Here is a 55943-nt window from a genome sequence, read left to right on the forward strand (position 1 = left end):
CAGCTCGCACGCGCCGGGCGTGCTCGCGCTCACGTCGGACGCGAACTCGGCAAGCGGCGTGGGCATCCAGCTACTGATGAACGGCACGCCGGTGAGCTTCAATACCGCGCTGAGCGCGGGTGTGGCGACGGCGAACACGACGCTCTCGATCCCGATGACGGCGCGCTACTACCAGACCGCGTCCGCCGTGAAGCCCGGCAAGGCCAACGGCATCGCGACCTTCGTGGTGTCGTACAAGTAACGGCGGCGCACGTTCGCGGCGAACGGGCGCCGCCGCGGCTCAGCGGAAAGCGGCGGGGCTAGACGCCCGCCATGCGCCCATCCGGCCCGTACACGGATGCCTTGTTGGCAGCCCCGCGCAGGATCGCGAGCGCACTCTGGTTGTAGTTCATCCGCACGCGGATCATCAGGCCGTTGTTGGTGTTGGCGCGGCGCGCGCGCTGCACGACGGCCTGCAGGAGCTTCCAGTGTCCGGCGAGCCGCTCGTCGTTGGCGGCGGCCAGCTCCATGCCTTTCCAGCCCGGCGGAAAGCCGAGCTCGCGCAACTGCGCGTCGCGCGCTTTTTCGAGCGACGCGAGCTGGCCGGTCAGCTCGTTCTTCTTTTCGATGATGGCAGGCAGCATCTCGAGCGGCGAAACGGCCGCGAGCGCCTTCTCTTCATACGCGAGCAGCGAGGCGAACGCCTCGACCGTCGCGTGTTCGTCGATCACAGTGGCAAGCAGGGCATCTCTCATGGCAACTCGCTTTGCGTCCTAGCTTCAGCTTTGCATGGGACCGAGTCAGTGCTGAAGCACTGACTCTGGTCGACAAAAACAAAAGGGGTTCGCGTGCTGCACGCGAACCCCGGCGCTGGCATGCCGCCCGACAGCTGCTGCGATCAGTGCATGGCTCAGCCGCCGGTCGACGGGTTCTTCTGCAACAAGCCGCGCGCCGTTTCCAGCACGCCGTCTGCAATCTTGCTCGTGTCGATCTTCAGCGTGCCGTCCTTGATGGCTTGCTTGATCGACTCGACTTGGGCCGTGTCGATATCGGCCGAGCCTGACGCGGCGAGGCTGCGCAGCGACGACGACAAACCCGACAAGTTCACGTTCGCATCGCCCGCGGCACCGCTCGCGCCTTGCGCCGGTGCTTTCGGCGCGCTCGATGCTGCAGCCGTGGCGCTGTCGCCCTGCTGCGTGCGCTGCGCACCGTCTTTCAACGCCGGCAGGCTCGAATTGGTGGTGGAATCGATTTTCACGATTGGCTTCCCGAATGATTTGAGTGTGATAACGGCACACCCGAATCAAACTTTAGCGCAATCGTCGATTCCCTTTTCCGCCGATCCGGCCCCGCCAAACCGCGGGATTCGGCCCTTTTCCTTCCACGTCAGAGCTGAATCTCGACCGTTCCTCCGTCCTTCACCACGCCCTGGATGATCTGGCCCGCCACGGTCTTCACGCGCACGGTCTGCCCGGGCGAGGCGTTGTTCATCGCGCTGCCTTCCGCCGAAATCGAGAACCCTTGCCCGACTGCGACGATCCGCACCGTCTGTCCGACCGTCACCGCTGACGCGCCCTTCAGGATGTCCTGACGCAGCGGCAGCCCTTCCGAGATGCGCACGAGCGCCGTCGCGCCCACGGCCTGCGACGGATCGGTGATGACGGCCTGCGGCAGCGCGGTCAGGTCGCCGTCGCGCACGACGAGGTCGGCGGCCGAGAGCACGTCGCCGGGCGAGAGCGGCCGGGCGGCGAGGTAGTAGGTGCCCTGCACCGCGACGCGCGCCTGCAGGTAGAGCGTCCACGGATGGTCGCCGACGCAGCGCACGCCGACCATCGTGCGGCCCCACATGCGCGAGCCCATCGGCATGAATGGTTCGAGCGAGGCGCAGGCGGCGAGGCCGCGCGGGAAGACCTGGTTGACCTGGATGGCGACGCGGCCGGGCAGGCCCTGCGCCTGCTGCTGCAGGAACGCGATGGCGGTCTGGCGGATCGATTCGCCGTCTTGCTGGCCGGCGGGGGCCGGGGCGGCGATCTGCTGCGCGGGGCGGGCAGGCTGCTGCGCCGCTGCGCGCGCGACGGCGGCAGGCGCCGCCGGTGAGGCGGGGGCCGCCGCCGCAGCCATCGTGGTTTGCGCAGGCGCAGCCGAGGCTGCATTGGCCGGGCGCGCGGTGCGCACAACATAGTGCGGGTTCGCGCCGGACGCGATCTCGGGCGGCTCGCCGCGTGCGGAAAGCGGATCGATCGACACTGCGTCGGCGGGCGCGCTCATCGCGACGGGCTGCGCCGCTTGCCGCGCGGCGTACGGCGCCGACGCCACGATTACCGGAATCATCTGGCGCGGGGTGACGGCGGCGCTCTCGCGCGGCATCGCGTTGTTGATGGCGGGCGTGCTTGCGGCCGGGCGTTCGACGGGAGCGGGAATCGTGACTGCCGGCACGTTGTTCGCGTAGCTGTTCGCAGCGGCGCCTTGCGCGCCGCGCTCGCCGGGGCCGGGAATGACGATCGCGCCGCTTGCGGCGGCGGCGTTCGCGAAATCGTCACCGCGCGAGGCGCTGCGTGTCACGGGCGTGACGGGCGGCGCTGGGGGCACGGGCGCCGGCGCCGAAGCCGTCATGCCGGCGCTCTGCGCCATCGCCTGCAAGGCGGCGGGGTTGGTCTCGCCGGGGCCGGGGATCACGATCGGTCCGCTGCCTGCCTGCGCCTCGGTCTGCGCGGCGGCAAGCGCGGGCAAGCCGCCGCATGCCGCGAGGCAGGCGCTCACGAGCGCCCAGCGCCGCAGGGTCCGCGCCGCGCCGGCCCGCGCACGGCGCGGGTCCGCACCTCGGGTGCGGTCACGGCGCGTGACGTCAGTTGCAGGCCAGAACATCGCGAATCTCCATCGGAATACATCGGTACGCCTCGCATTCTAGAGACCGGGCCTCACGCGCAAACGTTGAATAGAGGGGCGCTTCCCCGGTTATTCGTTCGATTGCCTCTTGCGCCGCGCTCCTAAGATGCAGTTCATGTCAAAAGGCCCTCTTGCCGGCGCATCCGGCCGGGCCCTACGAAACGCCTGCGAAACGCTTTCGACGGAGAAACGCCGATGCTGGACCAACTCGACAAGGAATTCGCCTTTGGCCGCCAGTCGCTCGACGTGCGCGCCTACCGGCAGGAGCTGCTGTCGTCGAACATCGCGAACGCCGATACGCCCGGCTACAAGGCGCGCGACGTCGATTTCTCCTCGGCGCTCTCGAGCGCGCTCAAGCAGAGCGGCGCTTCCGGCGCGACCGGCCAGGCAACCGGCAACGCCGCGCCGCTCGCGCTCGCGCAGCCCGCGGGCGTGACGAGCGGCATGTCGATGGCGACGACGCAAGCGGGCCATATGGCCGGCAACGCCAAGCTGATCCCGACGGGCGGCCCGTCGGACAACTACGGCCAGCTCGCCTATCGGATTCCGCAGCAGCCCGCGCTCGACGGCAACACGGTCGATCTCGACAGCGAGCGCGTCCAGTTCGCCGACAACTCGCTGCACTACGAATCGCAGATGACCGCGATAACGGGCGACATCAAGTCGATGCTCGCGGCGATCACGTCGGGCAGCTGAACGAGTCACCAAACGAACGCCATTCACCACCGCACGCAACGGGGACTAAAGAGAGGTCAACGAACGCCATGCCATCCTTGATGAACATTTTCGACGTTGCGGGCTCGGCGATGTCCGCGCAATCGCAGCGACTGAACGTCACCGCGTCGAATCTCGCCAACGCGGACAGCACGACAGGCCCCGACGGCCAGCCCTACAAGGCCAAGCAGGTCGTGTTCGCGGTCGATCCGCTCGGCGGCTCGCGCACGGCCTCCGGCCAGCAGGTGGGCGGCGTGCGGGTGACCGGCGTCGTCGACGACCCCACGCCGATGAAGACCACCTACGACCCGAGCAATCCGGCGGCGAATTCGGACGGCTACGTGACGATGCCGAACGTCGACCCGGTGCAGGAAATGGTGAACATGATCTCGGCGTCGCGCTCGTACCAGGCCAACGTCGAGACGCTGAACACCGCCAAGAACCTGATGCTGAAAACACTCACGATCGGTACCTGAGGAGAGAAGGCCCGTGACCACCAACACGTCTATCGGCAGCACCAGCGCCACCTTGCAGAACCTGATCAACACGGTGAACGGCACGTCGGACAGTTCCACGAGCTCGAGTTCGACCTCGAACTCGAGCTCCGCGTCGAGCCTGCAGAGCACCTTCCTGCAGCTGCTCATCACGCAGTTGAAGAATCAGGACCCGACCAACCCGACGGACAGCTCGCAGCTGACCTCCCAGCTCGCCCAGATCAACACGGTGTCGGGCATCAGCCAACTGAACTCGACGCTGACCTCGCTCGCCTCGCAGCTGACGGCGCAGCAGCAGACGCAGTCGGCCAACCTGATCGGCGCGACCGTGCTCACGCCGGGCACCTCGGTGTCGGTGTCGAGCGGCTCGATCACGCCGTTCGGCGTGACGCTCTCGGGCGCGGCGACCGATGTGAAGGTCACCGTCACGAACTCGGCGGGCCAGCTCGTCAACACGATCAATCTCGGCAAGGAATCGGCGGGCACGGTGCCTGTCACCTGGAAGCCGGTCGATGCGTCGGGCAACACGCTCGCCAACGGCACCTACACCATTTCCGCGACCGCCACGATCGCGGGCGCCCAGGCCACGCCGTCCACGGTCACGGGCTCGACGATCGAGGGCGTTCTGCCGCAGACGACCGGCACCCCGAACCTCGTGCTGTCGAACGGCAATACGGTCAACTTGTCCAGCGTCGCTGGGATTCTCTAATTCACCACGGATTTTTTAAGGGAAAACGGTCATGGGTTACAACACCGGATTGAGCGGTCTGGCCGCGGCGACGAACGATCTCGACGTGATCGGCAACAACATCTCGAACGCCAACACCGTCGGCTTCAAGCAGAGCGCGGCGCAATTCGCGGACGTCTACGCGAATTCGATCGCCACCTCAGTGAACAACCAGATCGGCATCGGCACGCAGCTCGCCGCCGTGCAGCAGGACTTCTCGCAAGGCACGATCACGACGACTGGTCAGGCGCTGAACGTGGCGATCAACGGCACCGGCTTCTTCCAGATGAACAACAACGGCACGCTGACGTACTCGCGCAACGGCGTGTTCCAGCTCGACAAGAACGGCAACATCACCAACGCCGAGGGCCTGAAGCTGATGGGCTACACGGCGAACTCGAGCGGCGTGATCAACACGGCCTCCACCGTGCCGCTGCAAGTGCCGACCACCAACGTCGCGCCGACCGCCACGAGCAACATCACCGCGCAGCTGAACCTCGACTCGCAGGACACGACGCCGACGGTCACACCGTTCTCGGCAACCAACTCGCAGACCTACAACTACTCGACCTCGATCCAGACCTACGACTCGCTCGGCGGCACGAACCAGGTCAACATGTATTTCGTCAACAACGGCGGCGGCACCTGGACTGTGTACGGCGGCAAGTCGAGCGGCACGATCAGTGCGCTCGGCACCATGACGTTCAACTCGTCGGGCACGCTGACCGGCACCACGGCGACGGGCGCCGGCGTGACGAGCCCGGCCACCGGCGAGTTCACCTTCACGATCCCGACGACCGACGGCAGCACCACGCCGCAGTCGCTCACGCTGAACCTCACGGGCACGACCATGTACGGCAGCGCCGACGGCGTGAACAACCTCGCGCAGGACGGCTTCGCGAGCGGCCAGCTGACGAACTTCTCGATCGGCTCGAACGGCACGTTGACCGGCAACTATTCGAACGGCCAGACCCAGGCGCTCGGCCAGATCGTGCTCGCCAACTTCAACAACCCGAACGGCCTGACGGATCTCGGCGGCAACGAGTTCGCCCAGACCACCGCGTCGGGCGTGCCGCAGATCTCCGCGCCGGGCAGCACGAACCACGGGACGCTGACGGGCGGCGCGATCGAAGCGTCGAACGTCGACCTGACCACGCAGCTCGTCGACCTGATCACCGCGCAGCGCAACTACCAGGCGAACGCGCAGACGATCAAGACGCAGCAGACCGTCGACCAGACGCTGATCAACCTGTAAGCGCGATCTAGCCGGCGAACCGATTCACCGAGAACCACGCACGAGAACGAGCGAGTCATGGATCGACTGATCTACACCGCAATGACGGGCGCGAGCCAGGCGCTTGCCCAGCAGGACGTCGTCGCCAACAACCTGGCGAACACGTCCACCACGGGCTTCAAGGCGCAGCTCGCGAATTTCCGTTCCGCGCCGATGTCGTTCGGCGACGGCACCACGGTCAACGACAGCACGACCCGCACGTTCGTGCTGTCCGCGACGCCGGGCGCCGACTACACGCCGGGCCCGATTTCGCAGACCGGCAACCCGCTCGACATCGCGGTGCAGGGCCAGGGCTGGATCGCCGTGCAGACGGCCGACGGCAACGAGGCCTACACGCGCGCCGGCAACCTGCACGTCGACCCGAGCGGCCAGCTGATGACGGCGACCAACCAGCCGGTGGTCGGCGGCGGCGGCCCGATCTCGGTGCCGCCGGGCTCGGACGTCACGATCGGCAAGGACGGCACGGTGTCGGCGCTGCTGGCGGGCAGTGCGCCGAACGCGATCGTGGTGGTCGACCAGATCAAGCTCGTCAATCCCGATCCGGCCACGCTCCAGCGCGGCAACGACGGCATGTTCCACACGGCGGACGGCAATCCCGCCGACGCGGACCAGACCGTCGCGCTCGCACCCAAGTCGCTCGAAGGCAGCAACGTGAATCCGGTCGCGGCGATGGTGTCGATGATCACCAACGCGCGGCAGTTCCAGATGCAAACCAAGATGCTGCAGAACGCCGACCAGAACGACCAGTCGGCGAACCAGCTGTTGAGCTTCACCTGATCGACACAGGAGAACAACCCAAATGAACCGTTCCCTCTACATCGCCGCCACCGGCATGAATGCGCAGCAGGCGCAGATGGACGTGATCTCGAACAACCTCGCCAACGTGAGCACGAACGGCTTCAAGGGCTCGCGCGCGGTGTTCGAGGACCTGATGTACCAGACGCTGCGCCAGCCGGGCGCGAACTCGACGCAGCAGACCGAGCTGCCCTCCGGCAGCCAGGTCGGCACCGGCGTGCAGCAGGTCGCGACCGAGCGTCTCCACACGCAGGGCAACCTGCAGCAGACCGGCAACTCGAAGGACGTCGCGATCAACGGCAACGGCTTCTTCCAGGTGCAGATGCCGGACGGCACGACCGCCTACACGCGCGACGGCTCGTTCCAGACCAACTCGCAGGGCCAGCTCGTGACCTCGAGCGGCTATCAGGTGATCCCGGCGATCACGATTCCCGCGAACGCGACCTCGCTCACGATCGCGAGCGACGGCGTCGTGACCGTGACGACGCCCGGCTCGAGCAACAACACGACGGTCGGCACGCTGCAGCTCGCCACCTTCATCAACCCGACCGGCCTGGAGTCGAAAGGCGAGAACCTGCTGTCGGAAACGGCTTCGTCGGGCGCGCCGACCGTCTCCGCGCCGGGCTCGAACGGCTCGGGCACGCTCAGCCAGGGTTACGTGGAAGCGTCGAACGTGAACGTCGTGCAGGAGCTCGTCAACATGATCCAGACGCAGCGCGCGTACGAGATCAACAGCAAGGCCGTCACGACGTCGGACCAGATGCTGCAGACCTTGAGCCAGATGCAGGTCTGACGCGGGTTTGACGGCGGGTTTCGCGATTTAGGCAATGAATAAGGCGGTGGTAATCAAGATGTCGCAGCTCTCTCGTATTCCGGTTCCCCTGCGCGCGTTGCGCGCAGCCTCGATGCTCGCGTTCGCCGGTGTAGTGGCGGCAGGCGTGCTCGGCGGCTGCGCGCAGCTCAAGAAGGAGCCGATCACGCAGCAGCCGATGACAGCCACCCCGCCGATGCCGCCGCAGATGAACCCGCCCGGCTCGATCTACAACCCGGGCTATGCCGGGCACCCGCTGTTCGAGGACCAGCGTCCGCGCAACGTCGGCGACATCCTGACCATCGTCATCGCGGAAAACATCAACGCGACCAAGTCGTCGGCCGCGCTCGCGGGGCGCAACGGCACGACCAACATCTCTGTGCCGACCGCCGGCTTCCTGAGCGGCCTCTTCAACCACGTGAACCTCAACGCGTCGGGGGCGAACACGTTCTCGGGCTCGGGCGGCGCGAACGCGTCGAACACGTTCAACGGCGTGATCACCGTCACCGTCACGAACGTGCTGCCCAACGGCAACCTCGTGGTGAGCGGCGAGAAGCAGATGCTCATCAACCAGGGCAACGAGTTCGTGCGCTTTTCCGGGGTCGTGAACCCGAACACGGTCGCGGGCGACAACAGCGTGTTCTCGAACCAGGTGGCCGACGCGAAGATCGAGTACTCCGCGAAGGGCTACATAGACGAAGCCGAGACCATGGGATGGCTGCAGCGCTTCTTCCTGAACATTGCGCCATGGTGACCGTGATGAGCTCGAATTCCATTTCTCGCGCGGCGCGGCGGATGCGCGCCTTCGGCGCAGCCTTCCTGATGTTCGTGCTGGGCTGCGCCGCGCTCTTCGGCGCCGCGTTCTTCGCTGCCGACGCGCATGCCGAGCGCCTGAAAGACCTCGCGCAGATCCAGGGCGTGCGCGACAACCCGCTGATCGGCTATGGCCTCGTCGTCGGCCTCGACGGCACGGGCGACCAGACCACGCAGACGCCGTTCACGACGCAGACGCTCGCGAACATGCTCGCGAACCTCGGCATCTCGATCAACAACCAGCAGATCGGCGGCACCAGCGGCAGCAGCTCGACGCTCAACAACATGCAGCTGAAGAACGTCGCCGCGGTGATGGTGACGGCCACGCTGCCGCCGTTCGCACGGCCGGGGCAGGCGATCGACGTGACCGTCTCGTCGCTCGGCAACGCCAAGAGCATCCGCGGCGGCACGCTGCTGCTGACGCCCATGAAGGGCGCGGACGGCCAGGTCTACGCGCTCGCGCAGGGCAACGTCGCGGTGGGCGGCGCGGGCGCGAGCGCGAACGGCAGCAGGGTCCAGGTCAATCAATTGGCTGCGGGCCGCATCACCGACGGCGCAATCGTCGAGCGCGCCGTGCAGACGCGCGTGATGGACGCCGGCGGCATGATGCAGATGGAGCTCAACGACACCGACTACGACACCGCGCAGCGCGTCGTGGCCGCGGTCAACAACGCGTTCGGCCAGGGCACGGCGACGCCGCTCGACGGCCGCACGATCCAGCTGCGCGCGCCGGCCGATCCGGCGCAGCAGGTCGCGTTCATGGCGCAGCTCGAGAACCTCGATGTGAAGCCGGCGCTCGCGGCCGCGAAGGTGATCCTGAACGCGCGCACGGGCTCGATCGTGATGAACCAGATGGTGACGCTGCAAAGCTGCGCGGTCGCGCACGGCAACCTGTCGGTGGTCGTGAACACGCAGACCGTGGTGAGCCAGCCCGGCGCGTTCTCGAACGGCACGACGGTGTCCGCGAAGCAATCGCAGATCCAACTAAAGCAGGACAACGGCGCGCTCAAGCTCCTGACCGCCGGCGCGAATCTCGCCGAAGTGGTGAAGGCGCTCAACGCGCTCGGCGCGACGCCGGCCGACCTGATGTCGATCCTGCAGGCGATGAAGGCCGCCGGCGCATTACAGGCTGACCTCGAGATCATCTAAGCAGCTGTAAGCAGCAAAGAACCAAGAAGGACGGATGATGGATAACTCGAACGCAAACAATGCCGCACTCGACCTGTCGCAGCGCTTCGCGCTCGACACGCAAGGCTTCGACGCATTGCGCGCGCAGGCCAACGCGTCGCCCCAGGCCGGCCTGAAGATGGCTGCCCAGCAGTTCGACGCCGTGTTCACGCAGATGATGCTGAAGAGCATGCGCGATGCGACGCCGCAGGACAGCCCGCTCGATTCGAACGACACCGCGCAGTTCACGTCGATGATGGACCAGCAGCTCTCGCAGCAGATGTCGTCGAAGGGCATCGGCGTGGCCGACATGATGCTCAAGCAATTGATGCGCAACTCGGGCATGCAGGCCGGCGCGGGCAACGAAGGGAGCAACACCGCCTTGAACGCGCTCTCGAAGGCGTTTGCGAATGCGCAGGCGAACGGCTCGCTCGCGTCCGGCAAGGGCTACTCGGCCAACAGCGCGCTGACGCCGCCGCTGCGCGGCAACGGCGCTTCGCCGAAGGTGGATTCGTTCGTCGACAAGCTGGCCGAGCCCGCGCAGGCGGCGAGCGCGGCGACCGGCATTCCGGCGCGCTTCATCATCGGCCAGGCGGCGCTCGAATCTGGCTGGGGCAAGAGCGAGATCAAGAAGGCCGACGGCACGACGAGCCACAACATCTTCGGCATCAAGGCGACCAAGGACTGGACCGGCAAGACGGTGTCGACGCTGACGACCGAGTACGTGAACGGCAAGCCGCATCGCGTGATCGAGAAGTTCCGCGCCTACGACTCGTACCAGGACGCGATGACGGACTACGCGAAGGTGCTGAAGAACAACCCGCGCTATGCGTCGGTGATGAATTCGTCGCACGACGCGGAGAGCTTCGCGCACGGAATGCAGCGCGCGGGCTATGCGACCGATCCGCACTACGCGAAGAAGCTTATTTCGATCATGCAGCAGATGGTTTGAGGGTTTGTCATACGGCGGTTGGTTTCTTTCGCCTGTTTTTTCGCGAAAACTTTGAATTCGCGGCGGTGCGTATAGTCCGTCCCTCCCCGGGACCGGGGTCACTTTTGTCCTTGCCAAAAGTAACCAAAAGCGCGTCCTGGGCGGACGGCCTGTCTCGGAGGCACGCAGTGCTGTTGGCGGTAGCGTTCTGGGGGCTACCGTTACCGCCCGCCGTACGTCCCGTTAGCACGCGGCACTGAAGTGCGCAGAGTCGAATCAAACCAATACTGATGGTCAGGCAAGGTCCGAAGGCGCTTGTCTTGCGATGCATGCTTCATGCGCTCCTGCTGACTTTCAATCGTGGGTGACATAGGGCGCGGCCAAACCGATGCCTTCCATCTGCTTCGTCGCGGGGCCGTTCCGTGCCGCGTGCTAACGGGACGTACGGCGAGCGATAGCGGTAGCCCATTGACCGCTACCGCTGACAGGACTGAGTGCTAACGGGCCAAGGCCGTCCGCCGAGGACGCGCTTTTGGTTACTTTTGGCAAGGACAAAAGTGACCCCGGTCCCGGGGAGGGACGGACTATACGCACCGGCGCGAAATCAAAGTTTTCGCGAAAACCTTAGCAAAAGAAACCAAGAGCCGCAGGCAAAATCGCCCAGCGATGAAAGGTTATAGTCAGGATCTAAGCGCGATTTGGCGCCGCGAGCGATCCAAATATGTCTCGGGCCGCCGCGCCCATTTGCTGAAGCCCAGCCAGCCGGACCGTTCCCGGCACCCGCATCAGCCAAAAATTTTCAATATTTGCTATAAACTTCGCCGGTTAGCTGCCGCTAATCAGAGAGACCAAGTGTCGGATTCCGCACGAGTCCGGCCTATATGCGCGCCACCAAGCCCCACGGCGTGCCCGCGAGAGAACGGAATACCGGCAAGCCCATGGAAATCAATCAGTCGCAACAGACGCCGGAGGAATCCGCGGATTCCGGTCCGGATTTCGGCCGTCGCAATCCGCTGGAAATCGGCGTGCAGTTGCGCAACCTCCTCAACCGCGGCGATTTCCTGACCGTCCAGTACAACGGCGGGCAGCTCGTCACGCGCATTCTCGACGTCGACGCGCGCGAGCGCGTGTTCGTGTTCGACTGGGGCGCGCTCGCGGAGCAGAACAAAGGGATGCTGGCCGCGCAGCGCTGCATGTTCCATGCATCGCCCGAAGGCGTGCGCGTCGAGTTCACCACCGGCACGCCGCGCGAGACCCGTTTCGAAGGCCTGCCTGCGTTCGAGGCGTCGTTTCCCGAAGTGCTCTATTACGTGCAGCGGCGCGAGTATTTCCGCGTCGATGCGCCGATCCTGGACCCGTACGTCTGCAAAGGCCGCCTGCCCGACGGCGACACCTTCCGCTTCGAAGTCCATGACCTGTCGCTCGGCGGCATCGGAGTGCGCACCACCGACGAGCGCGTCGCCGAGATGCCGATGGGCACGCTGATCGAGGGCGTCGAGGTGCTGTTGAACACGCACGGCACGCTCTCGCTCGACCTGCAGCTCGTCTCGCATCGCTCGTCGGACATGCCCAACGGCATGCGCCGCTACCAGCTCGGCTTCCGCTTCATGTCGCTGCCGGGCAGCGCCGAGAACACGCTGCAGCGCCTCATCACCCAGCTCGAAATGAAGCGCCGCTCGCTCGTGCGCGCCTGACGTCCTCCCGATCCGCCACGCCTTCTCCGCCTGCTCGCTCGAGCGGGTGGAGAATTGGCGATCGATTCACACGCTTATCCGCGCTTTGCCCGCGCTTCGCGCTGCCGATAATGCAGTGTGGAGCCGCGCCGCCTTACCGTTTCTCCCTCAATTTTTTCCGCCCGGCGCCGTTATACAGCCTGTTCACGCAACGCGGCGGACGGATGCTATGCCCGCCCATTTAGGATGACGCATGTCCAACAATATCTTCAGCATTGGTCTTAGCGGACTTCAGGCCGCCCAGTGGGGCATGACGACGACGAGCCAGAACATCAGCAATGCGTCGACGCCCGGCTATGACGTCGAGAGCCCCGTTCTTGCGGAAGCGAACGGGCAGTACACGGGCTCGGGCTACATGGGCGGCGGCGTGAGCACCGCGACCACCCAGCGCGCGTATAGCCAGTACCTCACGACGCAGCTGAACAACGCACAGGCGACCAACAGCTCGCTGACGGCCAACAACACGATGGCCTCGCAATTGAACAACCTGGTGGGCAGCCCGACGGGCGGTATCTCGGCGGCAATCACCACCTATTTCACGGGACTGCAGAGCGTCTCGAACAATCCGAGCAGCCTTGCTACGCGGCAGACCGCGATCAGCGACGCGCAATCGCTCGCCGACCAGATCAACACGGCCGGCCAGCAATACGACTCGCTGCGCCAGAGCGTGAATCAACAGCTCTCCACGACCGTCACCCAGATCAACACCTACTCGACGCAGATCGCGCAGCTGAACAGCCAGATCCAGGCTGCGAGCGCGCAAGGCCAGCCGCCGAATCAGCTGATGGACCAGCGCGACCAGGTGGTGTCGAACCTGTCGCAGCTGGTGGGTGTCTCGGTCGTGCAGAACAGCAGTGGCTATAGCCTGTTCCTCGGCGATGGCCAACCGCTCGTGGTCGCCAACCAGAGCTTCCAGCTCGCGGCCGTCACCTCGCCGAGCAACCCGAGCGAGACGGCGATCGCGTACAACGGCATCGCGGGCTCGAGCTCATCGACCGACTATCTGCCGAGCACCGCGCTGACGGGCGGCACGCTGGGCGGCCTGACGTCGTTCGTGAGCCAGACGCTCGACCCGGCCGAAGCGCAGCTCGGCGCGATCGCGACGAGCTTCGCCTCGCAGGTGAACGCGCAGAACTCGCTGGGCCTGACGCTGTCGGGCACGACCGGCGGCAACCTGTTCACGGTGGCAGGGCCGACCGTCTACGCGAACAAGAACAACACGGGCACGGAAACGTTGTCGGTGACGCTGACGAACCCGTCCGCTCCGCCGACCGACAACTACTCGCTCGCGTTCAACGGCACCAACTACACGGTGACAGACACGTCGACGAACACCGTGGTCAGCTCGACGACCACCGCTCCGACCACCGTCGCGGGCATGACGCTCACGTTGTCGGGCGCGATGACGGCCGGCGATTCGTTCACGATCCAGCCGACCTCGGGCGCCTTGAACAGCTTCGCGCTCGCGACGACGAGCGCCTCCGCGATCGCGGCGGCGTCGCCGGCGCTGGCGTCGGCGACGACCTCGAACACGGGCACGGGGAAGATCACGGCGGCCACGGTGTCGTCCGGCTATTCGCTCGCGAGCACGATCACGCTGACCTACAACTCGGCGACCGGCACGCTGAGCGGCGTTCCGGTCGGCTCGTCCGTGTCGCTCAATGGGGGGGCGGCGACGACGAACACCACGGGTTCGGTGGCCTACACGTCGGGCAACTCGATCTCGATCAATGGCGTGTCCTTCACGATCAGCGGCACGCCGGCCAACGGCGACACCTTCACGATCGCCCCGAACACGGGCGGCACGAGCGACGGCAGCAACGCGCTCGCGATCTCGAACCTCGTGTCGAACTCGGTGCTGTCGAACGGCACGGCCACGCTAACGGGCGCGTACGCGAACTACGTGGACAACATCGGCAACGCGGCGAGCACGCTGCAGTCGGCGAGCAAGACGCAGACCGCGCTCGTCACCCAGATCACGTCCGCGCAGCAATCGGTTTCCGGCGTGAACCTCGACGAAGAGGCGTCCCATTTGCTGCAGTACCAGCAGCTCTATCAGGCGAACAGCAAGGTGATCCAGACGGCGAATTCGCTGTTCCAGACCCTGCTCGGCATCTTCAATTGAGGCGGTAAGCGATGCGTATCTCGACTTCGCAGTACTACAGCTCGAACGTCCAGACGATGGACAACCAGCAGGCTCAGCTCAGTCAACTGCAACAGGAGCTGTCGAGCGGCAACGCGCTGTCCACGCCGGCCGACAATCCGCTCGGCGCGGCGCAGGCCGTCACGCTGACGATGCAGACCTCGACGCTCGCGCAGTACACGACGAACCAGAACTCGGCGCTTTCGTCGCTGCAGCTCGAGTCCACGACGCTCTCGAGCGTGACGAACGTGATGCAGAGCATCACTTCGCTGATGGTGCAGGCGAACGACCACTCGCTTTCCGACAGCAACCGCAGCTCGATCGCCACCGAGCTGCAGGGCGACCGCAACCAGCTCCTGACGCTCGCGAACACGACCGATGGGACGGGCAACTACATCTTCTCGGGATTCCAATCGGCGACTCAGCCGTTCACGAGCAACGCGGGCGGCGGCGTCACGTACCACGGGGACACCGGCGAGCGCCTGGTGCAGGTGTCGGGCACGCGGCAGATCGTCACGAACGACAACGGTGCGAGCGTGTTCATGAGCGTGGCGGCGATCGGTTCGTCACCGGTGCTGGCGGGTTCGTCGTCGAACACCGGCACGGGCAGGAGCGGCGCGGTGACGATCACCAACCCGGCGGTGACGACGAACACCGACAGCTACTCGATCACGTTCGGCGGCACGGCGGCTGCGCCGACCTACACGGTGACGGACAACACGATCGGCGCGTCCAGCGCCACGACGACGTCCTACACGGCGGGCACGACGCCGCTGACGATCGGCCTCGGCACCGGCATGACGGCGTCGATTTCGGGGACGCCGGCGGTTGGCGATTCGTTCTCGGTGACGCCGGGCACGGCGACGTCGAACAGCAACTTGTTCACGACACTCGACTCGATCATTGCCGCGCTGCAGGTGCCGGTGAGCAGCAACCCGACGGCCTACGCGACGCAGCAGAATGCACTCACTGCAGGCACGACGGCGTTTCAGAATTCGCTGACGAACATCTCGATGGTGCAGGCTTCGGTCGGGGGGCGCTCGCAGGAGTTGACTGCACTGCAGACGTCGACTACGAATGAGTCGACGCAGATGCAGAGTAATCTGGCTGATATCACTAGCGCGAATATGGTGTCCACCATCAGCCAGTATGAAGAGGTGCAGAACGCGCTTTCGGCTGCGCAGAAGAGCTTTGTGCAGATTCAGGGGATGTCGTTGTTTCAGTACATCACCAACTGAGGCTGGCTTTGGGCGCCAGCGGTTTTGGTTTTTGCTGCTGGCGGTTGTTGTTTTTGCCTTTCGGCGCTTGGTTTCTTTCGCCAAGGTTTTCTTTTAAAAGTTCATATCGCGACGGTGAGCACGCTTTGCCCCTCCCCGGGGCGGGGGTCACTTTGGTCTTGCCCAAAGTAACCAAAGGCGTGTCCTGGGCGGACGGCCTTGGCCCGTTAGCACTCAGTCCTGTCAGCGGTAGCGGTCAATGGGCTACCGCTATCGCCCGCCGTACGGCCCGTTAGCACGCGGCACGGAATTGCGCAAAGTCGAATCAAATCAATACTGATGGTCAGGCCAGGCCAGAAGACCCTTGTCTTGCGATGCTGCTTCATGCGCTCCTGCTGACTTTCAATCATGGGTGACACAGGGCGCGGCCAAACCGATGTCTTCCATTTGTTTCGTCGCGGGGCCGTTCCGTGCCGCGTGCGAACGGGACGTTCGGCGGGCGATAGCAGTAGCCCCCAGAACGCTATCGCCAACAGCACTGCGTGCCTCCGGGACAGGCCGTCCGCCCAGGACGCGCTTTTGGTTACTTTTGGCAAGGACAAAAGTGACCCCGGTCCCGGGGAGGGACGGACTATACGGAGCGGCGCGAAATCAAAGTTTTTACGAAAGCCTTAGCAAAGTTTTTACGAAAGCCTTAGCAAAATTCTTACGAAAGCCTTAGCAAAAGAACCGCCGAAAGGCAAAAGCAACTACTTAAGCCCAGCAGCCACGCGCCCAATCGCATCAACACCGAGATCGAACATCCGCGAGAAAAACGGAATCATATTCGGCAACATCAACTGCACGAGCAGCAAGCCGACGAGCATCGTCACAGGAAATCCGATCTGAAAGATACCGATCTGCGGCGCCGCGCGATTCAAAACCCCCAGCGCCAGGTTGGCGATCACAAGCGCCGCCACCACCGGCAACGACAACAACAACCCCGCCGAAAACAACGTCCCACCCCACTCGACAAGCGTGCGCCAGCCAGGCGCATTGAGCAGATTCGCCGAGATCGGCACAGTCTGAAACGTCGCGACGAGCGCCCCAATCACCTGCAAGTGTCCGTCGAACGCCAGGAAAGCCAGCATCGCAATCGTGTTCAGATAGCGCGAAAGCACATCGCTGGAATTGCTCGAGCCCGGTTCGAAAAAGGTCGCAAACCCAAGCCCCATCTGCATCCCGATGATCCCGCCGGTCGTCTCGACGGCGCCGAACACGATCTGCATCGTGAGCCCGAGCGCCGCGCCGATCAGGAACTGGTTCACGATGATCCAGATGCCCGCCGCCGAAAACACTGTAGGCGGCGGCAGCGGCCCGAGCGTCGGCGCGACGATGATCGCAATGAGAGCGGCCAGCCCGATCTTCACGCGCGCCGGCACCAACGAATGGCCAATCACCGGCGCCGTCGTCACTAGCGCAAGAATGCGCACGAACGGCCACAGGAACGCCGTGAGCCAGGTGTTCAGCTGCGCATAGGTGACGGAAAACATCGCGGGGAGAGAAGGAACGAAGCGGGCGCCGCCGCGTCAGCCAGCGACTTGCGGCGCGATCGTGAGCATGTGCCGAAGGTAGTCGAGCATCGTCGTCAGCATCCACGGCCCCGCGATCACGAGCGTCACCGCAACCGCGAGCAGCTTCGGAATGAAGGACAGCGTGGTCTCGTTGATCTGCGTGGCCGCCTGGAACAGGCTCACCACGAGGCCCACTACGAGCGCCACCAGCAAGAGCGGGGCGGCAAGCACAAGCGCAACGTACATCGCCTGGTGCGCAAGCGTCATTACGGATTCGGGCGTCATGTTCAAGTCTGCTTCAAAGTGGGATCACACGTAACGGAATCGGCGCCGGGCCGGCGCGCTACGTCAATCAAGTAAAGCTCTGCGCAAGCGAGCCGATCAAGAGCTGCCAGCCGTCGACCAGCACGAACAGCATCAGCTTGAACGGCAGCGAGAGCGTCGCGGGCGACACCATCATCATCCCCATCGACATCAGCACGCTCGCCACCACCATGTCGATGATCAGGAACGGAATGAAGATCGTGAAGCCGATCTGGAAGCCCGTCTTCAATTCGCTCGTCACGAACGACGGCACGAGCAGCGACAGCGGCACGTCTTCGGGTCCCTGCATTGCCCCGGCGTGCGAGATCTTCGCGAACAGCGCGAGATCGGATTCGCGCGTCTGGCGCAGCATGAAGGTCTTGAACGGCGCGAGACCGCGCGAGACCGCGGTATCCATCGGCATCGTGCCTTCGGAGAAGGGCTTGTAGCCGTCGTTGTACGCCTTGTCGAGCACGGGCGACATCACGAACAGCGTAAGGAACATCGCGATGCCGACCAGCACCTGGTTCGGCGGCGTCGTCGACAGCCCCATCGCCTGGCGCAGCAGCGACAGCACGATGATGATGCGCGTGAAGCTCGTCATCATCAGCACCATCGCCGGCAGGAACGACAGCATCGTGAGCAGCAGCATCGTCTGCACGCTCAGCGAGTAGGTCGTGCCGCCGTTCGGTCCGGGGCTCGTGTTGAAGGCGGGCAGGCCCGCGGCTTGCGCGAACGAGAGCGCCGGCAGCGCGCCGATCGCGAGCGGCAGCAGCCACGGCAGCGCGCGGCGCGCGGCCTTGATCAGCTGCCCGAAGCGTGGCGAAAGGGGATCGGTTCGCGAGGCGGCGTGCGCGTCGCGAGTGAGGGTGCGGCTTGACGGCATTTACTTGTCTCCGCTCTCGCGGCGCTGAAAACGTTTGCTCGCTTCGTCCTTCAAGGCGGTGCGAAAGCGTTGTCCGAAGCTGCCCGGCGGCGGCGCTTGCACGCCGTAGGCGGCAGAATCCGCGCCCGTGGCGCTTTCGACGCTAGCCGAGCCGGCCGGCATCGAATGCAGGAGCCGCACGTTGCCTGGCGAGGCGCCCAGCACGAGCCAGGTCTCGCCGATCTCGACGACGGCCACGCGCTCCTTGCCGCCGAGCGAGGCGCCCGCGACGACCTTGACTAGCCCCCCGCGGCTCGAAGGCTGCAAGCCGAAGCGGCGCGCGAGCCAGGCGCAGGCGAACACGAGGCCGATCACGACGATGAGGGCGACGATCGTCTGCAGCACCGCGCCGACACCGAGCGACGGCACGGCCGTGCCCGCGTTCACGCCGGAAGCGATTTGCGCGGCGTTATTGACGGCGTTCATGTCGGCGGCCAGCGCGAGGCGCGGCGCCGACGCAACCCACGCCGTCAAGGCCGCGATCGATGCCAGCGATCCGCCGGACGCGGCGCGGCGTTTCATCGATTGAGCTTCCGGATGCGCTCGGACGGCGTAATGATGTCGGTCAGGCGAATCCCGAACTTGTCGTTCACGACGACGACTTCGCCCTGCGCGATCAGGCAGCCGTTCACGAGCACGTCCATCGGTTCGCCGGCGAGGCCGTCGAGCTCGACGACCGAGCCTTGCGCGAGCTGCAGCAGGTTGCGGATCGCGATCTTGGTGCGCCCGAGCTCCACGGTCATCTGGACCGGGATGTCGAGAATCATGTCGATGTCGTTGCGCGTCGACGCGGACTCGACCTTCGACAGCGGCTGGAACACGCCGGCCGTGGCCGGGTTCACTTCGTTGTTGTTGTTCTGCTCGGCAAGCGCGCTCGCCCAGTCGTCCATGCCCGAATCCGCTTCGGCCGCGTCGGCTGCTTCGCCCATGGCGGCCACCATTTGCGCTTCGAGATCTGCCGTGCCGCTGGTTTCCGGCGTCGGGTTCAGCTCAGTCATATCCACCTTCCTTCATCGATTCTGCGGCGCTGATCATCTTCTGGACCCGCAGCGCGTATTGACCATTGAAAATGCCGTAGCCGCACTCCATCACCGGCACGCCGTCGACCTTCGCGGTGATGTGCTCGGGGATGTTGATCGGCAGCACGTCGTTGACCCGCATGTTGAGAATCTGCTCGAACGTGACGGGGATCTCGACGAGATTCGCCGTCAGCTCCACTTCCGCGGCCTGCACCTGCTGCGACAGCACGCGCACCCAGCGGCGATCCACTTCGAGCGCTTCGCCCTGGATCGGCGAGGACAGGATGTCGCGGATCGGCTCGATCATCGAGTACGGCATGCAGATGTGCAGCGTGCCGCCGGTCGGCCCGAACTCGATCGAGAACTGCGTGACGATCACGATTTCGTTGGGCGTCGCGACGTTGGCGAACTGCGTGTGCATCTCGGAGCGCACGAATTCGAACTGCAGCGGACGCACGCTCTTCCACGACGTCGTGTAGTGCTCGAACACGAGGTTGAGCAGCTTGCCGATGATGCGCTGCTCGGTCTGCGTGAAGTCGCGGCCCTCGACGCGCGTATGGAAGCGCCCGTCGCCGCCGAACAGGTTGTCGACGACGAAGAACACGAGATTCGGGTCGAACACGAAGAGCGACGTGCCGCGCAGCGGCTTCACGTGCACGAGGTTCAGGTTGGTCGGGATCGGCAGGTTGCGCGTGAACTCGCTGTACTTCTGGACCTTCACGGGGCCGACCGAGATTTCCGCGGTGCGCCTCATGAAGTTGAAGATGCCCACGCGCAACAGGCGCGCGAAGCGGTCGTTGATGATTTCGAGGCCGGGCATCCGGCCGCGCACGATCCGCTCTTGCGTGGCGATGTTGTACGGGCGCACGCCCGCGCGGCTGCTGTCGTCGGCAACCGAGTCGGTCTCGCCGGTTACGCCTTTCAGGAGGGCATCGACCTCCTCCTGGGACATGAACTCTTCGTGGCCCATTTCCTGGTTCTCGCTATCGGATAACGGTCATCGGCGCGGGTGGACTTGCCCGCGTCACTGGACTACGAATTCGGTGAACAGCACGTCCTGCACATGCGCAGGCGTGCCGCCGGCATCGGTCGGCTTCTCGACCAGCGCCTTCAGTTCGGCGGCGAGCGCGCGCTTGCCGTCGAGCGTCGCGAGGTCGTCCGGCTTCTTGTTCGACAGCGCGAGCAGGATGCGGCTGCGGATTTCCGGCATGTGCTGCGTGAGCTGCTCCTGGACCTTCGGGTCGATGAGCTTCAGCGACAGGCCGACTCGCAGATAGTGCATGTTGCCGTCGTCGGACTGGAGGTTCACCGTCATCGGCTCGAGCGCGAAGAAGATCGGCGCGGGCGGCGGCGCGGGCTTCGCTTCGCTGTGCGGCAGGCCGTCCTTCAGCAGGAAGAAGTAGGTGCCGGCCGCAGCGCCCAAGGCCGCGATCACGATGATCGTCGCGATCACGATGATGCGCTTCACTTTGCCTTTCGCGGCCGGGGCGGTCTGCTGCTGCGGTGCTGCGGTCGTCGTTGCCATTCGGGGTGCCTGCTTTTATTCCGTAGTCTGCATTGTTCTGGATCGGCGGCCTTTGCTATGGGCCGAAAAGAAGGGGGATTTTGGGTTATCTCATGCGTTTGCTGAAGAGCCTTTCTTTTGTCTGCGACGCGCTCTTTGCTTACCGAGTCTCTCTTTTTCGATGTGGCGGGGAGGTGGGCCTGTATCTTTCGCCAGGGTTTTCGCGAAAACTTTGATTTCGCGCCGTTCCGTATGGTCCGTCCCTCCCCGGGACCGGGGTTACTTTTGTCTTGCCAAAAGTAACCAAAAGCGCGTCCTGGGCGGACGGCCTGGGCCCGGAGGCACTCAGTCCTATTCGCAATAGCGTTCTGGGGGCTACCGTCTCCGCTCGCCGTACGGCCCGTTCGCACGCGGCTCGTGGTTGCTCCGCGACGAATCAAACCCACGCTGACGATCGTGAAAGGCCAGTGGCCGCGCCTCACACAAACGTATCGACCAATCCCACCTTGCGTTGTACCGTGCCCGTGACTTGCGTCGCGGATATCTGGGTGCCCGCGTCGCTCGCGTCGCCGCCACTGCCGCTTCCCCGGCCCGAGCCGCCCGCGTTCTGCTGATACGCCTGCTGTTGCGCCTGGTTCGCAAAGCCGTTGCTCACCGTCGTGCTGCCCAGGCCGATCCCGTTCGATTCCATCGCCTCGCGCAGCTTCGGCAGGGCCGCTTGCACTGCGTCGAGCACTTGCTGGTGCTGTGAGACGAACAGCGCGTGCGCGTGGTTGTCCGCCACTTGCAGCACCACCTGCAGCGGACCCAGGTCCGGCGGGTTCAGCGTCAGTTCCGCCGTCTGCTGGTGCGCGTTCGACAAGAACACCACCTTCTGGCTCAAGGCGTCTTCCCAGTCCGAGGTGCCCACCTGCGGCGAGAGCGATGCCGCCGCCGCCGTGGCGCCCGCCGCGCTCGCGTTCAGCGCCGTCGCGGCCGGAGTCAGCGCCGCGGCTTGGGCCGCCTGTGCGGCTTGCTGCGTCGCCTGCGTTGCGTTGGTCTGGTTTGCCGTCGCCTGCAGGGTCGAGGTGGCGTCCTGCGTGCCGGCGCCCGCCAGGCTGTTCGCCGCCAGCGAATCGACAAGCGAGGTCGCCGTTTCGCCGCCAGTCTGAGCCGTCGCGTGCGCCGCCGCGCCGGCAGCGAATTTGCCCTGGTTCAGCAAGACCGAGTTCGCCAGCGTCTTCGGCGTCAGCGCGCCGTTCAGGCCCGTGTCGGTGCCCGTCGTGGCGTCCGTTGCGTTCGTGCTTGCGGCCTGGCCCTGCGCGGCTGCGGCGGCGGCAGCCGCCGCGCCTGCTGCCGGGTCGCTCTGGCCCGTGACCTGCGCAATCGCTGCCTGCAAGGCCTGTTGCAGCGATTTCGCTTTCGCCGAGTCTGTCGTGCCCGTCGTCGTCGTGCCGCCCGCGCCCGTCGTTGGCAGACCGTCGGTCGTGGCGTCCGCCGTCGTGGCCGCCGCGTTCGCGGTGGAGGCGTTCGCCTGTGCCTGGGCTTGCAATTGCGCCTGCACCGCCGCGGCAACCGCCGCCGCCTGCGCCGCGGCGTTGTTCGCCGCCGCGTTCGCGTTGGTGCTCGACGTCGTGTCGCTCGTCTTGTCCGTCTTGCCGCTCGAAGCCGTGCTGCTGCTCGCGCTACCCGTGCCGCAGGCGTCGCCGCTCGATGATGTCTGCTGCGTCGGCTGGGTCTGCGATCCGTCGTTGCTCGCTGCGTTCGCGCTCGTGTCGCTCGTGCTGTTCGTGCCGTTCGCCGCGTCGCTCGATGCGCTGCTCGACGATTGCGGCGGCGTCTGGCTCGCGCTTTGCGCCGCGTTCGACTGTGCGTTCGTCTGCGTGCTGGGCGCGGGGCTCGGGGCGGGGCTCGGCGGGCTGGCTTGTTGCTGCTGTGCTTGGGCGAGGGTCTGCGAGAACGGCGTCGACGGCTGCGACGATTGCAGCAGCGACGAGGCGCTCGATGCGTCGGTCGACGTGCCCGTCGTGCCGAACAGCGAGCTCAGGAAAGAAAGGGGAGACGTCATGCGATGCCTCTTCTTAGGGTCGGTCGGATGGTTGAACGTCCAATTGCGGTTCGTGTGTGCTTCGCTGCGTCACTCGACGCTGTTGTCCGCGCGCATGCGCAGCACCTTCGCCGCGTGTTCGTCGGCCTCGCGCTGTTCGCTGCGCGCCGTTTTCAGCGCCAGCGCGGCCTCGCCGCGCGCCTGCAGGATTTCGTAGGAGCCGAGCTTGCGCTTGTGGCGCTGCCATTCGGGCTTCGCCGCTTCGAGGCGCGCCGTCGCGGCATCGAGCAGGCGCCGCTGCTGGTCGATCGCGGTGTCGAGCGTGTCGATGAAGGCCTGGAAATTGCGCCAGTTGCCGGCCGGCATGCCCGACTGCGCGGTCCGCGTGAAACGCGCGTGGTACTCGTCGCGGTATTGCAAGAGCGAGTTGAGCTGCGCTTCGACGTCGCTGCGCTCGCGCTGCACGTGGCCCAGGTGCTTGGTCGCGGCGTCGAGGTCGTCTTGCGCGAGATCGATCAGCGTTTGAATCGGAAAGTGCTTCGACATGGTCAGTCAGCCTCCCTATTGCAGTAGCGCGTCGAGCGACGCGACGCTCGGCTCGAACTCCGCGCACTCGCGGAAATGCTGTTGCAGAAACGCTTCGATGCGCGGGTACAGCGCGATCGCGCGGTCGAGCAATGCGTCGCGCCCGCTCGAATAGGCGCCGACGTTGATGAGGTCGCGGTTGCGCTGGTAGCGCGACAGCATTTGCTTGAACAGGCGCACCCGGTCGAGGTGGCGGTCGTTGATCAGCGCGGTCATCGCGCGGCTGATCGACGCTTCGATGTCGATCGCCGGGTAGTGGCCGCTTTCCGCGAGCGAGCGCGACAGCACGATGTGCCCGTCCAGGATCGCGCGCGCCGAATCGGCGATCGGGTCCTGCTGATCGTCGCCTTCGGTCAGCACCGTGTAGAACGCGGTGATCGAGCCGCCGCCTTCCGGCCCGTTGCCGGTGCGCTCGACGAGCGCGGGCAGCTTCGCGAACACCGACGGCGGGTAGCCTTTGGTCGCGGGCGGCTCGCCGATCGCGAGCGCGATCTCGCGCTGCGCCATCGCGTAGCGCGTGAGCGAATCCATCAAGAGCAGCACGTGCTTGCCCTGGTCCCGGAAGAATTCGGCGAGCGAGGTCGCGTAGGCGGCGCCCTGCATCCGCAACAGCGGCGAGACGTCGGCGGGAGCCGCGACCACCACCGAGCGCGCGATGCCGTCCTCGCCCAGGATCTGCTCGATGAACTCCTTCACTTCGCGGCCCCGTTCGCCGATCAGGCCGATCACGATCACCTCGGCGCTCGTAAAACGCGCCATCGTGCCGAGCAGCATCGACTTGCCGACGCCCGAGCCCGCGAACAGGCCCATGCGCTGGCCGCGTCCGACGGTCAGCAAGGCGTTGATCGCGCGTACGCCGACGTCGAGCACCTTGTGGATCGGCTCGCGGTTCAGCGGGTTGATCGATGGGGCCGACAGCGGCGCATCGGCCGCATTGCCGAGCGGGCCGAGCCCGTCGAGCGGGCGGCCCGAGGCGTCGACCACGCGGCCCAGCATCTCCCAGCCGACCGGCAGGCGCTTCGCGCCCGCAAGCGGGTCGGCGATCGGCGCGTTTTCGAGCGGGTAGACGCGCGCGCCGGGCAGGAGGCCCGCGACTTCGGTCGTCGGCATCAGGAACAGGCGTTCGCCCGAGAAGCCGACCACTTCGGCTTCGGCCATCTCGCGCGTGCTGCCCGCGGGCAGCTCGATCATCACCTCGGCGCCGACCGACAGGCGCAGGCCGACCGCTTCCAGCACGAGGCCGGCCGCGCGCGTGAGTCGGCCGCAGGCGCGCAGCGGTCTCGCGAGCGTGTTGCGGCTGCGCGCGGCGTGCAGCCGCGCGCGCCAGACGTTCAGGTGGGGGTTGTCGGGGGCGGCTTGCGAAGGCGCAGCGGCTTGGCGGGCGTCGGCATCGCTGTCGTCGACGGCGAGCGCGTGCGGGATTGCGGCGTCGACAAGCGGCGCCTCCGGCAAGTCGATGTCGAACGCCGGGATATCGAGCGGCGGGAGGTCGATAGCGTCCGCGCTTCGTGGCGGCGCGCTGTCGAAAGCGCGCGTCGTCAGCGGCGCATCGTCGAACGCGGGGGGCTCGGGCAGTTCGCTGGCTCCGAGCGCAGGCAAATCCGGCGGGGCGTCGTCGAACGCCGGCGGCTGCGGCGGCGCTGCGTCGAAATCGAAGCGGGGCGGAGCCAGCGGATCGGCGTCGAGCGAGGGCGCGGCCAGGTCGTTCGATAAAGCAGGCGGCTCATCAGGAAACTGAGCAGGAAACTGATCCGACAGCTCTGGAGGCAGCGTCCCGAACGAAGCCAGCGCCAATTCCCGCTCGAGCGGCGTGAGGCCGCTCGAAAGGATCTCTTCGACGGTCGGCTTCACCATGTGTTCACCTTGCCGAGGGCGGCGGCGACGCGCTCCCAGCGCGTCTTCATCGTCGCGTCCACTTCGCCGCTCGCGGCCTGCGCGCGGCAGCCGCCGCGCTCGATGCTCGCATCGGTGCGCACGTGCCAGCCGCCGCGCTTGAGCTCTTCCTGGAGGTAGGCCTCGACGACGGGCATGTCGGCCGGATTCACGATCAAGGTCGGCGCGCCCGTGAGCGCGGGCTCGGCGGCGAGCACTTCGCGCGCCGCGTCGAGCAGCGCCGCCGGGTCGTGCGTCACATGGTGGCGCACGGCCTGCTGCGCGATGTCGAGCGCGAGCTCGACCAGGTTTTCTGCGAGATGGGCCTCGACGCCGACGAGCGCCGACTTGAACGCCTCGGCGATGGCGGCCAGCCGCTCGGCGGCGAGGAGCGCCTCGGCCTGGCCTTTCTCGAAGCCTTGCGCATAGCCTTGCTCGAAGCCGGCCTGATAGCCGAGCGCCTGGCCCGCGACATGCCCCGACGCCACGCCCTGCGAATGCGCGGCGTCGCGCAGCCGCTGCAGCTCGGCCTCGAAGGCGCCGTCGTCGAACGGCTCCTCGTTGGAGGGCGGTGCCGGATCGAACGAGGCCATCTCCCAGCGCTGATACGCCGAAAGCGTCTCCTTCGAGCGTCCGGACCCGGGGCCAGTGCGCGCCGGGCCGCCCCCAGGCGCACTGGCCGCCCCCTCGGGGGGCGGCTCGCCGGTGTGCGCCGGGCCGCCCCCAAGCACACCGGCCGCCCCCTTGGGGGGCAGCTCACGGCGTGAGCTCGGGGGCTCTCTCCTGTCAGACATATGCATCTTCTGCCTTGCCGCCGAGGACTATCTGGCCGCTCTCGGCGAGGTTGCGAACGATCTGCAGGATGCGGCGCTGCTGCGTCTCGACTTCCGACACGCGCACCGGTCCGCGCGAATCGAGATCTTCGGCCAGCAGCTCGGCCGCGCGCTGCGACATGTTCGAGAGGAACTTCTGGCGCAGCGCGGGCGGCGCGCCCTTGAGCGAGATGATGAGCGCCTCCGACTCCACTTCCTTGAGCAGCAGCTGGATCGCGCGGTCTTCGAGGTCGAGCAGGTTCTCGAACACGAACATCTGGTCGATGATCTTTTGCGCGAGGTCCGCGTCGTACTGGCGGACGTTCTCGAGCACCGATTCCTCGAACGTGCTCGACATGTAGTTGAGAATCTCCGCCGCGGTGCGGATGCCGCCCATCGGGCTGCGCTTCAGGTTGTCGCTGCCGGACAAGAGGCCGGTGAGCACGTCGTCGAGCTCGCGCAGTGCGGCCGGCTGGATGCCGTCGAGCGTCGCGATCCGCAGCAGCACGTCGTTGCGCAGGCGCTCGGTGAAGCACTCGGTGATCTCGGACGCCTGGTCGCGGTCGAGGTGCACCAGGATCGTCGCGATGATCTGCGGGTGCTCGTTCTTGATGAGCTCGGCCACCGCCGCCGAATCCATCCACTTGAGGCCTTCGATGCCGCTCGTGTCGCTGCCCTGCAGGATGCGGTCGATCAGCACGCCGGCCTTGTCCTCGCCGAGCGCCTTGGTGAGCACCGAGCGGATGTAGTCGCTCGAATCGAGCGAGAGCGCCGTGTGCTTCTCCGCTTCCGAGACGAAGTCCTGCAGCACGTCCTCGACCTGCTCGCGCGTCACGTTCTGGAGCGCGGCCATCGCGCTGCCGATCTTCTGCACTTCGCGCGGCCCGAGGAACTTGAAGACTTCCGCGGCCTCTTCCTCGCCGATCGACATCAGCAGGAGCGCGCTTTTGGTTACACCTTCCGTGCTCATGATGCCTCCCGCTGGGCCGCCCCGAGGGAGGCATCCGCCCCCTCGGGGGGCAGCGAACAATAGTGAGCGTGGGGGTAGTTCATTCAGACACCCAGTTTTTCACGACCGTCGCCACGATCTTCGGGTCCTGGCGGGCGATCGTGCGCGCGTACTCCAGGTTCCGCTCGAATTTCTGCTTGTGGTTCTCGAACGACAGCAGGTCCACGCTCACGCCGTCGTCGTCGATGCCGGCCGCCTTCTCGCCGTTGGCGGCCGGGACGCCGTCCAGCAGGATCGGCTCGCCCGCCGAGCCGATCGCGACGGCCGACGACATCGGCTCGGCCGGCTGGGGCGGCGGCGGGAAGGCGCGGCGCAGCGCCGGCCTCACCATCGCGAAGTAGAGGAACAGGGCCACCGCGCCGATGCCGAGCCAGGTCGCGATCTGCTTGTAGAGCGCGAGCATGTCGGGCGTGCGCCACCACGGGATGTTCGCGAGCGGATCGTCGATCTTCGTGAAGGCGCTGTTGACGACGTTTACCGAGTCGCCGCGCTGCGCGTCGTAGCCCATCGCGTCCTTCACGAGCTGGTCGACCTTGGCGAGCAGGTCGGCCGGCACGGGCTGCATCGTGACGTGGCCACGGGCGTCCGTGATCGGCATGTTGTTGATCACCACCGCGACCGACAGGCGCTTGATGCTGCCGATCGGCTGCTCGACGTGGCGGACCGTCTTGTCGAGCTCGTAGTTGGTCGTCGCATCCTTGCGCTGGCTCGTCGGCGTCGAGGCCGTCGTGCTCGCGCCGCTCGCGGGCGCGTCGATCGGCGCGGAAGCCGGCTGCGGCGGCGTGTTCGAGAGCGCGCCCGGCACGCCCTGCGCCGCGCCCGTCGACGATTCCGTCGAGGCGCTCGTCTGCTGGCTGCGGATCGAAGCCTGCTGCGGGTTGCCGTTCGGGCCGTACGACTCGGCGGTCTGCTCGACGTGCGAGAAGTCGAGGTCGGCGCTCACCTGCGAGTGCGCGTTGCCGGCGCCGAACAGCGGCCCGAGGATCGCGTCGATGCGCTGCTGCGTGTCGTGCTCGATCTGGCGCTGGTACTTGAGCTGGGTCGGATCGAGCCCGGCGCTCGACGACGACTGCGTGAGCAGGTTGCCGTCCTGGTCGACGATCGTCACGTTCTTGACCGGCATGTCGGGCACGGCGGAGGCCACCATGTGCGTGACCGCGACCACCTGGCCTTCGTCGAGCGCGCGGCCCGGATACAGGTTGACGAGCACCGAGGCGGAGGGCGCCTCCTTGTCGCGCACGAACACGGACGGCTTCGGGATCGCGAGATGCACGCGCGCCTCGCGCACGGTCGAGATCGACTCGACGGTCTTCTCGAGCTCGCCTTCGAGCGCGCGCTGGTAGTTGATCTGCTCGGCGAACTGGCTGATGCCGAACTTCTGGTTGTCCATCAATTCGAAGCCGACCGAGCCGCCCTTGGGCAGGCCCTGCGCGGCGAGCCGCAGGCGCATCTCGTGAACCTGGTCGGACGGCACGAGGATGGCGCCGCCGCCCTCGGCGAACTTGTACGGGACGTTGGCCTGCTGGAGCGCGGTGATGATTGCGCCGCCGTCGCGGTCGGAGAGGTTGCTGAACAGCACCTTGTAGTCCGGCGCGCGCGACCACAGGTAGAGCGCGGCGACCACGGCGACGAGCACCGCCACGGCGATGATCAGCGGCGCGCGCGGGTTGCCGCGCATCTGCGAGATCGACGACAGGCGCGAACTGAAGCCGCCGCCGAGGTCCGCCGCTCCGCCGGCGCCGGCCGGCAGCGCGGCGGCGCCCGCGGCGGCAGGCTGCGCGCCCGTCAGGCCCACGCGGGTGTCGGGGTTGATCAAAGAGTTGGCCTGCGAATCCATGCGTCTGGGTTCTCCGGAATGCGGGTCGGTCCTGGCTGCGAAGCGCCTGCGGCGCCCACGCTTACGGACACTTTCACGAAGGGGATTATCCGCAGGGGCGCGCAACTTCATTGGTTGAATAGAGCCGGGTTTTCCCTCTACTTTCACGGCTTTGGCAAAGTGGCCGCTGCTATGCTCGCTGTCAGGTTTTTTACTGGACCGGCGCGTCCCGCACGCCTTGCTTACAAACGATTTACGCGAGCGGCGCGGCGCCGGCTCCCCAACCGTGGAGCAACCATGACTGTCAATGCGATGAACTCGGCGCTGCAGGCGATCCAGACGATGGCCACCCAGGCCGCGGACAGCTTCGAAGGGCCGGTGCAGGCGCAAAGCTCGGGCGCGGCGACGGCCGGCACGTTTTCGGCGACGCTCAAGGCGTCGCTCGACAAGATCAGCGAGGCTCAGCAGAAAGCCGCCGGCGAATCGCAGGCGTTCGAGCTGGGCGCGCCGAACGTGTCGCTGAACGACGTGATGGTCGACATGCAGAAAGCCAACATCGGCTTCCAGTTCGGGCTGCAGGTGCGCAACAAGCTCGTGTCGGCCTACAACGAGATCTCGCAGATGCCGGTGTAACCGGCCGGCGGCCGGCTCCGTGCGGGCTGCTGCACAAGCGCGGGGATACCTTGCTCGGAAGGGCCTAAAGCTTTCGCAGCGCGATCCGATAACCTCGATACGAGGCTCGCGATCGCGATGCCGGCCACCAACAGCAGACCACAGGAGGAGCGCCGATGTATTCCCCAGGACACTCTGGAGCGAGCGCGTATGCGCGCGTCGGCGTCGAGACCGGGGTCATGGGCGCAAATCCGCACCGTCTGATCGCCATGCTCTATCAAGGCGCGCGGCAGGCCATCGCGCAGGCGCGCATGCATTTCCAGCAGAACAACGTCGGCCCGCGCGGCGAGGCGATCGGCAAGGCGATCCGGATCGTCGACAGCGGCCTGAAGGCCTCTCTCAATCTGGAAGCGGGCGGCGAGGTCGCCGCGCGGCTCGACGCTCTCTACAGCTACATGACCAAGCGGCTTCTCGAGGCGAACGTGATGCAAAGCGAAGCGATGCTGGTCGAGGTCGACCGGCTGCTCGCGACGCTCGAAGAAGCCTGGATCGGAATTGCCCCAGAAATCGCGAAGATGGCGGCACAGCCATCTCCGGAAAGCAATAGATGAACCAGAACGCAGAATATTTCGCGCGATACGAAGCGATCGCGGCGGTGTCGCACCGCATGCTCGCCGCTGCGCGCCGCGCGCTGTGGAACGAGCTGATCGGTCTGCAGGAGGAATACCTCATGCTCGTCGACGGACTGAAGGACGCCGAAGCGAACGTGACGCTCAATGAACGGGAGCGGGCGCGCAAGTTCGACTTGATCCGCCAGATCCTCGCCGACGATGCCGCGATCCGCGACCTGGCGAGCCCGAGCGTCGCTCGCCTGTCGGCGCTGTTCGCCGAGCGGCCGGTGCGCGTGCTGAAGGAGCTGTACGGCGCGCGCTGAGAATTTTGTTTTTTGCGCCGGCATTTTGCTTTGGCATCATGCAAGCGTCCACGCAACACCCTGCCTCGAACCGCATTCACCTCAACCTTGTAGGCAGCACGTCTGCCCGGCGCGAAAGGACTTGGCATGACCGGAATCGACACTGCCATCGCGTCTGTCCTTGCGAGCCGCATCGATAGCTTGCTGACCAACGGCGTCGGCTCGTTTTCCAACACCACGACCGCGCAGACCGGCGCCTCCGCGCTCGCCGCCGATACGACCAACGCGCTCGCCGGCCTCACCGGCGCGATTCCCGACCCGCAGGCTTCCGCGCAGACCGTCTTGTCCGAAGTCGCGCTGACCCTCGATGCGATCTCGCGCTTCGGCGGCGAGGCGACCCCCGCCGTGGTCGGCGAGGCGCCGATCTGGCCCGCGCCGCCCGCGATCAACGTGTCGGCGGGGGCGAGTGCGGATCTGTTTCCGTCCGATGCCGGGGCGTCGGCGTCCGCAGGGGCGGGCGCCGCCGACGGGGCGGGGGCTTTTTCGACGGCCGCCGCGCAGCAGACGCAAGGCGCGTCACTCAGCGTCTCGACCGTGCCGGTCAGCGCGCTCGCATCCGCGCTCGCGCAGACCGTTTCCGACAGCGGTCTGTTCTACGAATCCCATCTCGCGCAGTGGCTGTCCGGCTTGCGCATGGTCGACTCGCTTGCGAGCGAGCCGCAGACGCGCCTCGCCGCCGGCCAGGGCCAACTGCCGCTGCCATGGGGGGGCACGCCGGCCGCACAGGCCGACGACGCGACGCTGAGCTCGTGGCTCGACGGGCATGCCTCGTCGTTCTTCGGCTCGGGCAATGCACCGGACGCGGCCCAAGGCGCGGCGGCGCATGCCGCGCAGAACGGCCCGGCCGCGCAGCAGAATGCGCCGTTCGCGGGATACGCGCAGGCGGCGGCGCGTCCGGCAATGGCGTTCGCCCAGGACACCCTGTTCGGCGCGGGCCCCAGTTCGGGCGGCGGCGCGGCTGGCCATTCGGCGCAGGCTGCTTCGGCGCAGCAGGCGGGCAATGCCGGGGCGACCGCGCCGTCCTCGATCGCGGCGTCGATCCATCCGGCGACGATCCCGCTCGTGCGCCAGCAGCTCGACTTGCTAGCGACCGACCAATTCCGCTGGACCGGCGAAGTCTGGCCCGGCACCAAGCTCGACTGGACCATCGAGCCCGACGGCGGCCACCGCCGCGCCGACTCGCTCGACGACCAGCCCGCGTGGCGCACGCGCCTCACGCTGGCGCTGCCGACGCTCGGCACCGTCGATGCGGAACTGACGCTGACGGGCACGCGGCTCGTCGCGCGCGTGCAGGCGAGCCCGGGCGGCGCCGCGCGCCTCGCCGCGCAAGGCGACGCGTTCCGGCTGCGGCTGCAGGCGGCCGGCATCGAACTCGCCGGCCTGTCGATCCGCGAGATCGGCGGGACGAGCCCGGCGAGCGGCGCGAGTCCGGCTGCGGCGGCGTTTGCCTACGCGCGCTCGGCGGCGGCGAGCGTCGATGCGCACGACGTGATCGACGCCGAGGTGATCGACAAGCCGGCGGGCATGCCCCCGGCGCCGGCCGCGCCCGCCAAGCCGGCGAGCACGAGTCCGCTCGATCGCCTCTTCCACGATCCGTTCGAATGGGGCGGCGCATGAGCCCGATGCCGCGCAAGAGCGCAGCGGCGCTCGTCTACGACACGAAAAACGGCGACGCTGCGCCGCGCGTGATCGCGAAGGGCTATGGCCTCGTCGCCGAGATGATCGTGCAGCGCGCGCAGGAGGCGGGGCTCTACGTGCATACGGCGCCTGAGATGGTGTCGCTGCTGATGCAGGTGGATCTCGATTCGCGGATTCCGCCCGACCTTTACAAGGCGGTCGCGGAGCTGCTGGCGTGGCTGTACCGGCTCGAGAGCGGGGCCGGGGATGCGGCGCCGGAGGCGGCCGTGGTGGTGGCCGAGGCGGCGCCTCAGGAAAGCGGCGAGGCGCGCTGAGAGGCGCGCTGGGTCCGCTATCCCGGAAACAGTTCGATTGAGCCATGCGCAAGGTTGTGCAATGATTCAACCTTTCGTTTTGTAATGGTCTGATGGGTAGGGTGGGCTGCTTGAGCGGCCGCGCGCCGGTCCATCGCAGACCTGCGCATGGAGCCTCCCGTTGAACGCACCCGAAACCCTCGGCCTGAAACCCGCCGCGCGCGGCGAAACCCCTCTCGCCTCGGCCGCATCGCATATCGACCACGCCCAGCAGGCCGAGCGCCAGCGCCGCTCGCGCCGGGCGACCTTTATCAAATGGCTGCGCAAGGTGCATGGCTGGGTCGGCCTGTGGGGCGCTGCGCTGGGGCTCCTGTTCGGCACCACGGGCTTTTTGCTGAATCACCGCGCCGGGCCGTTGCAGATCTCGCCGGGCAAGCCGCAGGTCGAGCAGTTGCAGATTGCCTTGCCGCAGCCGGCGCCTTCCTCGCCCGACGCGATGGCTGACTGGCTCAAGGGCGAGTTGCAATCCGACGGCCGCGTCGGCAAGGTGAAGAAAGAGCCCGCGCACCCCGTCGCTTGGGGCGACCGCCAGACGGTTCAGCCCGAGTTCTGGCAATTCAACATTTCCGGGCCGAAGAACGGCGTTCAAGCCGAGTATTGGGTGGGCAACGGCTTCGTGTCGGTCAAGCGCTCGCAGAACTCGTTTTTCGCCACGCTCAACAACCTGCACAAGGGCACCGGCTTGAGCGTCGGCTGGGTGCTGCTCATCGATACGCTCGCGGGCGCGATCATCCTGCTGTCGCTGACCGGCGTGCTGCTGTGGACCGAGCTGAACAAGCGGCGCACGGTGGGCGTCGTGCTGGTGGCGGGGTCGGTCGGGGCGGCGTTGCTGGCGGGGTTGATCTGAACATAGGCGTCTGAAGACGCCTCAAACCTCGCACGCCGACCCGCCGCCCGCAGCCATCTCCCGTGCGGCCTTGGCGCCTTCCACCTGCAGGATCATCGGCAGCGATACGCCGTTCTTCGCGGCGGTCACTTCCGCGAGGATCGACACCGCGATCTCCGGCGGCGTGCGGCTGCCGATGTAGATGCCGACCGGCCCGTGCAGCCGCGCGAGCTCCGCCTCGCTCAAGTCGAACTCCTTGAGCCGCTCGCGCCGCGCCGCGTTGTTGCGCCGCGAGCCCAGCGCGCCGACGTAGAAGGCCGGCGTCTTCAGCGCCTCCATCAGCGCGAGATCGTCGAGCTTCGGGTCGTGCGTGAGCGCGATCACGGCGCAGCGCTCGTCGAGCTTCATGTCGAGCACGGTGTCGTCGGGCATCGTGCGCACGATCGTCGTGCCGCGCAGGTCCCACTCCTCGGTGTATTCCTCGCGCGGGTCGCAGACGGTCACCTGGTAGTCGAGGCCGACCGCGATGTTGCACAGGTAGCGCGAGAGCTGCCCCGCGCCGATCACGAGCATCCGGTAGCGCGGGCCGTGGATCGTCAAGAGGCGCTTCTCGTCGAAGTCGACGCCGTCGGTCGCCTGCGCGGGGCCGAGGCTGGCTGCGCCCGTCGCCATGTCGAGCGTGCGCGCGACGAGCCTGCCCGCCTGCACGGCGTCGAGCAGCCCGCGAATGCCGCTCGCCTTCGTCAGCGGCTCGAGCACGAGCTGGATCGTGCCGCCGCAGGGCAGGCCGAAGCGATGCGCCTCCTCGGCCGTGATGCCGTACTTCACCGCTTCCGGCCGCTGCTGCTCGATGCCGAGCCGGCGCACCCGGTCGATCAGGTCGTCTTCGATGCAGCCGCCCGAGACCGAGCCGATCACGAGCCCGTCGTCGCGCACCGCGAGCATCGCGCCCTCGGGACGCGGCGACGAGCCCCAGGTCTTCACCACCGTGACCAGCAACGCGCGATGCCCTTCGTCGAGCCATCGCGCGCTCGACTTCAAAACTTCGAGATCCACGCTTTCCATGACTTGCTTCCCTTTCCCGTGTGCGCCGATTCCGCGGCGTCCTCTGCGCTGTTTGCGCGCGAAGTGTCTTCGCTTTCGTCTTCGTCTTCTTCCGCTTCGCCCGCGGCTTCGAGCGCTTCGCCGTTTGCCGGAGTCTCACCCGTCACCTGCGCCGAAAAGCGCTTGAAGAACTCGCCCGCGATCTTGCGCGCCGCGCCGTCGACGAGCCGCGAGCCGATCTGCGCGAGCTTGCCGCCGATCTGCGCGTGCGCGGTGTAGGTGAGCTTCGTCGATTCGTTGCCTTCGGGCTCGAGCGTCACGTGCGCGCTGCCTTTGCCGAAGCCGGCCGCGCCGCCTTGTCCTTCGAAGACGATCGTGTAGGTGTTTGGCGCGTCGATGTCGGTGAGCAGCATACGGCCTTTGAAACGCGCTTTCACCGGGCCGACCGAGGCGCTCAGCGACACCGCGTAAGCGTTTTCGCCATCCGCCTCGATGGTTTCGCAACCGGGAATCGACGCCTGCAGGATCGTGGTGTCGTTCAACGCTTCCCACGTGCGCCGTTGCGGCACGGGCAGCGTATAGCTTTCCGTCAATTCCATCTCATCGCTCCTTCGTGAATGAGGCCGGCGCGGCCGCGAGGGGCGCGCGTCAGGTGGGCGAAGTCCCGGCCGAACGCGGCGAGGCTTTCCAGATTATGAACCGGACGGTGTGCATCGACATGGGGCAGGATCGCCTGCACGCCGCGGGCGCGCGGCGAGAACTCCGCGAACCGCAAGAGCGGGTTGAGCCACACGAGGCGGTGCGCGAAGCGCGCGAGGCGCGCCATTTCGGCGTCGAGCACGTCGATCGCCTCGTGGTCGAGGCCGTCGGTGACGAGCAGCACCGTGGCGCGGCCCGACAGCACGCGGCGCGCCCAGCGCCTATTGAACTCGGCGAGCGCGGCGCCGATGCGCGTGCCGCCCGACCAGTCGACGACTTGTTCGGCGAGCGCCGCGATCGCCACGTCGGGATCGCGTTCGCGCAGCGCGCGCGTCGCGTTCGTCAGGCGCGTGCCGAACAGGAACACCTGCAGGCGCTCGCGCGATTGCAGCAGGGCGTGGCAGAAGTAGAGCACCGCGCGCGAGTAGCTGCTCATCGAGCCGGAGATGTCGAGCAGTAGGACGAGCGGCGGCTTGCGCCTGACGGCGGCGCGGTACTTCCAGACAGTCCAGTCGCCGCCCGCGCGCACCGCGTGGCGCGCGCTCGCGCGCAGGTCTGCGTGCGTGCCGTGCGAGGCGGCTTTGAGGCGCCGCGTTGGCTCGGTCGCGAGCGAGACGCGCTGGCCGCGGATCAGGTGGCGCAGCGCGCGCCATTCGTCGGCGGTGAGGGTGTCGAAGTCGCGATGGCGCAGGTGCTCTTCCGAGCTGAACGTGACGCGCGCGACGAGCTCCCGTGGCGCGCGCTCGGGCCGCTGCTCCTGCCTTTGCTGATCGCGCCGCGCCGCGAGCGCGTCGGCGAGACGATTGTTGCGCACCGGCGGCGGCATGCCGCTCTTCACCTTTGGCAGCAGGAGCGTGCGCAGTTTGCCTTCCCAGTCGGGGTCGCGCCAGAAGAGGTCGAAGGCGGCGTCGAACACCTCGCGCTCGTCCGGCGCGGTGACGACGAGCGCCGCCAGCGCCGCGCGCACGTCGTCGCGGCGCTCGATGCCGGTCAGGCGCAGCGCGGCGAGCGCATCGACCGCGTGCGCCGGCGACATCGGCAGCCCCGCGCCGCGCAACAGGCGCACGAAGTGCACGACGTTGCGCGCGAGCATCGGCTGGGCGTCGCGCGAGGCTGTCGACGAAGGCGCGAGCGTCGCCATGCCGTCACTCCGGCGCGGCGGCGAGGCACTGCGCGATCCGCGCGGCGTCGAGGCGCGCGAGATCGTCCTGGTACTTGAGCAGCACGCCGAGCGTGTCCTGCACCGACTGCGGATCGAGCTCCGCCACCGAGAGCGCCGCGAGCGCTCGGCACCAGTCGATCGTCTCGGCGATGCCCGGCGCCTTGAAGAGATCCATCGTGCGCAGCTGGTGGACGAAATCGACGGCGCGCCGCTGCAGATCCGCTGCGGCCTCGGGCGCGCGCGCCGCGACGATCGCGAGCTCGCGGTCGCGCTCGGGGTAGCCGATCCATTGATAGAGACAGCGGCGCTTGAGCGCATCGTGAACTTCGCGCGTGCGGTTCGACGTCATCACGACGAGCGGCGCGCGCGCCGCGCGCACGGTGCCGTATTCGGGGATCGTCACCTGGAAGTCCGACAGCAGCTCGAGCAGGAACGCCTCGAACGGCTCGTCGGCGCGGTCGATCTCGTCGATCAGGAGCACGCGCTGCGCGCCCGGATGATGCTCGTCGGGCATCAGCGCCTGCAGCAGCGGGCGCTTGAGCAGGAATTCGCTGCGGTAGAGCGTGTCGTTGGCGGGGCGCTCGCCCGCGGCTTCGGCGAGCCGCAGCGCCATGATCTGGCGCGGATAGTCCCATTCGTAGAGCGCGCTCGCGGTGTCGAGGCCTTCGTAGCATTGCAGGCGCAGGAGCGTGGTGCCGAGCATCCCGGCGGCGGCTTTCGCCAGCTCGGTCTTGCCGACGCCCGGCTCGCCTTCGAGAAAGAGCGGCCGCTCCATCGCGAGCGCGAGGAACAGCGCGGTCGCGAGTTCGCGGCTCGCGAAGTAGCCGTGCGCGGTGAGTTGGGCGAGGGTTTCGTCGATCGAAGCGGGCGGCATGGCGCGAGGTGGCTGCAAACCATCGGACTTGGATGAGCGACGCGTTTGCGCCGCCCCTGGGCGGGGCGGCGCAAACGCATCGATATGGCACGGCGTAGCGCTGCAAAAGCGCTATCGAACTAAGCCCGTTCGACAGCACGCCCCGCCAGCACCGGAATCAAATGTGCGCGATAGGTGGCGCTCGCATGCAGGTCGGTGCTGAGATCGTCCGGCGCGATCGTGACGCCGCGCGCTGCCGCCGACGTGAAATTCGCCGACAACGCCGCCTCCAGCGCCTTCGCGCGAAACACCGACGGCCCCGCGCCCGTCACCGCGACCCGCACGCCATCGGCGCGCTTGGCGACGAACACCCCGGCCAGCGCGAAATGCGACGCCGGGTTCGGAAACTTCTCGTACGCGGCTTTTTCGGGCACGGGAAACTCGACCGCGACGATCAGCTCGTCGGGCGCGAGCGCCGTCTCGTACATGCCGACGAAGAAGTCGTCGGCGGCGATGCGGCGGCGGTCCGTCACCACCGTCGCGCCGAGCGCGAGCAGCGCGGCCGGATAGTCGGCTGCCGGGTCGTCGTTGGCGATCGAGCCGCCGAGGGTGCCGAGCGCGCGCACCTGCCTGTCGCCGATCTGCCCGGCAAGCATGGCGAGCGCCGGCAGCGCACGGCGGATCTCCGCGTGCTCGGCGACGTCGGCGTGACAGACGGCCGCGCCGATCGTCACCGTGTTGCCGTCGACGGCGATCTTCTTGAGCTCGGGAATGCGCGTCACGTCGATCAGTTGCGCGGGCTGCGCGAGACGCAGGCGCATCGTCGGCAGCAGGCTCTGGCCGCCGGCCAGGAACTTGGCGTCGCCGTTCGCCGAGAGCGCGGCCACGGCGGACTTCGGATCGGCGGCGCGCCGGTAGTCGAATGAATACGAGTGCATGTCGGCTTCCTCCGCTCAACTCTTCTGGTTCTGGGCAGCGGCCTGGATCGCGCTCCAGACCCGATGCGGCGAGGCCGGCATCTGCAGGTCCTTCACGCCGAGCGGGGCGAGCGCATCGAGGATCGCGTTGATGACCGCTGGCGGCGAGCCGATCGCGCCCGCTTCGCCGCAGCCTTTCACGCCGAGCGGATTGTGCGTGCACGGCGTGCCCTTCGCGGTTTCGACGGTGAAGCTCGGCAGGTCGGACGCGCGCGGCATCGCGTAATCCATGTACGAGCCCGAGAGGAGCTGCCCGGTGTCCTTGTCGTAGACGCACTGCTCGAGCATCGCTTGCCCGATGCCCTGGCCGAGCCCGCCATGCACCTGGCCTTCGACGATCATCGGATTGATCACGTTGCCGAAATCGTCGACTGCGGTGAAGCGGTCGATGCGCGTTTCGCCGGTCTCCGGATCGACTTCGAGCTCACAGATGTACGCGCCCGCCGGGTAGGTGAAGTTGCTCGGGTCGTAGAAGGCGTTTTCGTCGAGGCCCGGCTCGAGCTTGTCGAGCGGATAGTTGTGCGGGACGTAGGCCGCGAGCGACACATCGGCGAAGGTCTTGGTGCGGTCGGTGCCGGCCACGCGGAACACGCCGTTCCTGAACTCGATGTCGTCGGCCGACGCTTCGAGCAGGTGCGCCGCGATCTGCTTGGCCTTGGCTTCGATCTTGTCGAGCGCCTTCATGATCGCCGAGCCGCCCACCGCGATCGAGCGCGAGCCGTAGGTGCCCATGCCGAACGGGATGCGGCCCGTGTCGCCGTGCACGATCTCGACGTTTTCGATGGGCACGCCGAGCCGGTCGGCGACGACTTGCGCGAAGGTCGTCTCATGGCCCTGGCCGTGGCTGTGCGAGCCGGTGAAGACAGTCACGGTGCCCGTGGGATGCACGCGCACCTCGCCCGCTTCGAACAGGCCCGCCCGCGCGCCGAGCGCGCCTGCGATGTTCGACGGCGCGAGTCCGCACGCCTCGATGTAGCACGAGTAGCCGAGGCCGCGCAGCTTGCCGTTCTGCTTCGAGGCGTCGCGGCGCGCGGCGAAGCCCTCGACGTCGGCGAGCGCGATCGCGCGGTCGAGGCAGGGCTCGTAGTCGCCGGTGTCATAGGTGAGGCCGACCGGCGTCGCGTACGGGAACTGGCGGATGAAGTTGCGGCGGCGGATCTCGGCGGGATCGATGTTCATCTCGCGCGCGGCCGTTTCGACAAGACGCTCGACGACGTAGGTCGCCTCGGGCCGCCCCGCGCCGCGATAGGCATCGACGGGCACCGTGTTCGTGAACACGGCTTTGACCTCGGCGTAGATCGCGGGCGTCGTGTACTGGCCGGCGAGCAGTGTCGCGTAGAGGATGGTCGGCACGCTGGAGGCGAACGTCGACAGGTACGCGCCCATGTTCGCGATCGTATGGACGCGCATCGCGAGGAACTTGCCGTTGGCGTCGAGCGCGAGCTCGGCTTTCGTCACATGATCGCGGCCGTGGCAGTCGGAGACGAACGACTCCGAGCGCTCGCAGGTCCACTTGACGGGCCGGCCGACCTTCTTCGCGGCCCAGGTGAGCGCGACGTCCTCGGCGTAGAGGAAGATCTTCGAGCCGAAGCCGCCGCCGACGTCGGGCGCAATGATGCGCAGCTTCGATTCCGGCAGCGACAGCACGAACGCGCCCATCAAGAGCCGCTCGACGTGCGGGTTCTGGTTCGCGACGTAGACCGTGTAGCTGTCGTCCTGCTTCGAGTAGCTCGCGTTGACGGCGCGCGGCTCGATTGCGTTCGGCACGAGGCGGTTGTTGACGATCTCGAGCGTCGTGACGTGGGCGGCCTGGGCGAAAGCGGCGTCGGTAGCGGCCTTGTCGCCGTGGCCCCAGGTGTAGCAGGTGTTGGCGGGCACGCCGTCGTGGACCGCGGGCTGGCCCGCGTCGGCCGCATGGGCCGTATCGGCGATGGCCGGCAGCATGTCGTAGTCGACTTCGATCAGCTCGGCCGCGTCCTTCGCCTCCTTGACCGACTCGGCGACGACGAGCGCCACCTGGTCGCCGACGTGGCGGACCTTGTCGCGCGCGATCGGCGGATGGGGCGGCTCGTGCATCGGCGAGCCGTCGATGCTGTGGATGAGCCAGCCGCAGGGCAGGCCGCCGACGTTGCCGGCGGCGAGATCCGCGCCGGTGAACACGGCGACGACGCCGGGCGAGCGCCTGGCCGCCTCGGCATCGACGTGGTTGATACGGGCATGAGCGTGCGGCGAGCGCACGAACACTGCATAGGCTTGCTGCGGGAGGACGACATCGTCGGTGTACTGGCCGTTGCCGGTCAGGAAGCGAAAGTCCTCCTTGCGCTTGACGGCCGCGCCGATCAAGCGGTGCTCTTCGGGTGCGTTCATCGCGTGGCTCCTTTCCTGGTCTGGCGCTTTAGCCGGCGGTCACGGCTGCCGCTTCCTTCATCGCGGCGGCGCCGGCGAGGACGGCCTTGACGATGTTGTGATAGCCGGTGCATCGGCAGAGGTTGCCGTCGAGCTGACGGCGCACGTCGTCTTCGGTGAGATCGGGCTGCTGCGCGACGAGGGCGGCGGCGCTCATCACCATGCCGGGCGTGCAGAAGCCGCACTGGAGACCGTGGCATTCGCGGAAGGCCGCTTGCATCGGGTGGAGTGTTCCGTCTTTCGACAGGCCTTCGATGGTGGTGACCTCGGTGCCTTCGGCCTGGACGGCTAGGAGGTTGCAGGCTTTTACCGCGCGGCCGTTGAGGTGGACGGTGCAGGCGCCGCACTGGGCGGTGTCGCAGCCGACATGGGTGCCCGTCAGGCGGAGATGATCGCGGAGGAACTGGACGAGCAGGATGTGGGGTTCGACCTCGGCGGTCACGGGAGAGCCGTTGACCGTCAGACTGATGCTGATTGCCATGAACTGTCTCCTTTGTGCTCTTTTTTGGGCCGTTTGGCCCGGTTTTTGATGCTGTTTTTTCTTCTGGTTCTCTGAAAAGTAAAGCACATATTAGGCGCTGGCGCTGGGTGCCTTTTAGGTTTCTTTCGCCTGTTTTTTCCAGAAAACTTTGATATCGCGGCGGTGCGTATAGTCCGTCCCTCCCCGGGACCGGGGTCACTTTTGTCCTTGCCAAAAGTAACCAAAAGCGCGTCCTGGGCGGACGGCCTTGGCCGAAGCGCACTCAGTTCTGTTCGGGGTAGCGGTCTTTGGGTTCCAGCGTCTCCGCTCGCCGAACGGCCGAAGCGCACGCGGCTCGTGGTCGCCTCGGCTTCGAATCAAACCCATGTCGGCGGTCGGGAAGGGCCTGAAAAGGCTCGTCTTGCAACGCATGCCCTACGAAACCTAAATCCGCCCTCTTGGGCGTGGCCTTCCGTTCAGTTGGGTTTTGAGGTTCATGCGCGAGGCTCGGACATTCACGTCAATTTGTTTCGAAGCTGGGCGACCACGAGCCGCGTGCGCTTCGGCGGTTCGGCGAGCGGTGAGGCTGGAACCCAAAGACCGCTACCCCGAACAGAACTGAGTGCGCTTCGGCCAAGGCCGTCCGCCCAGGACGCGCTTTTGGTTACTTTTGGCAAGCAAGGACAAAAGTGACCCCGGTCCCGGGGAGGGACGGACTATACGGACCGGCGCGAAATCAAAGTTTTCTCGAAAAAACAGGCGAAAGAAACCAACCGCCGAAAAGACAAAAAAAAACGGCACCCCCGAAAACGCCGAGAAATGCCGCCATAGGCTCCGAGAAGCAACCCAGCGCAATCAACTCCTACCCGCGCCGGGCGCAAAACCAAGGATCAGTGCTCCGCATGCGCGAGCTTGGAGTGACGCCGCGAATACCCGAAATACACCACCATCCCGATCACAAGCCATACGAGAAACGCGATCCACGTGATCGCCTGAAGATGCACCATCAGAAAGAGACAAGAAGCGACAGCAAGAACAGGCACAACCGGCACGCCGGGACAGCGGAACGCGCGGGGGAGTTCGGGATGCGTGCGCCGCAGCACCAGAACCGCAATCGACACCATCGAAAACGCGGCCAGCGTGCCGATATTGATCAGCTCGGCGAGCACATTCAACGGCACCAGGGCGCCGATCAGCCCAAAGAACAGGCCGACGATCCAAGTCGTGAGAAACGGCGTGGAAAACCGCGGATGCACGCGCGACAGCGCCTTCGGCAGCAGCCCATCCCGCGACATCGCGAAGATGATCCGCGTCTGCCCATAGCTCATCACGAGAATGACAGTCAGCATGCCGAGCACGGCGCCGAGGTCGATGAAGCCCGCCACCCACTTCTGCCCCGCCACCTGCAGCGCGTACGACACCGGGTGCGAAACGTTCGCGAACTGCGCGGCCGGCACGATGCCCGTCACCACCGCCGCCACCGCCACGTACAGGACCGCGCACACGGCCAGCGAGGCAATGATCCCGATCGGCAGGTCGCGCTTCGGGTTGCTCACTTCCTCGGCCGCCGACGACACCGCGTCGAAGCCGATGAACGCGAAGAACATCACCGCCGCCGCGCCGAATACGCCGTTCAGGCCGTTCGGCATGAACGGATGCCAGTTCGCGGGCGTCACGTGGAACACGCCGACCACGATCACGAGCAGCACCACCGTCACCTTGATCGCGACCATGAGGTTGTTCACGCGCGTCGATTCGCGCACGCCCACCGACAGCAGCGCCGTGATCACGAGCATCACGAGGAATGCGGGCAGGTTGAAGAGCGTCGCGACGCCGGGCAGCGCGCCCGGAGCCGCCGTCAGCGCCACCGGCAGCGTGATGCCGAAGCCCTGCAGCAGCGACTGCAGGTAGCCCGACCAGCCCACCGACACCGCCGACGACGCCAGCCCGTACTCGAGCATCAGGTCCCAGCCGATCACCCATGCGACCAGCTCGCCGAGCGTCGCGTACGAGTAGGTGTAGATGGAGCCGGCGACGGGAATCGTCGACGCGAATTCGGCGTACGAGAGCGCCGCCAGACAGCACGCGATGGCGGCCAGCACGAACGAGATCATCAGCGCCGGACCGGCCTGCACGGCACCCGTGCCGGTCAGCACGAAGATGCCGGTGCCGATGATGGCGCCGATGCCGAGGAACGTCAGGTCGAGGGCGCCCAGCGCCTTTTTCAAGCCGGCGCTCTGCGCGCCGGCGATCATGTGTTCGACGTTTTTCTTGCGGAAAAGGGACATTTGGAACGCAGTCTCCTGGAAGGCGCGTGAAGCGGGGTCGCCGCGACCGGCGCCGGATTTAGTGGAAAACCCGTAATTTTAGCGGATCTCGCAGCCCGCCCTGCCAGGATGGGGATAGACAAGTGCGGGTGTAAGGCTGCGGAAAGAATATAGCCAATCCTCTTATCAAAGAGGGCGGCGACATGAGCGAAGACTAAAAAAAACGGCCCCCGGCGCTTGAGCGCGGGAGCCGTGCGGGAAGAACGCTTTTTGGTCGATGCGCTGCTTGCCAGCGTCTTGTTGTCGCCCCCGTGGCGATTAGCCGGTCAAATGCATGGGATGAAATGAGCGGTCGATCAGGCGGTCATCGCCGGGTTCAGGTCCACGAGACGATTGCTCATCACGTAGAACGTCAGTTCGGCGTTGTTGCTGAGCTTCATCTTTTCCAGAAGCCGCGAGCGGTACACGCTGACTGTCTTCACCGACAGCGACAGCGCGTTCGCGATATCGGTCAGGCGTTTGCCCGACGCGAGCATGCACAGTGTCTGGTACTCGCGGTCCGAGAGCTTTTCGTGCGGCAGCTGCTCGCCGTCGAACGACACGTAGTCGGCGAGCGCCTCGGCCATCGCCGGGCTCACGTATTTGCGGCCCGCGGCGACCTGCTGGATCGCCTCGATCATTTGCGCCGCGTTGACCGTCTTCGACAGGTAGCCGGACGCACCGGCCTTCAGCGCGCGCACCGCGTACTGGTCTTCGCGGTACATCGAGAACATCATCACCGGCACGCGCGGCACCTTGCGCTTCATGCGCTTGAGCACCTCGACGCCGTTCACGTCCGGCAGGGAGATGTCCAGCAGGATCACGTCGAACACGGTCTTGTCGATGCTCGCGAGCGCCTGCGCGCCGCTCTCGGCTTCGACGACCTCGCGCGCGACGCCGCGATCGAGCAGCAGCTGCCGCACGCCCTGGCGCACGATGGCGTGGTCGTCGACGAGGAGGATGCGCAGCGTCATCGGGCGCGCCTCACGAAAGCGACGCGCTGCGGCGCGGCGTGTCGGCGGCGGCCAGCATCGATTCCCACGCGAAGCGCGCGCGCACCGTCGTGCCGCTGGGCGCCTGCTTCGCGGACTGCCTTCCTTGCTTGTCGCACGACCCGTGCTGTCCGTGCGAAATGACCCGCAGCTTGCCGCCGAACGCGTCGCAGCGCGCGCGCATTCCGGCAAGGCCGAAGCCGCTCGTGTCCTTGCGGGCGCGCCGGCCGATGCCGCGGCCATCGTCCTCGATGATCACCGTCAGGTGGCGGCGGTCGGTCTCGATGCGCACATCGGCGCACGATGCGCCCGCATGCTTGGCGACGTTGGAGAGCGCTTCCTGGGCGACGCGGTAGATCGCGAGCGCGGCGCCGTAGGGCAACTGGGTCAGGCGCACATCGGCTGCGCACACGAAGCTCGTGCGCAGCCGCGTGCGGGCGGCGAAGCCTTCGGCCCACTGCGACAGCGCGCTGACGATGCCGGCGTCGAGCGGACGCGCGTGCAGATGGTCGACGATGCGCCGGCTCGCCTCGCTCGCGGCGTCGAGCGCCTGCTGGGCGACGGCGATGGCTTCGGCGCATTGCGCGTCCGCGTCGGCGGGCAGGCGGTGCTCGGCGTTCGCGAGCGCAAAGCGGGCGGCGGTCAGCTCGGCGCCGACGCTGTCGTGCAGTTCCTGCGCCAGATAGGCGCGAGCGGTCTCCTGGGCCGTGGTCAGCTCGGCGGCGAGCTCGCGCACGCGCTTGCGCAGCGCTGCGGCCTCACGCTCGGTGGCGAGACGGGCCTCGAGATGCCCGGCAGGGGGGAGCGGGTCGACGTCATGCTGGCGGATCGCCTCGCATGACGGCGCATGCGAGGCGATCACATGAATTGGTACGACGATCGACGTATCCATGGCTTTCCCTGCGGGTGACACGAGCACACTTCCGGCGCGTCTCGAAAGTCACCGGCAATGCGGTCAAACAGACAAGTCGCGACAGACAAAAGGTAACGGCGCAGCGTAACGATTTTTACATCTGGTAACAAATCGGAGCTAACCCTATGATTATTTCAAAGTGGTGTCGCTGCGTCGCGATGATATCTCAAAAAAATTTAACAAGTCGCTATGACAAGGGTTTGCGTGTTGTTTGCCATCAAAGATTCACACTCCTGGCACGTTTTCGTGTAGGAAAAACACCGACATGGAAAGTGGCGGTAAGGAGCTGAAATGTAACGTCCGATGAGAACGTTGCAAAAGCGCGGCTGTGAGCTCGACAGCGCTCCGATGGCGCTGTTGCGCGCTCGCCCGGCCATAAAAAAACCGGAGCGCGAGGCTCCGGTTTTCGAGGAGAATGGCCGGGCGAAATCAGCCGACGAACGCCTTTTCGACGACGTAGTGGCCCGGCGCATTGTTGCTGCCTTCCTGGAAGCCCAGGCTGTCGAGCAGCTCGCGCGTGTCGCGCAGCATGTGCGGGCTGCCGCAGAGCATGACGCGGTCGTTTGCGAGCGAGAACGGCTCCACGCCGAGGTCTTCGAACAGCTTCCTGGTGTCGATCAGCTCGGTGATCCGGCCGCGGTTCTGGAACGATTCGCGCGTGACGGTCGGGTAGTAGACCAGCTTCTCGCGCACCAGCTCGCCGATGTGCTCGTGCGCCGGCAGGTGGTCGGTGATGTATTCCTTGTACGCGAGCTCGTCGACGAAGCGGCAGGTGTGCGTCAACACGACCTTCTCGTAGCGCTCGTACACGTCCGGATCCTTGATGATCGACATGAACGGCGCGAGGCCCGTGCCCGTCGACAGCAGCCACAGCGTCTTGCCCGGCAGCAGGTTGTCGCACATCAGCGTGCCGGTCGGCTTCTTGCCGATCAGCACCTGGTCGCCCACCTTCAGGTGCTGCAGGCGCGACGTCAGCGGGCCGTCCTGCACCTTGATGCTCAGGAACTCGAGGTTTTCTTCGTAGTTGGCGCTCGCCATGCTGTACGCGCGGATCAGCGGCTTGCCCTCGACTTCGAGGCCCACCATCGTGAATTGGCCGTTTTCGAAGCGGAACGAGGCGTCGCGCGTGCAGGTGAAGCTGAAAAGCGTGTCGGTCCAGTGATGAACGGAAAGAACGGTTTGAGAATTCAGGTTGCTCATGGCTTCTTGGAGACGCGAAAACGCGCATTTTAGCGCGGCGCGCCCCGGGCGTCTTCGACACCCCTTACATATCGAAATAACGTGAGCGCATAAGGGAGCGTTTCAATCAGCGCTCCGCGACCAGCTTCGCGCCGAGCCCGACGAGCGCCGCGCCGCACAGGCCGTCGATCGGCCGGCGCAGCTTGCGGTAGCCGCGCTGAGTGCGTTCGGCGGCGAACATCAGGGCGACGCCGCCATACCGGCCCGCCGACAGCGTGCCGATCAGCGCCAGCACCACGCCGTAGAACCAGAGCGGAGGATGCGCGGGAAACATCGCCGCGAACACGCTGGTCCAGAACACGCACGACTTGGGATTGGTGAGGCAGGTCAGGAGGCCCGAGCGATAGGCGCGCCAGTAGGCGGTGGCGTCGTGCGTCTGCGGATCGGCGGGGTCGGCGTCGGCGTCGGCGTCGGCGGCCGGTTCGGCCTTGGCGCTCGCGCGCAGCAGCTTGAGGCCGAAGTAGACGAGGTACAGCGCGCCGGCGATCCGGATGCCCGTATACAGCCACTCGATTTTCTGCAGGACGGCGGCGAGGCCGAGCATCGCGAGCGTCGCCCAAGTCACCGAGGCCGTGCCCACGCCGAGCGCGGAGGCGGCGCCCAAGCCGCGCCGGCCGGCGAGCGAGAGCTGCGTGATCATGAAGAAGTTCGGCCCGGGGCTGATGGCGGCGATCAGGTAGACGACGGCGATCTGCAGCAGGATCGGCAAGTAGTGGAGCATGGCGAACCTGGCCTTGGGCGGTGGCGGAAAGCGGCTACTCTACCCCTTCGCCGCGCTTTTCGTCCGGCAAATCCCCGCAAATCCGCTATCCGGGCGTCGTCACCGGCCGCTGGCTGCCGGGCAGCCGTCAGTCGACCCGCAGCCGCGCCATGTACGGCAGATGGTCCGACAGCCACGCCGTTTCCTGATCCGGCGGGATCCATTCGACGGGCCGCATGCCGCGCACGAACATCTTGTCGAGCGCGAGCGCCGGCGAGAACGCCGGAAACGTGCGGCCCGGTTCGCCGAGCCACGTCGCCACCTCCTGCAGGCCGATCTCGCGAAAGAGCGGCACCGAATCGTTGCGCCAGTCGTTGAAGTCGCCCGCGAGCACGAGCGGGCCGTCCGGCGCCTCGCGCGCGATCCAGTGCGCGATCCAGTTCATCTGGCGCAGACGGGCGGCGCGCGTGAGCGCGAGATGCGCGCACAGGAGCGTGACCGAGTGCCCGGCGAAGGCCGCGCGCGCGACGAGCAGGCCGCGGCGCTCGAAGCGGTGCGCCGAGATGTCCCAGCGTCCGCCGAGGTCGAGCGGATGCGGCGAGAGGATCGCATTGCCGTGCCGCCACGACGGCTTGAACACGTTCGGCCCGAGCGCGATATCGAGCTCGAGCGAGCGGGCGATTTCGGTGGCCTGGCAATGCCAGACGTCTTCGAGCGGATCGTGAACGACGGGTGAGCCGAAGCTCGTCGCGAGCACTGGGCCCGGCATGCGCCGCGCCATCGCTTCCTGGAGGAAGTAGGCATCGGCGTGAGTGGATTCCACCCAGCGCTGCATCGCGTTCCAGGCCGTGAAGCCGAGCGGCGAGCGGCCCTTGTGCAGGTTCCAGCTCACCGCGATGAAGTCTTTTCTCCGCGGACTCTCGCGTGTCAGTTCTTCAGGGTTTCGCATGCCGCATGGTCCCACTTCAATTCGTTTGCACTGGCGGAGCGCTGGCGCGCACGCGATATGCCAGCGTCGGATTCTTGTCGACGATCGTCCAGGTCACCCATTGGCCGCCGGGCACCGTGAGCCCGGGGTGGCTCGCCGTGACCTGGCGCGGCTGCGGCGGCAGCTTGCAGCCCTCGGGGGTTTGCTGCGCGGTGTCGCCTTCGAGCGTTTCCTGCGCGTCGATGGCGAGCGTCACGCTCGCGGGCGAGGCCTGCGTCGGCGACACCGTCAGCGTACGCGCCAGGTCGATGTTGCCCGCCGGCCGGTCCTTGCAGCCGACGTCGTGCACGACCTCGTGATGATGCGTCGTGGTGTACGCCTGGCCGACTGCCGTGGTGGCTTCGAAGGCGTCGATCTGCTGGCCGTCGCGGACGACTTGCAGCTGCCAGTGCACCGGCGCCGTCGCGCTTTGCGCGTGCGCGGCGTTCGATGCGGCGAACAAGGCGGCTGACAGCAGGACGACACTGTTTTTCCACATGCAGCGATTCTCCCAGGCGCCCGAAAAAGCATAGGCGCCCATCTTACGCTCTCTGGAAGATACGGTTTTCAGACTGCGCATCGGCGCACCGGGTTTAGCCGATGCCGTGTTAGCAGCACTGCGCATCGGCTGCTCGCTTGCGCGCGAATATTGCGCCGTTACACTGAAATCGATGGGGAGCGAAATGTGCGCGATGCCCGCGTCATGCGCGGCGAGGCGGGCACACACTTGGGCGCACAACCGGTCTCGCGATCGGCAATGAGCCGCATAGCAACAAGGCGAGGTGAGCGATGACAACAGCCATGGTCAAACAAGAAATCGCGCTGGCGTCCTTCAGCAAGGTCTACGACCTCGATCAAGTCGAGACCGCGCTGAATGAACTCGGGGAAGGCGCAAACGAGGCGCTGCGCACCACCTACGAGAAGATGCTGAAAGTCGGCAATCTGCGTTTTTGCGTGAAGCCGAACCGGATGCCTTCGATCGACGACCTGATCGGTGCGCTGCCCAATTTCGCCGAGCCGCTCGACGACATACGCAAGCAAGTCGCGCTGTGCCTCGAGACCGACGACCGTCTCGAGCTGATGCCGATCCTCCTGCTCGGCGACCCCGGCATCGGCAAGACGCATTTCGCCAAGCAGCTCGCGCGCTTGCTCGGCACGTCGTATCAATACGTCGCGATGAGCTCGCTGACGGCGGGATGGATTTTGTCGGGCGCGTCGTCGCAATGGAAGAACGCGAAGCCCGGCAAGGTGTTCGATGCGCTGGTGCACGGCAGCTATGCGAACCCCGTGATCGCGATCGACGAGATCGACAAGGCGAGCGGCGATTCGCAATACGATCCGCTCGGAGCGCTCTATGCGCTGCTCGAGCAGGAGACGGCGCGCGCTTTCATCGACGAGTTCGCCGAGATCCCGATCAACGCGGGGCACGTGATCTGGATCGCCACCGCCAACGACGCGCGCGCTATCCCTGAGCCGATCCTCGACCGCATGAGCGTCTACGAGATCGCGGCGCCCGATCGCGACGGCGCGCGGCGCATCGCGCAGTCGATCTACGACGAGATCCGCTCGGCGCACGGCTGGGGCCAGCGCTTTCCCGCGCAGCTCGCCGACGACACGCTCGATACGCTGGCCAACGCGTCGCCGCGCGACATGCGCCGCGCGATCCTGAACGGCTTCGGCACCGCGCGCGTGGCCGGACGCGATCAGGTGCAGCCCGGCGACATCCGCCTCGAATACGGCACGCGCCGCAAGCCGATCGGCTTTTGAGGGCCCCCCGCGCCGCTGTCACGCTCTTGTCACGCCAGCCGCAGTAGTTGTACGGATACGGAGGTTTGCGCGTTGCGCCAAGTCGTACAATTTGCCTGAAGCGCGAAAGCGAACGGTGTGCGGCGCAAAGCCGGCGCATCCTGTGTCCAACGCGGGTGGAGAGGCGCGGTTCATGCGCCGCAAGGGACAAGCACAAAATGGATCAGATCGAATGCGTAGTGATCGGCGCAGGGGTGGTCGGTCTTGCAGTGGCGCGCGCGCTGGCGGCGCGCGGACGCGAAGTGATCGTGCTCGAGGCGACCGAAGCCATCGGTACCGGCACGAGCTCCCGCAATAGCGAAGTCATCCACGCGGGGCTTTACTATCCGCGCGGCTCGCTGAAGGCGACGCTCTGCGTGCGCGGCCGCGAAATGCTCTACGAGTATTGCGCGGCGCGCGGCGTGCCGCACGAGCGCTGCGGCAAGCTCCTGGTCGCGACGGCGCGCAACCAGGTTCCGCAGTTGCAAGCGATCGAGACGCGCGGCAAGGAAAACGGCGTGCTCGACTTGATCCGCATGAGCGGCGACGAGGCGCATGAGCTCGAGCCCGCGCTCTCATGCGTCGCCGCGGTGTTCTCGCCGCAGACGGGTATCGTCGACAGCCATCAGCTGCTGCTCGCGCTGCAAGGCGATGCCGAGAACGACGGCGCGATCTGTGTGTTCCATGCGCCCGTCGAGTCGATCGATTGCCGCAACGGGCGCTTCATCGTGAGCGTCGGCGGCGCGTCGCCGACCACGATCAGCGCCGCTTGCGTCATCAACAGCGCGGGGCTTCAGGCGAACGCGATCGCGCGCAAGATCCACGGTCTCGATCCGCGCCACGTGCCGCCGCTTTATCTCGCGCGCGGCAACTACTTCACCGTGTCCGGGCGTGCGCCGTTCTCGCGGCTCGTCTACCCGATGCCGAACGAGGCCGGCCTCGGCGTGCATCTGACGATCGATCTCGGCGGCCAAGCGCGCTTCGGTCCCGATGTCGAATGGATCGAGGCGATCAACTACGACGTCGATCCGCATCGCGCCGATTCCTTCTACGCGGCGATTCGCGAGTATTGGCCCGCGCTGCCTGACGGCGCGCTGCAGCCCGCGTATGCGGGCATTCGTCCGAAGCTCTCGGGGCCGGGCGAGCCGGCGGCCGATTTCGTCATTCAAGGGCCGGCGGCGCATGGCGTGCGCGGTCTCGTGAACCTGTTCGGGATCGAGTCGCCTGGCTTGACGGCGTCGCTCGCGATCGCGCAGCGGGTGTGCGAGGTGGCGGGGCGCGCCTGAGCCGGCAGCGCCTGTAGGGCGCCTCGCGTCTCGGCTCGCCCTGATGCGCCGGCTATTCGATCGCTTATCTCTATCATTTCGGGCGTCACACGGCGCCGCTTCGTTGCTATGCTTTGTCACTGCTGCCGTGAGAGCAGCGTCCCCATATATATAACGAACGTGGAGTGAGTCCCCAATGAAATCATCTCGTCGGACGTTCTTGATCACGAGTATCGGCGTCGCATCGACGCTTGCGTTGTCGCGCCAGGCCGCTTTCGCCGATGCGCCGAAGGTTACCGAAGCCGATCCCACCGCGCAGGCGCTCGGCTACAAGGAAGACGCGGCCAAAGTCGACAAGGCCAAATGGGCGAAGTACGCCGCCGGCCAGGACTGCGGCAACTGCAGCTTCTATCAGGGCAAGGCGGGCGACGCCTGGGCCCCGTGCCCGATGTTCGGCGGCAAGCAGGTCTCGTCGAAGGGCTGGTGCAGCGCCTATAACAAGAAGGCCTGATACTTCACGGTCTGCCTCTCTGGCGGCGGCGTTGAGCGGCCGCCTGTCGAATCACTGATCACTGTTGCGGCGCTTGCGCACAACGCGCAAGCGCCCGCGGCAGGTCTACAGATACTTGCTAAGGAACGTCAGCGTGCGGCCGTGCGCGAGCGCCGAGGCGTGCTGATTGTAGGCGGCGCGATCCGTGCAATTGAAGCCGTGATGCGCGTTCGCGTACAGATGGAATTCGACGTCGTCGCGGCCGGCGAAGCTCGCCTTCACCTGATCGACGGCCTCGGGCGGAATGCCCGCATCCTCCTCGGCATAGTGGAATTGCACCGGCACCTTGATCTTCGCCGCTGCGTCGAGCTGGTTCTGGATGCCGCCGCCGTAGTAGGGCACCGCGACGTCGACCGAGCCCTGCGCCGCTGCCAGATAAGCAAGCCGTCCGCCGAAGCAATAGCCGATCGCCGCGACCTTGCCCGACGCTTCGGGCATCGCGCGCAACACCTCTGCGGCCGCGCCGATGTCGGCCACCGCGAGATCGACGTTGGTCTTCTGCATGATCTCGATGCCCTTGTCGCGATCCGCGCCTTCGTAGCCGAGCTCGACGCGCGGCTGCGTGCGCCAGAAGATGTCCGGTGCGAGCGCCACGTAGCCGTCTAGCGCATATTGATCCGCGACCGAGCGGATATGGCTGTTCACGCCAAAGATTTCCTGAATGATGATGACGGCCGGACCTTTGCCGGCTTTGGGCAGCGCCAGGTAGCCGGGCATGGGGGCGCTGTCGGTGGGAATATCGATCCAGCGGGATGTGACAGTCACGTCGATCTCCTATTGGAAGAGCCAGGGGAGAAAAATCGGGCAGCCAGTGTGCCACCAATCCAAGACTGCTGCAGGCCGTCATATTGATCGTGGCCAATGGTCCCAGCGTGTCTTCATACGGTCACATTGCGCCCATCGGCAAAAACCCTGGTGTCGCGGAAACCCTTATGGGACGGCCATTCTCGGGGAGTCTTCAAGTCTGCGGATTGAGTTGCGAACAATCGCGCTATTGGTAGTCGTCCCACTTTCTCAAAAAAATCCCCTAAATTAATTTGATGCCATACACTTGCGCGCAAGTACGGGACGCCACCTGCCAAAAACTTGCTGGCTCGCGTGCTTGGCCAAGTGCATGACCGATGCATCCGGCGTAATCGTCCACCGGATTTAGACGGATAAGACGGAAGCGGGGCATAGGCGATTACGTTGTTTTTGGGACCGAAACTGGAGACTTACATGAATATCAAGATGCAAAAGCTGTTGCCGATCAGCGCTGCAGCCATGCTGTTTGCGACGATGGCAACGGGCGCCGCGGCGGATCAAGTAATCAAGATCGGCCACGTCGCACCGCTGACTGGGCAAATCGCCCACCTTGGCAAGGACAATGAAAACGGCGCGCGTCTCGCTGTCGAAGAAATCAATGCCAAGGGGCTGACGATCGGCGGCCAGAAGATCACGCTCGAACTCGACGCCCAAGACGACGCGGCCGACCCGCGTACGGCTACCCAAGTGGCGCAGAAGCTCGTCGACGACAAGGTCGTCGCGGTGGTGGGCCACCTGAACTCCGGTACCTCGATCCCGGCTTCGAAGATCTACAGCGATGCGGGCATCGTGCAGATCACGCCGTCGGCAACGAATCCGGCCTTTACACAGCAAGGTTTCAAGACGACCTACCGCGTGGTTGCGACTGACGCGCAGCAGGGCCCGGCACTCGCCAACTACGCGGCGAAGGAATTGAAGCTCAAGAGCGTCGCGATCGTCGACGACTCGACCGCTTACGGCCAAGGTCTCGCGAACGAGTTTGAGAAGACCGCCAAGTCGCTCGGCATGAACGTGGTGTCGCATGACGCGACGAACGACAAGGCCGTGGACTTCCGCGCGATTCTGACGAAGATCAAGGGTGAAAACCCGGATGCGATCATGTACGGCGGCATGGACGCCACCGGCGGCCCGTTCGCGAAGCAAGCGAAGCAACTGGGCCTGCGTGCGAAGGTGCTCGCGGGTGACGGCGTCTGTACCGACAAGCTGGCCGACCTGGCCGGCGAAGCAACCGACAACGTCGTCTGCTCGGAAGCAGGCAGGTCGCTCGAGAAGATGGGCAAGGCTGGCGAGGAGTTCCAGACGAAGTTCCAGAAGCGCTTCGGCCAGCCGATCCAGATCTACGCGCCGTTCACGTATGACGCCGTGTACATCATCGTCGACGCGATGAAGCGCGCGGGCTCCACCGATCCGGCGAAGATCGTCGCCGCCATGCCGACCACCGACTACAAGGGCGTGATCGGCGAAACGACGTTCGATTCGAAGGGTGACCTGCAGCACGGCGTGATTTCGCTCTACAACTACAAGGCAGGCAAGAAGTCGTTGCTCAGCGAAGTGAAGATGTAATTTGCTCCGTCGGCTTCAGGGGCCGTCACAGCCTCTGGCAGCGACGAAAAGCGCGCATGCTTTGCCAGCATGCGCGCTTTTTCGTATGGGCTTTTGTGTTGTCATCGTTCACGTTGTGCGGCGCGAGGATGCGTCAAATCCCGAGCCGCCCGAGCACCTTGGGTCCGACGAACGCCACCAGTCCGGCGCACAGCGCGACGATCGACAGACCGATCGACAGATTCGTCACCTGCGTGACGCCGCCGATCACGACCGGCCCGAACAGCAGCCCGAAGTAGGCGAGGCCGGCCACGTGCGCGAGGCCTTCGGCCGCATGGATGCCCTTGACACGCGCCGCCGCCGCGAACAGCACCGGCATCATGTTCGCGAGGCCGAGCCCCATCAGCGCGAAGCCTGTCAGCGCGGCAAACGAATACGGCAGCAGCAGTGCGCCGACCATCCCGGCGCAGGCGAGCGAAGCGCTCGCGCGCACCAGCTGCGGCGCGCCGAAGCGGGCGCGCACGGCGTCGCCTGCGAAGCGGCCGGCCGCCATGCCGCCGGAGAACGCCGCGTACGCTGCGCTCGCGAGCGCGGGCGTCGCAACGACGACATCGCGCATATAAACCGTCGCCCAGTCGTACATCGCGCCTTCGGCGATCAGCGCGATCAGCGCCACGGCGCCGAGCGCCCACAGCACCGGCGAGCGCCAGCGGTTGGCGCGTGAGCCGCCGTGGCGCGGATCGTCCGCATGCGGGACGTGTGGCAGCACGGCCGGGCATGCCGCGAGCAAGACCAGCGCAGCGGCCGCCGCGGCAAGTCCGAGATGCAGCGCGGGCGCCATCCCGCGCGAGAGCAGCGCGCCGCCGGCTGCCGCGCCGGCCATCCCGCCCATGCTGAACATGCCGTGCAGCGACGACATGATCGGCTTCGCGAGCGCTGCTTCGACCGCGCTCGCCTCGGCATTGATCGCGACGTCGAGCGTGGCCATCCCGATGCCGAAGACCGCGAGCACCGGCAGCAGCAGCCAATAGAACGGCACGACGAGAATCAGCGCCGCGCACACCGACATCGTGAGACCGCCAACAAGACAGGCGCGCCGCGTGCCGACGCGGGCGATCCATTTTGCGTTGGTCGCCATCGCGGCGATCGAGCCGCCCGCGACGGCGAGCAGCGCAATCGACAGCAGCGCCGGACTCAGATGGAACTTGTCGCGCACAGTCGGCACGTGCACGCCCCACGACGCGTACACCATGCCGGCGATGAAAAAGAGCGCCATCGTGGCATTACGTGCGCGGTTGCGCGCCGATGCCGGCAGGTTGCGATGCGCGGCTGGCAGGGAGGCGAGTTCGGGGGAGTGGTCGGACACGGGTTGGCTCGTCAAACAGCGGATGGGGGAGAGAAAGGCGGCGGATAAAAGAGATTGGGCCACGATGCGGCGCGTAGCCGCGGCCCGGCCTGTCAACTCGGCCCGAACGATTCTATCGGAGCGCTTGCCGCCTTGCTTGCGTGCTGATCTAAGATGTTTGCGCACCGCCCGCTTTTTGGCGCCCGCAAGCCCCCTTATCCGAGGACTATCCGTTGAAGATTCCCGCTCACGCTCCGCTTCACCTGCTGCACCGGACCGGCGCCGGCACGCTCGCGACGCATTCGCGCGAGCCGCAAGGTTTCCCGTACCCGACGGTGCTGCCGTTCGCGACCGATGCGCGGCATCGGCCGGTCGTGCTCGTCAGCCGGCTTGCCGAGCACGCG

General features: G+C 66.4%; 56 protein-coding genes (2 of these 56 running past the window's edge). 24 read left to right on the forward strand and 32 right to left on the reverse strand.

Annotated elements, in window-relative coordinates; all coding sequences use genetic code 11:
- A protein-coding gene (locus tag FAZ69_RS09880) for a fimbrial protein (protein WP_240702170.1) crosses the window boundary here: on the forward strand, positions 1–241 show its final stretch. Its footprint begins 584 nt before the window's first position; the window shows 241 of its 825 coding nt (coding positions 585–825); its start codon lies off the left edge, out of view; the stop codon is at positions 239–241.
- 58 nt (positions 242–299) lie between these two features.
- On the opposite strand, the gene FAZ69_RS09885 is transcribed toward FAZ69_RS09880, so the two are convergent.
- The 3 genes from FAZ69_RS09885 to flgA all read right to left on the reverse strand — a co-directional run bounded on the left by FAZ69_RS09885 (position 300) and on the right by flgA (position 2844).
- Positions 300–734 (reverse strand): flagella synthesis protein FlgN, encoded by a 435-nt coding sequence (locus tag FAZ69_RS09885; protein WP_136893843.1) that lies wholly within the window; start codon positions 732–734, stop codon positions 300–302.
- 155 nt (positions 735–889) lie between these two features.
- A complete protein-coding gene (gene flgM, locus FAZ69_RS09890; RefSeq protein ID WP_136893845.1) occupies positions 890–1237 on the reverse strand; it encodes a flagellar biosynthesis anti-sigma factor FlgM in 348 nt (115 codons plus the stop codon).
- 128 nt (positions 1238–1365) lie between these two features.
- Positions 1366–2844 (reverse strand): flagellar basal body P-ring formation chaperone FlgA, encoded by a 1479-nt coding sequence (flgA, locus tag FAZ69_RS09895; protein WP_136893847.1) that lies wholly within the window; start codon positions 2842–2844, stop codon positions 1366–1368.
- Positions 2845–3060: 216 nt separating this feature from the next.
- Between flgA and FAZ69_RS09900 the strand changes: the two genes are divergently transcribed.
- The 12 genes from FAZ69_RS09900 (at position 3061) to flgL (ending at position 15725) form a co-directional block, all read left to right on the forward strand.
- On the forward strand, positions 3061–3561 hold the full coding sequence (locus FAZ69_RS09900) for a flagellar basal body protein (protein ID WP_136893849.1): 501 nt from the start codon (positions 3061–3063) through the stop codon (positions 3559–3561).
- Between the two features lie 68 nt (positions 3562–3629).
- Positions 3630–4055, forward strand: a complete 426-nt coding sequence (gene flgC, locus FAZ69_RS09905; protein WP_136893851.1) for a flagellar basal body rod protein FlgC — start codon at positions 3630–3632, stop codon at positions 4053–4055.
- Positions 4056–4068: 13 nt separating this feature from the next.
- Positions 4069–4782 (forward strand): flagellar hook assembly protein FlgD, encoded by a 714-nt coding sequence (locus tag FAZ69_RS09910; protein ID WP_136893853.1) that lies wholly within the window; start codon positions 4069–4071, stop codon positions 4780–4782.
- Positions 4783–4813: 31 nt separating this feature from the next.
- Positions 4814–6055, forward strand: a complete 1242-nt coding sequence (gene flgE / locus FAZ69_RS09915) for a flagellar hook protein FlgE (RefSeq protein WP_136893855.1) — start codon at positions 4814–4816, stop codon at positions 6053–6055.
- A gap of 57 nt (positions 6056–6112) precedes the next feature.
- Entirely contained in the window at positions 6113–6871 is a 759-nt protein-coding gene (flgF, locus tag FAZ69_RS09920; RefSeq protein ID WP_136893857.1) for a flagellar basal-body rod protein FlgF, read from the forward strand.
- Positions 6872–6893: 22 nt separating this feature from the next.
- Positions 6894–7682 carry a flagellar basal-body rod protein FlgG gene (gene flgG / locus FAZ69_RS09925; RefSeq protein WP_136893859.1) on the forward strand — a complete coding sequence of 263 codons (789 nt, stop codon included), beginning with the start codon at positions 6894–6896 and terminating at the stop codon, positions 7680–7682.
- Between the two features lie 58 nt (positions 7683–7740).
- Entirely contained in the window at positions 7741–8454 is a 714-nt protein-coding gene (gene flgH / locus FAZ69_RS09930; protein WP_136894900.1) for a flagellar basal body L-ring protein FlgH, read from the forward strand.
- The gene (locus tag FAZ69_RS09935; protein WP_136893861.1) at positions 8448–9662 is read left to right on the forward strand and encodes a flagellar basal body P-ring protein FlgI; all 1215 of its coding nucleotides are present in this window, start codon (positions 8448–8450) and stop codon (positions 9660–9662) included. Before flgH ends, FAZ69_RS09935 begins: the two co-directional genes overlap by 7 nt.
- A 37-nt stretch (positions 9663–9699) precedes the next feature.
- Entirely contained in the window at positions 9700–10632 is a 933-nt protein-coding gene (flgJ, locus tag FAZ69_RS09940) for a flagellar assembly peptidoglycan hydrolase FlgJ (RefSeq protein ID WP_136893863.1), read from the forward strand.
- A 917-nt stretch (positions 10633–11549) separates the two neighbouring features.
- Positions 11550–12305 (forward strand): flagellar brake protein, encoded by a 756-nt coding sequence (locus FAZ69_RS09945; RefSeq protein ID WP_136893865.1) that lies wholly within the window; start codon positions 11550–11552, stop codon positions 12303–12305.
- Between the two features lie 232 nt (positions 12306–12537).
- Positions 12538–14469, forward strand: a complete 1932-nt coding sequence (gene flgK, locus FAZ69_RS09950; protein ID WP_136893867.1) for a flagellar hook-associated protein FlgK — start codon at positions 12538–12540, stop codon at positions 14467–14469.
- Between the two features lie 11 nt (positions 14470–14480).
- Positions 14481–15725, forward strand: a complete 1245-nt coding sequence (gene flgL / locus FAZ69_RS09955; RefSeq protein ID WP_136893869.1) for a flagellar hook-associated protein FlgL — start codon at positions 14481–14483, stop codon at positions 15723–15725.
- A gap of 728 nt (positions 15726–16453) precedes the next feature.
- Here the strand turns inward: flgL and fliR are convergent.
- The 13 genes from fliR to fliF form a co-directional block, all read right to left on the reverse strand.
- The gene (gene fliR, locus FAZ69_RS09960; protein WP_136893871.1) at positions 16454–17236 is read right to left on the reverse strand and encodes a flagellar biosynthetic protein FliR; all 783 of its coding nucleotides are present in this window, start codon (positions 17234–17236) and stop codon (positions 16454–16456) included.
- A 36-nt stretch (positions 17237–17272) separates the two neighbouring features.
- Complete coding sequence (gene fliQ / locus FAZ69_RS09965) at positions 17273–17542, reverse strand: flagellar biosynthesis protein FliQ (protein ID WP_136893873.1); 270 nt, start codon at positions 17540–17542, stop codon at positions 17273–17275.
- Positions 17543–17609: 67 nt separating this feature from the next.
- Positions 17610–18446 (reverse strand): flagellar type III secretion system pore protein FliP, encoded by an 837-nt coding sequence (gene fliP / locus FAZ69_RS09970; protein WP_136893875.1) that lies wholly within the window; start codon positions 18444–18446, stop codon positions 17610–17612.
- On the reverse strand, positions 18447–19007 hold the full coding sequence (gene fliO, locus FAZ69_RS09975) for a flagellar biosynthetic protein FliO (protein ID WP_136893877.1): 561 nt from the start codon (positions 19005–19007) through the stop codon (positions 18447–18449). It lies immediately after the preceding gene.
- Positions 19004–19483: a flagellar motor switch protein FliN gene (gene fliN / locus FAZ69_RS09980; RefSeq protein ID WP_136893879.1), complete on the reverse strand. Its 480-nt coding sequence runs from the start codon at positions 19481–19483 to the stop codon at positions 19004–19006. The genes fliO and fliN overlap by 4 nt, the downstream gene beginning before the upstream one ends.
- Positions 19476–20474 carry a flagellar motor switch protein FliM gene (gene fliM, locus FAZ69_RS09985; protein WP_136893881.1) on the reverse strand — a complete coding sequence of 333 codons (999 nt, stop codon included), beginning with the start codon at positions 20472–20474 and terminating at the stop codon, positions 19476–19478. The genes fliN and fliM overlap by 8 nt, the downstream gene beginning before the upstream one ends.
- 54 nt (positions 20475–20528) lie before the next feature.
- Complete coding sequence (gene fliL, locus FAZ69_RS09990) at positions 20529–21029, reverse strand: flagellar basal body-associated protein FliL (protein WP_136893883.1); 501 nt, start codon at positions 21027–21029, stop codon at positions 20529–20531.
- Between the two features lie 457 nt (positions 21030–21486).
- Positions 21487–23055, reverse strand: a complete 1569-nt coding sequence (locus FAZ69_RS09995) for a flagellar hook-length control protein FliK (protein WP_136893884.1) — start codon at positions 23053–23055, stop codon at positions 21487–21489.
- A 69-nt stretch (positions 23056–23124) separates the two neighbouring features.
- Positions 23125–23580 carry a flagellar export protein FliJ gene (gene fliJ / locus FAZ69_RS10000; RefSeq protein ID WP_136893886.1) on the reverse strand — a complete coding sequence of 152 codons (456 nt, stop codon included), beginning with the start codon at positions 23578–23580 and terminating at the stop codon, positions 23125–23127.
- A 15-nt stretch (positions 23581–23595) separates the two neighbouring features.
- Positions 23596–25473 carry a flagellar protein export ATPase FliI gene (gene fliI, locus FAZ69_RS10005; protein WP_240702171.1) on the reverse strand — a complete coding sequence of 626 codons (1878 nt, stop codon included), beginning with the start codon at positions 25471–25473 and terminating at the stop codon, positions 23596–23598.
- Positions 25467–26285 (reverse strand): flagellar assembly protein FliH, encoded by an 819-nt coding sequence (gene fliH, locus FAZ69_RS10010; protein ID WP_136893888.1) that lies wholly within the window; start codon positions 26283–26285, stop codon positions 25467–25469. Before fliH ends, fliI begins: the two co-directional genes overlap by 7 nt.
- Entirely contained in the window at positions 26278–27273 is a 996-nt protein-coding gene (gene fliG / locus FAZ69_RS10015; protein ID WP_136893890.1) for a flagellar motor switch protein FliG, read from the reverse strand. The genes fliH and fliG overlap by 8 nt, the downstream gene beginning before the upstream one ends.
- 79 nt (positions 27274–27352) lie before the next feature.
- On the reverse strand, positions 27353–29149 hold the full coding sequence (gene fliF, locus FAZ69_RS10020; RefSeq protein ID WP_136893892.1) for a flagellar basal-body MS-ring/collar protein FliF: 1797 nt from the start codon (positions 29147–29149) through the stop codon (positions 27353–27355).
- A 276-nt stretch (positions 29150–29425) separates the two neighbouring features.
- On the opposite strand from fliF, the gene fliE reads away from it, so the two are divergent.
- The 6 genes from fliE (at position 29426) to FAZ69_RS10050 (ending at position 33551) form a co-directional block, all read left to right on the forward strand.
- Entirely contained in the window at positions 29426–29761 is a 336-nt protein-coding gene (fliE, locus tag FAZ69_RS10025) for a flagellar hook-basal body complex protein FliE (RefSeq protein ID WP_136893893.1), read from the forward strand.
- Positions 29762–29916: 155 nt separating this feature from the next.
- The gene (gene fliS, locus FAZ69_RS10030; RefSeq protein WP_136893895.1) at positions 29917–30351 is read left to right on the forward strand and encodes a flagellar export chaperone FliS; all 435 of its coding nucleotides are present in this window, start codon (positions 29917–29919) and stop codon (positions 30349–30351) included.
- The gene (locus FAZ69_RS10035; protein WP_136893897.1) at positions 30348–30674 is read left to right on the forward strand and encodes a flagellar protein FliT; all 327 of its coding nucleotides are present in this window, start codon (positions 30348–30350) and stop codon (positions 30672–30674) included. Before fliS ends, FAZ69_RS10035 begins: the two co-directional genes overlap by 4 nt.
- A 126-nt stretch (positions 30675–30800) precedes the next feature.
- Positions 30801–32330, forward strand: coding sequence for a flagellar hook-length control protein FliK (gene fliK / locus FAZ69_RS10040; protein ID WP_136893899.1), 1530 nt, complete (start codon positions 30801–30803; stop codon positions 32328–32330).
- Positions 32327–32665 (forward strand): EscU/YscU/HrcU family type III secretion system export apparatus switch protein, encoded by a 339-nt coding sequence (locus FAZ69_RS10045; protein WP_136893901.1) that lies wholly within the window; start codon positions 32327–32329, stop codon positions 32663–32665. The genes fliK and FAZ69_RS10045 overlap by 4 nt, the downstream gene beginning before the upstream one ends.
- A gap of 160 nt (positions 32666–32825) precedes the next feature.
- Positions 32826–33551, forward strand: coding sequence for a PepSY-associated TM helix domain-containing protein (locus tag FAZ69_RS10050; protein WP_136893903.1), 726 nt, complete (start codon positions 32826–32828; stop codon positions 33549–33551).
- A 21-nt stretch (positions 33552–33572) separates the two neighbouring features.
- On the opposite strand, the gene FAZ69_RS10055 is transcribed toward FAZ69_RS10050, so the two are convergent.
- From FAZ69_RS10055 to FAZ69_RS10120, 14 genes are all read right to left on the reverse strand, one after another.
- Complete coding sequence (locus FAZ69_RS10055; protein WP_136893905.1) at positions 33573–34595, reverse strand: XdhC family protein; 1023 nt, start codon at positions 34593–34595, stop codon at positions 33573–33575.
- Positions 34568–35173 (reverse strand): SRPBCC family protein, encoded by a 606-nt coding sequence (locus tag FAZ69_RS10060; RefSeq protein ID WP_136893907.1) that lies wholly within the window; start codon positions 35171–35173, stop codon positions 34568–34570. Before FAZ69_RS10060 ends, FAZ69_RS10055 begins: the two co-directional genes overlap by 28 nt.
- A complete protein-coding gene (locus FAZ69_RS10065; RefSeq protein ID WP_136893910.1) occupies positions 35164–36414 on the reverse strand; it encodes a vWA domain-containing protein in 1251 nt (416 codons plus the stop codon). The genes FAZ69_RS10060 and FAZ69_RS10065 overlap by 10 nt, the downstream gene beginning before the upstream one ends.
- Before the next feature lie 4 nt (positions 36415–36418).
- Positions 36419–37309 (reverse strand): AAA family ATPase, encoded by an 891-nt coding sequence (locus FAZ69_RS10070; RefSeq protein ID WP_136893912.1) that lies wholly within the window; start codon positions 37307–37309, stop codon positions 36419–36421.
- A 119-nt stretch (positions 37310–37428) separates the two neighbouring features.
- Positions 37429–38226 carry an FAD binding domain-containing protein gene (locus tag FAZ69_RS10075; protein ID WP_136893914.1) on the reverse strand — a complete coding sequence of 266 codons (798 nt, stop codon included), beginning with the start codon at positions 38224–38226 and terminating at the stop codon, positions 37429–37431.
- Positions 38227–38241: 15 nt separating this feature from the next.
- Positions 38242–40632 carry a xanthine dehydrogenase family protein molybdopterin-binding subunit gene (locus FAZ69_RS10080; RefSeq protein ID WP_136893916.1) on the reverse strand — a complete coding sequence of 797 codons (2391 nt, stop codon included), beginning with the start codon at positions 40630–40632 and terminating at the stop codon, positions 38242–38244.
- Between the two features lie 28 nt (positions 40633–40660).
- A complete protein-coding gene (locus FAZ69_RS10085; protein ID WP_136893918.1) occupies positions 40661–41152 on the reverse strand; it encodes a (2Fe-2S)-binding protein in 492 nt (163 codons plus the stop codon).
- An 869-nt stretch (positions 41153–42021) separates the two neighbouring features.
- Positions 42022–43419 carry a branched-chain amino acid transporter BcaP gene (gene bcaP, locus FAZ69_RS10090; protein ID WP_136893920.1) on the reverse strand — a complete coding sequence of 466 codons (1398 nt, stop codon included), beginning with the start codon at positions 43417–43419 and terminating at the stop codon, positions 42022–42024.
- 335 nt (positions 43420–43754) lie between these two features.
- Positions 43755–44411: a response regulator transcription factor RqpR gene (gene rqpR / locus FAZ69_RS10095; protein WP_136893922.1), complete on the reverse strand. Its 657-nt coding sequence runs from the start codon at positions 44409–44411 to the stop codon at positions 43755–43757.
- Between the two features lie 10 nt (positions 44412–44421).
- A complete protein-coding gene (locus tag FAZ69_RS10100) occupies positions 44422–45321 on the reverse strand; it encodes a sensor histidine kinase (protein WP_136893924.1) in 900 nt (299 codons plus the stop codon).
- Positions 45322–45771: 450 nt separating this feature from the next.
- Positions 45772–46542, reverse strand: a complete 771-nt coding sequence (locus tag FAZ69_RS10105; protein ID WP_136893926.1) for a ferredoxin--NADP reductase — start codon at positions 46540–46542, stop codon at positions 45772–45774.
- Positions 46543–46648: 106 nt separating this feature from the next.
- Positions 46649–47302 (reverse strand): LysE family translocator, encoded by a 654-nt coding sequence (locus FAZ69_RS10110; protein ID WP_136893928.1) that lies wholly within the window; start codon positions 47300–47302, stop codon positions 46649–46651.
- 127 nt (positions 47303–47429) lie between these two features.
- Positions 47430–48230, reverse strand: coding sequence for an endonuclease/exonuclease/phosphatase family protein (locus FAZ69_RS10115; protein WP_136893930.1), 801 nt, complete (start codon positions 48228–48230; stop codon positions 47430–47432).
- A gap of 16 nt (positions 48231–48246) precedes the next feature.
- On the reverse strand, positions 48247–48747 hold the full coding sequence (locus tag FAZ69_RS10120; protein ID WP_136893932.1) for a hypothetical protein: 501 nt from the start codon (positions 48745–48747) through the stop codon (positions 48247–48249).
- A gap of 290 nt (positions 48748–49037) precedes the next feature.
- Between FAZ69_RS10120 and FAZ69_RS10125 the strand changes: the two genes are divergently transcribed.
- From FAZ69_RS10125 to FAZ69_RS10135, 3 genes are all read left to right on the forward strand, one after another.
- Complete coding sequence (locus tag FAZ69_RS10125; protein ID WP_136893934.1) at positions 49038–50015, forward strand: AAA family ATPase; 978 nt, start codon at positions 49038–49040, stop codon at positions 50013–50015.
- A gap of 197 nt (positions 50016–50212) precedes the next feature.
- Positions 50213–51319, forward strand: a complete 1107-nt coding sequence (locus FAZ69_RS10130; RefSeq protein WP_136893936.1) for an NAD(P)/FAD-dependent oxidoreductase — start codon at positions 50213–50215, stop codon at positions 51317–51319.
- Between the two features lie 175 nt (positions 51320–51494).
- Complete coding sequence (locus tag FAZ69_RS10135) at positions 51495–51809, forward strand: high-potential iron-sulfur protein (protein ID WP_136893938.1); 315 nt, start codon at positions 51495–51497, stop codon at positions 51807–51809.
- A 105-nt stretch (positions 51810–51914) separates the two neighbouring features.
- Here FAZ69_RS10135 and FAZ69_RS10140 read toward each other — a convergent pair whose 3' ends face one another.
- Entirely contained in the window at positions 51915–52613 is a 699-nt protein-coding gene (locus FAZ69_RS10140; RefSeq protein ID WP_136893940.1) for a dienelactone hydrolase family protein, read from the reverse strand.
- Positions 52614–53066: 453 nt separating this feature from the next.
- Here FAZ69_RS10140 and FAZ69_RS10145 point away from each other — a divergent pair, with 453 nt between their 5' ends.
- A complete protein-coding gene (locus tag FAZ69_RS10145) occupies positions 53067–54215 on the forward strand; it encodes a branched-chain amino acid ABC transporter substrate-binding protein (RefSeq protein ID WP_136893942.1) in 1149 nt (382 codons plus the stop codon).
- A gap of 133 nt (positions 54216–54348) precedes the next feature.
- On the opposite strand, the gene FAZ69_RS10150 is transcribed toward FAZ69_RS10145, so the two are convergent.
- A complete protein-coding gene (locus FAZ69_RS10150) occupies positions 54349–55560 on the reverse strand; it encodes an MFS transporter (protein WP_136893944.1) in 1212 nt (403 codons plus the stop codon).
- 212 nt (positions 55561–55772) lie between these two features.
- Between FAZ69_RS10150 and FAZ69_RS10155 the strand changes: the two genes are divergently transcribed.
- Positions 55773–55943, forward strand: partial view of a HugZ family pyridoxamine 5'-phosphate oxidase gene (locus FAZ69_RS10155; RefSeq protein WP_136893946.1) — the beginning only. Its footprint extends 495 nt past the window's final position; 171 of the gene's 666 nt are visible here — the first part of the coding sequence; it begins with the start codon at positions 55773–55775; its stop codon lies off the right edge, out of view.

The sequence above is a fragment of the Trinickia terrae genome (assembly GCF_005144415.1).
GTDB classification, from domain to species: Bacteria; Pseudomonadota; Gammaproteobacteria; order Burkholderiales; family Burkholderiaceae; genus Trinickia_A; species Trinickia_A terrae.

What these genes read in the sequence shown, in the direction of transcription:
- fliO (WP_136893877.1), bottom strand. Translation starts at nt 19,007, where the DNA reads ATGAAACGCCGCGCCGCGTCCGGCGGATCGCTGGCATCGATCGCGGCC.
- FAZ69_RS10135 (WP_136893938.1), top strand. Translation starts at nt 51,495, where the DNA reads ATGAAATCATCTCGTCGGACGTTCTTGATCACGAGTATCGGCGTCGCA.
- fliM (WP_136893881.1), bottom strand. Translation starts at nt 20,474, where the DNA reads ATGGGCCACGAAGAGTTCATGTCCCAGGAGGAGGTCGATGCCCTCCTG.
- FAZ69_RS10065 (WP_136893910.1), bottom strand. Translation starts at nt 36,414, where the DNA reads ATGGCGACGCTCGCGCCTTCGTCGACAGCCTCGCGCGACGCCCAGCCG.
- FAZ69_RS09945 (WP_136893865.1), top strand. Translation starts at nt 11,550, where the DNA reads ATGGAAATCAATCAGTCGCAACAGACGCCGGAGGAATCCGCGGATTCC.
- FAZ69_RS10055 (WP_136893905.1), bottom strand. Translation starts at nt 34,595, where the DNA reads ATGGAAAGCGTGGATCTCGAAGTTTTGAAGTCGAGCGCGCGATGGCTC.
- FAZ69_RS10075 (WP_136893914.1), bottom strand. Translation starts at nt 38,226, where the DNA reads ATGCACTCGTATTCATTCGACTACCGGCGCGCCGCCGATCCGAAGTCC.
- FAZ69_RS10130 (WP_136893936.1), top strand. Translation starts at nt 50,213, where the DNA reads ATGGATCAGATCGAATGCGTAGTGATCGGCGCAGGGGTGGTCGGTCTT.
- flgA (WP_136893847.1), bottom strand. Translation starts at nt 2,844, where the DNA reads ATGTTCTGGCCTGCAACTGACGTCACGCGCCGTGACCGCACCCGAGGT.
- FAZ69_RS10080 (WP_136893916.1), bottom strand. Translation starts at nt 40,632, where the DNA reads ATGAACGCACCCGAAGAGCACCGCTTGATCGGCGCGGCCGTCAAGCGC.
- FAZ69_RS10120 (WP_136893932.1), bottom strand. Translation starts at nt 48,747, where the DNA reads ATGTGGAAAAACAGTGTCGTCCTGCTGTCAGCCGCCTTGTTCGCCGCA.
- FAZ69_RS10035 (WP_136893897.1), top strand. Translation starts at nt 30,348, where the DNA reads ATGAACCAGAACGCAGAATATTTCGCGCGATACGAAGCGATCGCGGCG.
- fliJ (WP_136893886.1), bottom strand. Translation starts at nt 23,580, where the DNA reads ATGTCGAAGCACTTTCCGATTCAAACGCTGATCGATCTCGCGCAAGAC.
- FAZ69_RS10060 (WP_136893907.1), bottom strand. Translation starts at nt 35,173, where the DNA reads ATGGAATTGACGGAAAGCTATACGCTGCCCGTGCCGCAACGGCGCACG.
- FAZ69_RS09935 (WP_136893861.1), top strand. Translation starts at nt 8,448, where the DNA reads ATGGTGACCGTGATGAGCTCGAATTCCATTTCTCGCGCGGCGCGGCGG.
- FAZ69_RS10045 (WP_136893901.1), top strand. Translation starts at nt 32,327, where the DNA reads ATGAGCCCGATGCCGCGCAAGAGCGCAGCGGCGCTCGTCTACGACACG.
- fliG (WP_136893890.1), bottom strand. Translation starts at nt 27,273, where the DNA reads ATGAGCACGGAAGGTGTAACCAAAAGCGCGCTCCTGCTGATGTCGATC.
- fliR (WP_136893871.1), bottom strand. Translation starts at nt 17,236, where the DNA reads ATGTTTTCCGTCACCTATGCGCAGCTGAACACCTGGCTCACGGCGTTC.
- fliS (WP_136893895.1), top strand. Translation starts at nt 29,917, where the DNA reads ATGTATTCCCCAGGACACTCTGGAGCGAGCGCGTATGCGCGCGTCGGC.
- FAZ69_RS10110 (WP_136893928.1), bottom strand. Translation starts at nt 47,302, where the DNA reads ATGCTCCACTACTTGCCGATCCTGCTGCAGATCGCCGTCGTCTACCTG.
- flgL (WP_136893869.1), top strand. Translation starts at nt 14,481, where the DNA reads ATGCGTATCTCGACTTCGCAGTACTACAGCTCGAACGTCCAGACGATG.
- FAZ69_RS10105 (WP_136893926.1), bottom strand. Translation starts at nt 46,542, where the DNA reads ATGAGCAACCTGAATTCTCAAACCGTTCTTTCCGTTCATCACTGGACC.
- fliK (WP_136893899.1), top strand. Translation starts at nt 30,801, where the DNA reads ATGACCGGAATCGACACTGCCATCGCGTCTGTCCTTGCGAGCCGCATC.
- fliP (WP_136893875.1), bottom strand. Translation starts at nt 18,446, where the DNA reads ATGCCGTCAAGCCGCACCCTCACTCGCGACGCGCACGCCGCCTCGCGA.
- flgK (WP_136893867.1), top strand. Translation starts at nt 12,538, where the DNA reads ATGTCCAACAATATCTTCAGCATTGGTCTTAGCGGACTTCAGGCCGCC.
- flgG (WP_136893859.1), top strand. Translation starts at nt 6,894, where the DNA reads ATGAACCGTTCCCTCTACATCGCCGCCACCGGCATGAATGCGCAGCAG.
- fliN (WP_136893879.1), bottom strand. Translation starts at nt 19,483, where the DNA reads ATGACTGAGCTGAACCCGACGCCGGAAACCAGCGGCACGGCAGATCTC.
- FAZ69_RS10145 (WP_136893942.1), top strand. Translation starts at nt 53,067, where the DNA reads ATGAATATCAAGATGCAAAAGCTGTTGCCGATCAGCGCTGCAGCCATG.
- fliF (WP_136893892.1), bottom strand. Translation starts at nt 29,149, where the DNA reads ATGGATTCGCAGGCCAACTCTTTGATCAACCCCGACACCCGCGTGGGC.
- FAZ69_RS10115 (WP_136893930.1), bottom strand. Translation starts at nt 48,230, where the DNA reads ATGCGAAACCCTGAAGAACTGACACGCGAGAGTCCGCGGAGAAAAGAC.
- FAZ69_RS10085 (WP_136893918.1), bottom strand. Translation starts at nt 41,152, where the DNA reads ATGGCAATCAGCATCAGTCTGACGGTCAACGGCTCTCCCGTGACCGCC.
- rqpR (WP_136893922.1), bottom strand. Translation starts at nt 44,411, where the DNA reads ATGACGCTGCGCATCCTCCTCGTCGACGACCACGCCATCGTGCGCCAG.
- flgF (WP_136893857.1), top strand. Translation starts at nt 6,113, where the DNA reads ATGGATCGACTGATCTACACCGCAATGACGGGCGCGAGCCAGGCGCTT.
- fliL (WP_136893883.1), bottom strand. Translation starts at nt 21,029, where the DNA reads ATGGCAACGACGACCGCAGCACCGCAGCAGCAGACCGCCCCGGCCGCG.
- FAZ69_RS09885 (WP_136893843.1), bottom strand. Translation starts at nt 734, where the DNA reads ATGAGAGATGCCCTGCTTGCCACTGTGATCGACGAACACGCGACGGTC.
- FAZ69_RS09900 (WP_136893849.1), top strand. Translation starts at nt 3,061, where the DNA reads ATGCTGGACCAACTCGACAAGGAATTCGCCTTTGGCCGCCAGTCGCTC.
- fliI (WP_240702171.1), bottom strand. Translation starts at nt 25,473, where the DNA reads ATGGTGAAGCCGACCGTCGAAGAGATCCTTTCGAGCGGCCTCACGCCG.
- bcaP (WP_136893920.1), bottom strand. Translation starts at nt 43,419, where the DNA reads ATGTCCCTTTTCCGCAAGAAAAACGTCGAACACATGATCGCCGGCGCG.
- fliQ (WP_136893873.1), bottom strand. Translation starts at nt 17,542, where the DNA reads ATGACGCCCGAATCCGTAATGACGCTTGCGCACCAGGCGATGTACGTT.
- FAZ69_RS10100 (WP_136893924.1), bottom strand. Translation starts at nt 45,321, where the DNA reads ATGGATACGTCGATCGTCGTACCAATTCATGTGATCGCCTCGCATGCG.
- flgC (WP_136893851.1), top strand. Translation starts at nt 3,630, where the DNA reads ATGCCATCCTTGATGAACATTTTCGACGTTGCGGGCTCGGCGATGTCC.
- fliE (WP_136893893.1), top strand. Translation starts at nt 29,426, where the DNA reads ATGACTGTCAATGCGATGAACTCGGCGCTGCAGGCGATCCAGACGATG.
- fliH (WP_136893888.1), bottom strand. Translation starts at nt 26,285, where the DNA reads ATGTCTGACAGGAGAGAGCCCCCGAGCTCACGCCGTGAGCTGCCCCCC.
- FAZ69_RS10125 (WP_136893934.1), top strand. Translation starts at nt 49,038, where the DNA reads ATGACAACAGCCATGGTCAAACAAGAAATCGCGCTGGCGTCCTTCAGC.
- FAZ69_RS10070 (WP_136893912.1), bottom strand. Translation starts at nt 37,309, where the DNA reads ATGCCGCCCGCTTCGATCGACGAAACCCTCGCCCAACTCACCGCGCAC.
- FAZ69_RS09995 (WP_136893884.1), bottom strand. Translation starts at nt 23,055, where the DNA reads ATGACGTCTCCCCTTTCTTTCCTGAGCTCGCTGTTCGGCACGACGGGC.
- flgJ (WP_136893863.1), top strand. Translation starts at nt 9,700, where the DNA reads ATGGATAACTCGAACGCAAACAATGCCGCACTCGACCTGTCGCAGCGC.
- flgE (WP_136893855.1), top strand. Translation starts at nt 4,814, where the DNA reads ATGGGTTACAACACCGGATTGAGCGGTCTGGCCGCGGCGACGAACGAT.
- flgH (WP_136894900.1), top strand. Translation starts at nt 7,741, where the DNA reads ATGTCGCAGCTCTCTCGTATTCCGGTTCCCCTGCGCGCGTTGCGCGCA.